47 protein-coding genes and 1 pseudogene are annotated in these 52,078 nt (G+C 36.5%); 24 read left to right on the top strand and 24 right to left on the bottom strand.

All coding sequences use genetic code 11. From position 1 onward, the window contains the following. Window positions 1-50: 50 nt before the first annotated feature. The 4 genes from MW688_RS19865 to MW688_RS19850 all read right to left on the bottom strand — a co-directional run bounded on the left by MW688_RS19865 (window position 51) and on the right by MW688_RS19850 (window position 2,368). Complete coding sequence (locus tag MW688_RS19865) at window positions 51-251, bottom strand: hypothetical protein (RefSeq protein ID WP_486737748.1); 201 nt, start codon at window positions 249-251, stop codon at window positions 51-53. A 69-nt stretch (window positions 252-320) separates the two neighbouring features. Next, window positions 321-518: a photosystem II assembly protein Psb35 gene (psb35, locus tag MW688_RS19860; RefSeq protein ID WP_486737747.1), complete on the bottom strand. Its 198-nt coding sequence runs from the start codon at window positions 516-518 to the stop codon at window positions 321-323. Window positions 519-1,112: 594 nt separating this feature from the next. Further along, window positions 1,113-1,673, bottom strand: a complete 561-nt coding sequence (locus tag MW688_RS19855; RefSeq protein ID WP_486737746.1) for a rhodanese-like domain-containing protein — start codon at window positions 1,671-1,673, stop codon at window positions 1,113-1,115. After that, window positions 1,670-2,368 carry an ABC transporter ATP-binding protein gene (locus tag MW688_RS19850; RefSeq protein ID WP_486737745.1) on the bottom strand — a complete coding sequence of 233 codons (699 nt, stop codon included), beginning with the start codon at window positions 2,366-2,368 and terminating at the stop codon, window positions 1,670-1,672. Before MW688_RS19850 ends, MW688_RS19855 begins: the two co-directional genes overlap by 4 nt. 108 nt (window positions 2,369-2,476) lie before the next feature. On the opposite strand from MW688_RS19850, the gene MW688_RS19845 reads away from it, so the two are divergent. The 8 genes from MW688_RS19845 to MW688_RS19810 all read left to right on the top strand — a co-directional run bounded on the left by MW688_RS19845 (window position 2,477) and on the right by MW688_RS19810 (window position 10,111). Beyond that, on the top strand, window positions 2,477-3,712 hold the full coding sequence (locus tag MW688_RS19845) for a DUF58 domain-containing protein (protein WP_486737744.1): 1,236 nt from the start codon (window positions 2,477-2,479) through the stop codon (window positions 3,710-3,712). A gap of 432 nt (window positions 3,713-4,144) precedes the next feature. After that, window positions 4,145-5,383: a hypothetical protein gene (locus MW688_RS19840; protein ID WP_486737743.1), complete on the top strand. Its 1,239-nt coding sequence runs from the start codon at window positions 4,145-4,147 to the stop codon at window positions 5,381-5,383. Between the two features lie 57 nt (window positions 5,384-5,440). Continuing rightward, a complete protein-coding gene (locus tag MW688_RS19835) occupies window positions 5,441-6,433 on the top strand; it encodes a pentapeptide repeat-containing protein (RefSeq protein WP_486737742.1) in 993 nt (330 codons plus the stop codon). A gap of 277 nt (window positions 6,434-6,710) precedes the next feature. After that, entirely contained in the window at window positions 6,711-7,187 is a 477-nt protein-coding gene (gene folK, locus MW688_RS19830) for a 2-amino-4-hydroxy-6-hydroxymethyldihydropteridine diphosphokinase (protein ID WP_486737741.1), read from the top strand. 12 nt (window positions 7,188-7,199) lie between these two features. Next, complete coding sequence (locus MW688_RS19825; protein WP_486737740.1) at window positions 7,200-7,754, top strand: NUDIX hydrolase; 555 nt, start codon at window positions 7,200-7,202, stop codon at window positions 7,752-7,754. After that, on the top strand, window positions 7,751-9,181 hold the full coding sequence (locus tag MW688_RS19820) for an FAD-binding domain-containing protein (RefSeq protein WP_486737739.1): 1,431 nt from the start codon (window positions 7,751-7,753) through the stop codon (window positions 9,179-9,181). Before MW688_RS19825 ends, MW688_RS19820 begins: the two co-directional genes overlap by 4 nt. Window positions 9,182-9,363: 182 nt before the next feature. Beyond that, window positions 9,364-9,987 (top strand): pentapeptide repeat-containing protein, encoded by a 624-nt coding sequence (locus MW688_RS19815; RefSeq protein ID WP_486737738.1) that lies wholly within the window; start codon window positions 9,364-9,366, stop codon window positions 9,985-9,987. Then, window positions 9,980-10,111, top strand: coding sequence for a hypothetical protein (locus MW688_RS19810; protein ID WP_486737737.1), 132 nt, complete (start codon window positions 9,980-9,982; stop codon window positions 10,109-10,111). Before MW688_RS19815 ends, MW688_RS19810 begins: the two co-directional genes overlap by 8 nt. Here the strand turns inward: MW688_RS19810 and MW688_RS19805 are convergent. After that, window positions 10,097-10,579 (bottom strand): hypothetical protein, encoded by a 483-nt coding sequence (locus MW688_RS19805; RefSeq protein WP_486737736.1) that lies wholly within the window; start codon window positions 10,577-10,579, stop codon window positions 10,097-10,099. The genes MW688_RS19810 and MW688_RS19805 overlap by 15 nt on opposite strands. A gap of 838 nt (window positions 10,580-11,417) precedes the next feature. Between MW688_RS19805 and MW688_RS19800 the strand changes: the two genes are divergently transcribed. Next, window positions 11,418-12,320, top strand: a complete 903-nt coding sequence (locus MW688_RS19800) for an aldo/keto reductase family protein (RefSeq protein WP_486737735.1) — start codon at window positions 11,418-11,420, stop codon at window positions 12,318-12,320. 1,188 nt (window positions 12,321-13,508) lie between these two features. On the opposite strand, the gene MW688_RS19795 is transcribed toward MW688_RS19800, so the two are convergent. From MW688_RS19795 to MW688_RS19785, 3 genes are all read right to left on the bottom strand, one after another. Beyond that, entirely contained in the window at window positions 13,509-13,775 is a 267-nt protein-coding gene (locus MW688_RS19795; protein ID WP_486737734.1) for a hypothetical protein, read from the bottom strand. 60 nt (window positions 13,776-13,835) lie between these two features. Continuing rightward, entirely contained in the window at window positions 13,836-14,141 is a 306-nt protein-coding gene (locus MW688_RS19790) for a GUN4 domain-containing protein (RefSeq protein ID WP_486737751.1), read from the bottom strand. Between the two features lie 229 nt (window positions 14,142-14,370). After that, a complete protein-coding gene (locus tag MW688_RS19785) occupies window positions 14,371-14,754 on the bottom strand; it encodes a Uma2 family endonuclease (protein ID WP_486737733.1) in 384 nt (127 codons plus the stop codon). Between the two features lie 212 nt (window positions 14,755-14,966). Between MW688_RS19785 and MW688_RS19780 the strand changes: the two genes are divergently transcribed. After that, a complete protein-coding gene (locus MW688_RS19780) occupies window positions 14,967-16,112 on the top strand; it encodes an ISH3 family transposase (RefSeq protein WP_486737732.1) in 1,146 nt (381 codons plus the stop codon). 104 nt (window positions 16,113-16,216) lie between these two features. Here MW688_RS19780 and gntT read toward each other — a convergent pair whose 3' ends face one another. From gntT to MW688_RS19760, 4 genes are all read right to left on the bottom strand, one after another. Then, a complete protein-coding gene (gene gntT, locus MW688_RS19775) occupies window positions 16,217-17,563 on the bottom strand; it encodes a guanitoxin biosynthesis MATE family efflux transporter GntT (RefSeq protein ID WP_486737731.1) in 1,347 nt (448 codons plus the stop codon). 232 nt (window positions 17,564-17,795) lie between these two features. Beyond that, window positions 17,796-20,030 (bottom strand): toll/interleukin-1 receptor domain-containing protein, encoded by a 2,235-nt coding sequence (locus MW688_RS19770; protein WP_486737730.1) that lies wholly within the window; start codon window positions 20,028-20,030, stop codon window positions 17,796-17,798. A gap of 384 nt (window positions 20,031-20,414) precedes the next feature. Continuing rightward, window positions 20,415-21,419, bottom strand: coding sequence for a glycosyltransferase family 2 protein (locus MW688_RS19765; protein ID WP_486737729.1), 1,005 nt, complete (start codon window positions 21,417-21,419; stop codon window positions 20,415-20,417). A gap of 33 nt (window positions 21,420-21,452) precedes the next feature. Then, window positions 21,453-22,127 (bottom strand): C40 family peptidase, encoded by a 675-nt coding sequence (locus tag MW688_RS19760; protein WP_486737728.1) that lies wholly within the window; start codon window positions 22,125-22,127, stop codon window positions 21,453-21,455. Window positions 22,128-22,311: 184 nt separating this feature from the next. On the opposite strand from MW688_RS19760, the gene MW688_RS19755 reads away from it, so the two are divergent. The 7 genes from MW688_RS19755 (at window position 22,312) to MW688_RS19725 (ending at window position 30,268) form a co-directional block, all read left to right on the top strand. Then, window positions 22,312-22,629 carry a hypothetical protein gene (locus MW688_RS19755; protein WP_486737727.1) on the top strand — a complete coding sequence of 106 codons (318 nt, stop codon included), beginning with the start codon at window positions 22,312-22,314 and terminating at the stop codon, window positions 22,627-22,629. Between the two features lie 178 nt (window positions 22,630-22,807). Then, complete coding sequence (locus MW688_RS19750; protein ID WP_486737726.1) at window positions 22,808-23,191, top strand: DUF2141 domain-containing protein; 384 nt, start codon at window positions 22,808-22,810, stop codon at window positions 23,189-23,191. A gap of 62 nt (window positions 23,192-23,253) precedes the next feature. Continuing rightward, window positions 23,254-24,318 carry a CobW family GTP-binding protein gene (locus MW688_RS19745; RefSeq protein ID WP_486737725.1) on the top strand — a complete coding sequence of 355 codons (1,065 nt, stop codon included), beginning with the start codon at window positions 23,254-23,256 and terminating at the stop codon, window positions 24,316-24,318. Then, window positions 24,318-24,770 carry a D-aminoacyl-tRNA deacylase gene (gene dtd / locus MW688_RS19740; RefSeq protein ID WP_486737724.1) on the top strand — a complete coding sequence of 151 codons (453 nt, stop codon included), beginning with the start codon at window positions 24,318-24,320 and terminating at the stop codon, window positions 24,768-24,770. Before MW688_RS19745 ends, dtd begins: the two co-directional genes overlap by 1 nt. 320 nt (window positions 24,771-25,090) lie before the next feature. Continuing rightward, window positions 25,091-25,972 (top strand): cyanophycinase, encoded by an 882-nt coding sequence (locus MW688_RS19735; protein ID WP_486737750.1) that lies wholly within the window; start codon window positions 25,091-25,093, stop codon window positions 25,970-25,972. Between the two features lie 196 nt (window positions 25,973-26,168). Further along, the gene (gene cphA, locus MW688_RS19730) at window positions 26,169-28,784 is read left to right on the top strand and encodes a cyanophycin synthetase (RefSeq protein ID WP_486737723.1); all 2,616 of its coding nucleotides are present in this window, start codon (window positions 26,169-26,171) and stop codon (window positions 28,782-28,784) included. A gap of 23 nt (window positions 28,785-28,807) precedes the next feature. Further along, window positions 28,808-30,268, top strand: a complete 1,461-nt coding sequence (locus MW688_RS19725; protein ID WP_486737722.1) for an aldehyde dehydrogenase family protein — start codon at window positions 28,808-28,810, stop codon at window positions 30,266-30,268. 88 nt (window positions 30,269-30,356) lie between these two features. Here the strand turns inward: MW688_RS19725 and MW688_RS19720 are convergent, their stop codons facing one another. Continuing rightward, the gene (locus MW688_RS19720) at window positions 30,357-30,860 is read right to left on the bottom strand and encodes a hypothetical protein (RefSeq protein ID WP_486737721.1); all 504 of its coding nucleotides are present in this window, start codon (window positions 30,858-30,860) and stop codon (window positions 30,357-30,359) included. Window positions 30,861-31,431: 571 nt separating this feature from the next. Here MW688_RS19720 and MW688_RS19715 point away from each other — a divergent pair. Continuing rightward, window positions 31,432-32,010 carry a hypothetical protein gene (locus MW688_RS19715; RefSeq protein WP_486737720.1) on the top strand — a complete coding sequence of 193 codons (579 nt, stop codon included), beginning with the start codon at window positions 31,432-31,434 and terminating at the stop codon, window positions 32,008-32,010. Between the two features lie 232 nt (window positions 32,011-32,242). Here the strand turns inward: MW688_RS19715 and MW688_RS19710 are convergent, their stop codons facing one another. The 4 genes from MW688_RS19710 to MW688_RS19695 form a co-directional block, all read right to left on the bottom strand. Continuing rightward, a complete protein-coding gene (locus tag MW688_RS19710) occupies window positions 32,243-33,415 on the bottom strand; it encodes an MFS transporter (protein WP_486737719.1) in 1,173 nt (390 codons plus the stop codon). 36 nt (window positions 33,416-33,451) lie between these two features. Beyond that, window positions 33,452-34,651 (bottom strand): aspartate aminotransferase, encoded by a 1,200-nt coding sequence (locus MW688_RS19705; RefSeq protein ID WP_486737718.1) that lies wholly within the window; start codon window positions 34,649-34,651, stop codon window positions 33,452-33,454. Window positions 34,652-34,763: 112 nt separating this feature from the next. After that, window positions 34,764-36,185 (bottom strand): NADP-dependent isocitrate dehydrogenase, encoded by a 1,422-nt coding sequence (locus MW688_RS19700; protein WP_486737749.1) that lies wholly within the window; start codon window positions 36,183-36,185, stop codon window positions 34,764-34,766. 69 nt (window positions 36,186-36,254) lie between these two features. Further along, entirely contained in the window at window positions 36,255-36,545 is a 291-nt protein-coding gene (locus MW688_RS19695) for a hypothetical protein (protein WP_486737717.1), read from the bottom strand. Window positions 36,546-36,993: 448 nt separating this feature from the next. On the opposite strand from MW688_RS19695, the gene MW688_RS19690 reads away from it, so the two are divergent. Then, the gene (locus MW688_RS19690; protein ID WP_486737716.1) at window positions 36,994-38,472 is read left to right on the top strand and encodes an alpha-amylase; all 1,479 of its coding nucleotides are present in this window, start codon (window positions 36,994-36,996) and stop codon (window positions 38,470-38,472) included. Between the two features lie 64 nt (window positions 38,473-38,536). Here MW688_RS19690 and MW688_RS19685 read toward each other — a convergent pair whose 3' ends face one another. Then, window positions 38,537-40,051, bottom strand: coding sequence for a hypothetical protein (locus MW688_RS19685; protein WP_486737715.1), 1,515 nt, complete (start codon window positions 40,049-40,051; stop codon window positions 38,537-38,539). A gap of 229 nt (window positions 40,052-40,280) precedes the next feature. Between MW688_RS19685 and MW688_RS19680 the strand changes: the two genes are divergently transcribed. Continuing rightward, the gene (locus MW688_RS19680) at window positions 40,281-41,681 is read left to right on the top strand and encodes an amidase (RefSeq protein WP_486737714.1); all 1,401 of its coding nucleotides are present in this window, start codon (window positions 40,281-40,283) and stop codon (window positions 41,679-41,681) included. Here the strand turns inward: MW688_RS19680 and MW688_RS19675 are convergent, their stop codons facing one another. Further along, window positions 41,682-42,860: a GtrA family protein gene (locus tag MW688_RS19675; RefSeq protein ID WP_486737713.1), complete on the bottom strand. Its 1,179-nt coding sequence runs from the start codon at window positions 42,858-42,860 to the stop codon at window positions 41,682-41,684. Window positions 42,861-42,876: 16 nt separating this feature from the next. Next, on the bottom strand, window positions 42,877-43,839 hold the full coding sequence (locus tag MW688_RS19670; RefSeq protein WP_486737712.1) for an ABC transporter permease: 963 nt from the start codon (window positions 43,837-43,839) through the stop codon (window positions 42,877-42,879). 72 nt (window positions 43,840-43,911) lie between these two features. On the opposite strand from MW688_RS19670, the gene MW688_RS19665 reads away from it, so the two are divergent. Both MW688_RS19665 and MW688_RS19660 read left to right on the top strand, forming a co-directional pair. Continuing rightward, complete coding sequence (locus MW688_RS19665) at window positions 43,912-45,231, top strand: APC family permease (protein ID WP_486737711.1); 1,320 nt, start codon at window positions 43,912-43,914, stop codon at window positions 45,229-45,231. Window positions 45,232-45,234: 3 nt separating this feature from the next. Next, the gene (locus MW688_RS19660) at window positions 45,235-46,416 is read left to right on the top strand and encodes a hypothetical protein (protein ID WP_486737710.1); all 1,182 of its coding nucleotides are present in this window, start codon (window positions 45,235-45,237) and stop codon (window positions 46,414-46,416) included. 216 nt (window positions 46,417-46,632) lie between these two features. Here the strand turns inward: MW688_RS19660 and MW688_RS19655 are convergent, their stop codons facing one another. Continuing rightward, entirely contained in the window at window positions 46,633-46,872 is a 240-nt protein-coding gene (locus MW688_RS19655; RefSeq protein ID WP_486737709.1) for a type II toxin -antitoxin system TacA 1-like antitoxin, read from the bottom strand. A 716-nt stretch (window positions 46,873-47,588) separates the two neighbouring features. Continuing rightward, window positions 47,589-49,085, bottom strand: coding sequence for a bifunctional aminoglycoside phosphotransferase/ATP-binding protein (locus tag MW688_RS19650; protein ID WP_486737708.1), 1,497 nt, complete (start codon window positions 49,083-49,085; stop codon window positions 47,589-47,591). A gap of 151 nt (window positions 49,086-49,236) precedes the next feature. Between MW688_RS19650 and MW688_RS19645 the strand changes: the two genes are divergently transcribed. Both MW688_RS19645 and MW688_RS19640 read left to right on the top strand, forming a co-directional pair. Next, window positions 49,237-49,572, top strand: coding sequence for an element excision factor XisI family protein (locus MW688_RS19645; protein WP_486737707.1), 336 nt, complete (start codon window positions 49,237-49,239; stop codon window positions 49,570-49,572). Window positions 49,573-49,583: 11 nt separating this feature from the next. Then, window positions 49,584-50,432, top strand: coding sequence for a prolyl oligopeptidase family serine peptidase (locus MW688_RS19640; protein WP_486737706.1), 849 nt, complete (start codon window positions 49,584-49,586; stop codon window positions 50,430-50,432). Window positions 50,433-50,698: 266 nt separating this feature from the next. On the opposite strand, the gene MW688_RS19635 is transcribed toward MW688_RS19640, so the two are convergent. Both MW688_RS19635 and MW688_RS19630 read right to left on the bottom strand, forming a co-directional pair. Then, window positions 50,699-51,457 carry a PEP-CTERM sorting domain-containing protein gene (locus MW688_RS19635; protein WP_486737705.1) on the bottom strand — a complete coding sequence of 253 codons (759 nt, stop codon included), beginning with the start codon at window positions 51,455-51,457 and terminating at the stop codon, window positions 50,699-50,701. Between the two features lie 214 nt (window positions 51,458-51,671). After that, a pseudogene (locus tag MW688_RS19630) lies at window positions 51,672-52,078 on the bottom strand (hypothetical protein); the annotation flags it as partial.

Here is a 52,078-nt window from a genome sequence, read left to right as displayed (position 1 = left end):
CAATTTTTAAGCGTTGAGCATTAATTCTTTAACTCATTACTCATTACTCATTACTTATTACTTAACCACCACAAGTAACTTTGGGTAAAGATGCAAGATCTGAGTCTAGTGTACCCTCCAGTCGTATCAGGACCTTCTTGAGAATCGGGAAGATCTTTAAAGCTTTCTTTTTCTCTTTCTATACGTGCGGCAACTTCTGCGGAAGTTAAGTTAGAATCGTAATTAGCATCTTTGGTATTTTGAGAACTCATAATTTTTGATTACCTCTTTGTTTGTATTTTCGTTTTTGTTTTGGTTCTTGTTTTGTGAATCAGTAGATTTTATTTTTCTATATTTGGAATAAAATCTGGACGCTCTTTATCTTTCCAACCCACTGGTCTTTTGGAGTTGTACCAAGCAATAGACCCTATTGTGGCTGCCGCTACAAAACCAATCCCCAATACTATAGTTGCTGTCCAAGGAAAGTGAGATGTACTGACACTGGGGTCAACTGTTAAGATTAAATTCGTTAAGTTCATAAGTTATTTTTCTGTTTCTACACTCTCAATAGTAGGTTATATATCATATAATTACATCTGTCTTTCGATAGAAAAATCTGACTTGAAAATGGTACTCATGTTTTAAAGCAAGTTTGTAAACATCTTTACTTAAGATAATTTATTTTCTAGAATTTCATCTGACTTTTGTTGTATTTTTTTTATAACTTTATTTCTGCCTTAGGTCTCATATTAAATATGTTAATTTGCTGTATTACGCGCTTCTTTGCGGTTCACACCCAACCTCTACTTTGCCAACAAATTATGTTTAAGATAAATTACTACCTATTTTTTTAACTTTATTAACTTATTTACTGTTTTTATATTAAATTTTATTTTCTCTAATTTTATCTAACTTTTGCTGCATTTTTTTAGATCTTTATTTCTGTTTAACTCATATCTTGCACCAAAACAAAAGTACAGAAATTGGCCGACAAGGGAGAATCAATTTTTAAGCGCGATCGCATTAATTCTCTTACTTCAAGACTCATTACTCATTACTCATTAATTGACTTTATATTTATATTTTGCTAAGAAAATTAATATTTTTCATCCCCCAATAGATATAAAATTAATTTATAGTTCAGCTCTGTATTCTGGTTTTAACAATTGAGCCCATTTACGATTATATGGATGTACTTGTTTGACTAATTTTTCTCCTTGATAAATATCTTTATCTTGATTAGCCCAGGCGAAAATAGAGCCAATGAGGTTATGAACATTGGTAAAACCAGCAGATTTCAATTTTCGGGCAAAAATACTTGATCTATAGCCCACAGAACAATAAACTACAATCAAATCATCTTTGGCTTGAGAGGGAAGTTTGGTGGCTATCACCTCATCAAGGGGAGTGTCTGGAGAAATATGGATGGCGTTAGGTAAATGACTAACAGCAAATTCTTCTGGTTGACGAGTATCAATCAGAGTCGGTTGAATCTCCGGGGAGGCTAACCAATTAGCTAGGGTTGCTGGGGTAATCTGATGGACGTCGGAATATTCCTGAGTAATTTTTTCGGTGATTTTAGCTAAATTTTGCTGATAATTCTGATGCTTGGGCAAAAAATAAGCTAAGTTAACTAAAAAAAAGAGATTAATTAAATTCCAGATCTGGGAAAGTTTTTTCAGTAAAAAATTCATATTACTGTAGTTAGTTCTTGAGGTGCTAAGTTAGAGTAAACTACTTCTCCATCGCGAAACCAGACGACGCGATTTGATAAACGCGCGACATCAGCTTCATGAGTTACCATAATTATAGTAATTCCTTGAGCATTGAGTTGGGAAAAAATATTCATTACTTCTTTAGTAGTTTGAGAATCAAGGGCCCCAGTAGGTTCATCGGCGAGTAATAATAAAGGTTGGTTAACAATCGCCCGGGCGATCGCCACTCTTTGCTGTTGCCCTCCTGAAAGTTGATTAGGCTTATTATACATTCTTTCTTGTAAGCCTACTTGAGTTAAAGCTTCTATGGCTCTATTTTTTCGCTCCCCCGGTTTAATTTGACCGTAAATCATCGGTAAAATCACGTTATCTAAAGCTGTTAATTGAGGTAACAGATGGAATTGCTGAAAGACAAAACCGATTTGCTGATTTCTAATTTTCGCTAATTCTAATTCCGGTAACTTGGCTACATCTACATTATTTAAATAGTATTTACCTTGACTAGGGCGATCTAAACAACCAATAATATTCATGATTGTAGACTTCCCTGAACCAGAAGACCCCATTATTGAGCAGTATTCGCCTTTATTGATGGTTAAATGAACTGATTTGAGAGCTTTTACGGCAGTATTACCACTTCCGTAGATTTTAGATACTTTTTCTAGCCTAATCATGATTTTAACTGTTACGTTTACCAATATTTTCTTTATTACTGAATTGTTAATTCAAGTCGAAAATGGGGAACTATTAAAGTAGTCGATGTTTTAATTTTAAGTGGTTTTATGAATCAAGCATCAGTTAGTTCCTCAAAAAACCTGCGCTCTTCATCTTCTAATTTATTTGACTCAGTACAAAAATGGTTAGAAAGTAAATATTGTGCTCCTTCTTTCGCAGGTTACATTCTTTTTGGCATCTCCTTGTCCTTTTTTGGAGTGGGAGTTAACACTATGTCAGGATGGGCTTACATCATCAGTGGCATGATTATAGCTTTAATACTTATATCAGCTTTTTTGTGCGTACGTAATTTAAAAAAACTAGAAATAGAGCGTTTAGCTATTCACCCAGTAAGTGTAGAACAAGAATTGAGTCTAGAATTAATTTTTAATAACAACAGTGATCAATTCAAACAATTTTTTCAAGTAGCTGATTTATTACCCACAGCAATGACTCAAGCAACAAAACAAAAGCGAGAAACATGGGCAACAATTAGGGAAATTAAACCTCAGTCTCAATATCACTATCCTTATTCAGTTACAGTTAAGCAACGTGGTATCTATTATTGGGATGAAATTATCTTACGTAGCGGCAATCCTATTGGTTTGTGTTGGTGCCGTCGCACTCATCATGTACCTGCTAGAGCTATAATTTATCCTATGATTTTAAATCTAACTCAATGTCCCATCATTGATAGCTTAGGAAAAGACGAAAGTTGGCAACGAGAGAGCGATCGCACTTTGCAAGCAGCTCAAGAAGGTATTACCAAAGCCTTGCGCCCCTATCGTTTTGGAGATCCCACCCGCCTAATTCACTGGCGCACTAGCGCTCGATTTAACGAGTTTAAGGTGCGTGAATTAGAAATTATTACTGGAGGTAAAGATATTGTAATTGCTTTGGATACTACAGACACTTGGAAAGCTAGAGATTTTGAAAAGGCAGTAACAGTAGCTGCTTCTCTCTATACCTATGCCACTAAGTTTCAAATGAATGTTAAAATATGGGCTAATAACATTGGTTTAGTTAGCGGTGTACAAAGAGTTTTAGAAGCTTTGGCGGCAGTAGAAGCAGATGAGGAGACTATAACTTTGCCTTCGGTTGGGTCTACACTTATTTGGCTTACTCAAAATCCAACTACTATCAATTCTTTGCCTAATTATAGTCATTGGTTGTTTTTTGCTAATGAGGAAGTAACCTCTCCAAAAACTACCAACTCTTCCTCCGGTTTCATAATAAATGGTCAAAATCCAGCCGAAATCCGTCAACAGTTACAAAGTACTGTAACTCAAAAAGTAACTCTTTAGTGCTATGAAAAACAACAAATGACTTTGCCATAATTTTTATATAACTGTTATTTTATGTTCCCATTGGGGAATGATCTATACTATAGGAAGCAAATAACTTATGAGGAGGATAACGGATAAGCAGATTAAAAACCGTATTTTTGCGAATAAATTAGTGTCATTGAGAAAAAAAGATGATAACCGAGATTTAGAGCATTTTTCCAATCAATCAATTTTAATGCTCTTAAAGTTGTTAAGAAAATTAACATAATACAACTTATTGTCATAGTAAAAAACATGCCCTAATCAACCCAGAGTTAATATGTTGTCTAATTAAAACTCTAACGGCAAATAATAGTAATTTAGATTATTTTTGGCATTAATCTCAGTCTATCTATATTGTTCAAACTGAAACTCCATATTTCATCAAATTTTTAGAGACTAATAGGACTTATGCAATCATCTACAGACGTAGCTAATATAAAATCGATTGCCGACAAATTGCAGGGACATAAACAATTAAAGCGGTTAAAAAAATTGATTAATTTTACCTGTACTAATAATTGGGAAAGCGATGTTAATATTTTGAATAAACTTGACTTGAAAAAATTACTAGAAGAGCTTTATCAAAAAAATTCTAGTTTAGAGGATCTTAGTGAATCTTTGTATCAATCGGTAGATCGTTTAAATCGTCAAACTGTTTACTCAGACTTAGCTAACTTGATCATTGCGAAAATAGGAGTACTTTACGAAGATTCTCAAAACTCTACTGAAGTGATTATGGTCAAGCCTTCAGTGAGAGATAAAATTTCTCAATCTGTGTTTAAGCAAATTGCTGGTAACTTAAATAAAGATTCACAGTTACCAAGAATAAAAAAACTAATCTTTTACCTAGTTAAAGATAAGTGGGAAAATGATGTGACTGTGATTGATTCCTATGATTTTCTAGAATTAACCATAGAATTGCGGGAGATGTACGATAACCTTGGCGATTTAACTAAAGCATTTAACGATATCGTAGCTACTCTCAATAGACAACATGTGTACTTAGCTGTTTCTCAAACCATTATAAATAATTTTCAAATATTATACAAAGAAGAATCAGATACTAACTTATTTTCAAAAAGTACAAATATTATTGATAAGCAAGAAATTGCTGAACTAAATTTAACCCCACAAGAGAAGTCAAAATCAAATCATAACGTGAGCAAAAATGGTTATCAAACTGCAATTCAAGAATTAGAATCAGACACAGTTATTCAAAGAGCTTCAGTAGCAGAAAGTCAAGAAAACCAGAAACAAGAAAACCAGAAACAAGAAAACCAGCAACAAGAAAACCAGCAACAAGAAAACCAGCAAGATAAAAAAAATAGCAAAAATGATAACTACACTCTCTTTGATTGGCGGTTAGATATCATGCAATATACTAATCCATTGCGGGTTAAAATACTGTTCTTTTCTGTTAACTATCATGTTTTTGAGAAAAATGAAAAAGACTGGTCAAAATTGAAATCTTGTACTTTAGAAGGTCTACTTTCAAAAACTTTAAATCGTTACCCGTCATTAAATGAGATAGAATCAAAAATGTATGAAGTCGCTAAAATTCTCCCAGAATCGGAACTTAATCAACAAACAGCAACGGTAATTATTAAATCACTAAGTTCTTTTTACCCTAATCAAGCAGAAGGCTAACCCTTAACCACAAAGCAAGCAATAAATAAGAGCATATTACCAAAAACATTAAACAATATGGATGTTAAAGAATTACTAAAAAAATATAGAGCGGGACAAACAGATTTTAGCGGGGTTATGTTACCTAACTCTAAACTAGAAGGAGCGGATTTAATTGGTGTGGTTTTTCGCGATGCCGATTTACATAATTCTAATTTAGTCTTTGCTTATTTGAATCGTGCTGACTTTACGGGTGCAAATTTAGAAAGTGGTAATCTAAGTGGTGCTAATCTTAACCAAGCTGATTTAAGTGGTATTAATCTACAAGGTGCCAATCTACACGGGGCAATTCTACAAAGAGCTAGTTTAAGAGATGCTAATCTAAGTTTAGCTAATTTACTAGATGCTAACTTGATTATGGCAGATCTTAGAGGAGTAGATCTAAGTGGAGCTAATTTAATCGGCGCTTGTTTAAGAGGAGCTAATTTAAGAAGGGAAAAACGCAAACAATTTGTTAATTTACGCGGCTCTTCTATGTGTAATACTGATTTACAAGGTACAGATCTCAGAGGAGCAGATTTAGTTAGGGTAAATTTGAGTGGTGCTAATCTCAAAGAAAGTAATCTGTTTGATGTTGATTTAAGAGAAGCAGATTTAACGGGAGTTAATCTCGAAGGGGCAATGCTTACCGAAGCTAATCTCATGGGTGCAAAGTTAGTAGGAGCTAATTTAAGCCACACTAAGTTAGCAAGAGCTAAATTAATTGAAGCAGATTTAACTGAAGTTAACCTGGAAGGGGCAAATTTCCCTGATTCTAAATTAATTCGGGCGAATTTGACAGGTGCTAATCTGAGTTTTGTACGGATGAGTAGAGCAGATTTAAGTCGTGCTAATTTAACAGGTGCTAATCTTACAGAAGCTCAGCTAATTGAAGTGTTTTGTGCTAGAACAAATTTCGCTAATGCTAATTTAACTAATGCTAATTTGTTGAGGGCAGAAATAAGTAGTGCCAATATGTTTAACGTAACCTGGAAAGGTGCTACCTTACCCGATGGAAAAGTACACGACTAAATGAGTAATGAGTAAGAAGTAATGAGTAATGAGTTAAAGACTCATTATTCATCCACCAGTAAATGAGTGGAAAAGAGGCAAGATCTGAGGTGTAGGGATGGGTTAAACCTTTACGAGACAAAGATTATAGAGAATTAACCATGAAGAACATTTTGCCCGCATAAGGGCGGTCACTTCCCGGATTTAAAATCCGGGAAGTGACCTAAAATTATTACATAAGTTCTGGTGCGAGTGATCTAACTATAAGCTAAGTAATTAGAGGCGAAAAAGAGTAGAAATGAAAGCAGCAATAGCTCTAGGAAGTAATATAGGACCATCGAGAGATATTCTAGAAACCGCTTTAGCACAATTGGCGAAAACTCCAGGAATAATATTAGTTTCTCATTCGAGTTGGTATAAAACTAAACCAATTGGTCCTCCTCAACCAGATTATGTAAACGGATGTGCAATACTAGATGTACAGCTAACACCATTAGATCTCCTTAACCAGTTGTTAGAGATTGAGGCTAAAGCAGGACGTAGGCGCGAACAAAGATGGGGACCAAGAACTTTAGATTTAGATTTACTATTATATGAAAATCTCATACTAGAAGCAGATGTCTTGACAATACCTCACCCGAGAATGTGCGAGAGGGCATTTGTGTTAGTCCCCCTAGCAGAAATAGCCGGAGATTGGATAGAACCAATTTCCAAAAAAGCGATCGCTACTCTCTTAGAACAGGTAAACTGTAAGGATATCTTAAAAATAACATAAGCTTAATCATTTATGATAACTAATTACGAACCTCCTCACTTAATCAAACAAAGGTTGAATTATCAGGGCCGTCTTTTTAGTTTTGAAGTGAATAAATTACGCCTTCCTAACCAAGTAGAAGCGGAACTAGAATGTATTCGCCATCCAGGAGGAGCTTTAGCCATACCATTAATGGCAGATGGACAACTAATCTTAGTCAAACAATATCGTTTTGCTGTAGCCACTCGTTTACTAGAATTTCCCGCGGGTACCGTAGAAGCCCACGAAGATCCCGCTGTAACTGTTAGGCGAGAAATCGAAGAAGAAACTGGTTATCGGGCCCACACTTGGCAGTATATCTCTAAGTTTCCCGTAGCACCAGGATATTCTGACGAATATATTCATACCTTTTTGGCGAAGGATTTAGAACAATTGACAGATCCACCAGAACAAGATCTAGATGAAGATATAGAAGTAGTGTTTATGACTCCTCAAAATTTAGAACAAGCAATTAGAGATGGAGAAGCGATAGACTCTAAATCAATTTCTAGTTTCTTTTTAGCTCGTCCTTTTTTATTTGACTTATGAGTGATTTAATGCTCTTTTGGCATCGCCGTGATTTACGCATAACTGACAATCTAGGGCTAAATTCGGCTTTAGAAGATAGTTCTAGGGTTGTCGGTTTTTTCTGCTTAGATCCTCAATTACTGCAACAAGATCAGGTAGCTCCTGCTAAAATAGCTTATTTAATCGGCTGTTTAGATGATTTAGCCCAACAATACTCACAACTGGGTGGAACCTGTTTATTTTTACAGGGCAACCCCTCTGAGTTAATTCCTCGTCTGGCTAAAAGTTTAGCAGCTAAGGGGGTATACTGGAATCTCGACGTAGAACCCTATTCCCAAACTAGAGACCAGCAAGTTAAAGAGCTTCTTAATCAAGACAAGATTGAAGTAAAAACCTTTTGGGATCAATTGTTACATCACCCCGGCTCAATTCTTACTCAGTCAGGAGATCCTTACAAAGTATACACTCCTTTTTGGAAAAACTGGTCAGAACAAACTAAGAAATCCCCGGAAATTTTCTCAGAATCTTTACAAAAGTTAACAGAAAGTGAACAAGAAAAGATTCAAGACCTAGTTTTAACTAAATTGCCTACATCTAAAGAATTAGGTCACGAATGGAGTTCTACTCTACTCCTAAAACCAGGCACCGCCGAGGCTGAAGCAAAACTAGCAGAGTTTTGTCAAGATAAAATTAATCAATATGAAGAAAATCGTAACTATCCTGGGGTAGATGGTACTTCTTGTTTAAGTGCCGCTCTCAAATTAGGAGCGATTAGTATTCGTCGCCTTTGGCAAGCAACTACTGAGTTGCTAGAATGTAGCAACAGTGAAGAACTCACTCAAAATATCGAAAGTTGGCAACAGGAATTATGCTGGCGAGAGTTTTATCAACACGCTATGTACTTTTTCCCTGAGTTGGCTGATAAACCCTATCGAGACTACTTCGTTGATTTTCCCTGGGAAAACAACGAGACCTATTTTCAAGCTTGGTGCCAAGGAAAAACAGGTTACCCGATAGTAGATGCCTCCATGCGTCAACTTAATGAAACGGGTTGGATGCACAACCGCTGCCGGATGATTGTAGCTAGTTTTTTGACCAAAGATCTGATTATTGATTGGCAATGGGGAGAAAAATATTTTATGCAAAACCTCTTTGATGGAGATTTGAGCGCTAATAATGGTGGTTGGCAATGGAGCGCTTCTTGTGGGTTAGATCCTAAACCTCTAAGAATTTTTAATCCCGCAAGTCAAGCCCAAAAATATGACCCTGAAGCAGAATATATCCGTCAATGGTTGCCGGAATTAAGTTCTATAGATACAGAATATTTAGTAACCGGGAAAATTAGTGCTGAAGAGCGCGATCGCTGTAACTATCCTCAGCCAATTGTTGATCATAAACAAAGACAAAAAGAATTTAAACGTCTTTATCAACTGCAAAAAGATAAGTAAGATTGCCAATAATAACGGGAGTAATTGTAACAATTTTTTAAGAATTTCTAATATTTTAACTTTTAATAAAAAAATAATCTTCTTGGAAAAAGTTGTATATAATTGAAGTTACTCGCGTCCGCTAAAGTTGAAAATTGAGTATAAAAAGCTCAATCTCCCCTAACCTAAGGAGTTCACTAATAATGAAAGTAAACGAATTACTGAGATTGTACGAAAAAGGAGAAAGAGATTTCTCTGGCGTAGACTTAAGAGGTGCAGATCTCAGTCAAGTTACCCTAATTTCCGTCAATTTGAGTAAAGCAAACTTAGTAGGAGTTAATTTCACTCGTGCCTTTTTAACTAAGTCCAATTTAAATGGTGCGAAACTTAATTGGGCTAATTTTAGCTTTGCCAAATTAAGTGAAGTCAAGTTAAATTATACTAAATTAACAAGAGCGAATTTTTATGGAGCTTTTATGGTAAGAGCTCAATTAGTCAAGGCCGAATTGAGTAACTCTAACCTTGCCCATGCTAATCTTAGGGGTGCCTATTTACAAGGAGCTTTTTTAGCTAACGCTAACTTGGAAGAAGTGAATTTACGAGACGCAAGTCTAGTTAAAGCCAACTTGAATTGGGCTAATCTTTACCAAGCAAAATTAATAGGGGCAAAAATTACTGGTGCTTCATTTCATGGCGCTAAAATACATAAATCCTGGGCCACAGAATTATCTAAAAATACTCGTGAAACTAAAGAACAATTACTACATCAAGATGAGGTGGTTTCTGTGATGTGGGAAAATTTTAACTCTCATGAGATATATGCCTAAGGCTGAGACTCCTGTTTTCCTTCTGCCTGCCTTACTTTTGGATTTGATCTCAAATCCACAGCAAACCAGCAAAAGCGATCGCCTAATTGCCAATTTATCAGGTATATGGTTAACTCCTCACTGAATTAGAGAAAAAAGAACGTATATATAATCTTACGGGAAATTGATAATATTCTAATAAAAGCCACACCAAGCCGAATAAGTGAGTTAAAAAAGTAAGGACAGTCCAGGCGATTGGTAACCAAGCTAAGTTACTACCTGGTAGGGGTGGAAATAAATAAGTAGCGCAACCAACAATCATGGTAGGTAAGATGACGAGTAACAATCCCAGGAATAAATAACTCCAACTGAAAGTTATTCCCTCAGGATTAATTCTCGTCCAACGTTGGCGATACCATTGCCAAGTAATCGGTAATTGACCATCGATTAGAGTCAATCTCTGGGTTTTTAAATCAGCTTTGAACAGATGCTGACACAGATTGCAGGCAAAAGTTTCCATTAAAGCTAAAGTATTGATTCTGCCACGGCGACACACAGGACAGAGATAGTCATGTTGGTAATCGAGAGAGGAATAATCTTGAGGAGACGTCATATTGAAAAAAATCTATACAGGTTAGGAATTAATTACTAGTGAGTAGTTATTTATTGATTTCTGCTTTAATTTTAGTATATATTTTTTAAAAATAAAAACTGTGGCCGATTATAGCCCTTTTTGTATTCATATAAATCTTGTAGGTTGGGTTGAGGCACGAAACCCAACAATTTACCGCTAAATAGGCCAACAGGCGAGAATCAATTTTAAAAATCCCCATCTATGCCGACCTCCTGCCTCCGTGCCTCGGTGCCTCGGTGCCTCCTTTTAAGGGGTTAGGATCAATTCTTTTACTCATTACTCATTACTCATTACTCATTACTTATTACTCAACCACCACCAGTAAATGAGTGATAAAGATGCAAGATCTGAGTTTAAGACGGTAGGGTGCGTTAATGAAGTGTAACGCACCGTTAATTCTCTCGTATTTATAGCAAATCTGTTTAATTTAGGACTAAAGAGCGGTTATCTCTCCAATAGCTTTAAATATATCTTCATCGGTTAATTTTTCTGAATTTCTCTCCATATTTAGATAAAATATTTTATTAATTCTATTGACTGTTTTTAAGGTGAAAACTAAAATGATTTTTGCGCTTTTATTATAAATCGTTGTAAGTCCTTATCTCCAGAACTTTGAGAGACAAATTTCTTCTCTTTCATGCAACCCGCTACCAGTTCTACATTCGGCACTTTAATCTGTCGTATACAATGGCTATTTGTAACAGACTGCTAAAATTAAATTAGGATCATTTACTAATTAAAACTGTACCAAATATGATACAGGTCTTAGTATAACCTAAATTAATCATTAAGAAATAGATATAAAAGAAAGAACGACATGGTAATTGACTTTTTGTATGGCACAGCATGGAAAGAAGATCTGACAGAAGATTGTGTTTTTCGAGCTTTAAAAGTAGGATACCGTGGTATTGATACGGCAAATCAGAGGAAACATTACTTTGAAGAGGCCGTTGGTCACGCACTAGAGTCTGCTTACTCAGAGCTAGGAATTTCCAGGACAGATTTATTTTTACAAACTAAATTCACTTATGCTAGAGGGCAGGATCATCGAAAACCCTACGATGAAAATGCTAGTCACAGAAAGCAGGTGTGGCAGAGTTGTGAAAGCTCGCTTAAGCATTTACATACTGATTATGTTGACTCGTACATATTACATGGACCCCATAACGATAAAGGATTGGATCATATAGATTGGGAAACTTGGGGTGCAATGGAAGAGCTGCATAAAGATAGTAAAGTCAAACACTTGGGCATATCCAATGTGAATTTAGAGCAACTGGTGGAACTTGTTGAGAAAGCGACGGTCAAACCATCATTTGTTCAAAATCGTTGCTTTGCAATAACTTACTGGGATAAGAATCTGAGAGAATTCTGTTCCCAAAATGGAATTAAGTATCAGGGCTTTTCGCTTTTAACGGCAAATAAGCAATATTTAGGGGGTGAAGTCGTTGAGCTAAAAGACAGAAATATCCCTAAACTTGGATTTACAGATGAGGGTTATAATCAAAATATTGGTAGTGTACCTAGTAGCCTTCAAAGTATCATTAGTGCCACAGGTAAAAATATCCAGCAAGTAATATTTAAATTCTCTCAACAAGTGGGAATGATTCCGATTACAGGAACTAGATCTGATTTACATCTGAAATCAAATTTAGAAATTAACGATTTTATCTTAAGCAGCAGTCAGTTAGAGACAATTGAAAATATAGCTTATCTGTAGTCAACTATAATTGCTGACGCTTTTGACTAATATTTGAGAGCAACTTAATCCCTTTATCATATCATGTCCGCTTATATACTTACAATTAAAACAGCACGGTCGCACGGTCGCACGGTCGCAGGGAGAAAGAGAGTTTTTAAGTATTTGCATCAATATCCTAAATGATAACTATAGCAATGACCAAATAGATGTTTACAGTTATCATGAAAAGCCCCCCTTGTTAAGCTATGCTTTATAAACATCTTTCTTAACATAAAACTTGACAAAAACACCAACTTGTAATTAAGTGCTTTTTCAGATTTTGTTTAAGAAAATAATGTATAAACAAATACATTATTTAGGAAATTAAGTAATTTTACTTAAAAATTTCTCCCTGCTCCCTGCTCCCTGCTCCCTGCTATACAAGGGTTTGAGAGTTGCTTATAAAGGATAGCTTGTTAAGGGGGGTTGGGGGGATCTGTAAATATAAATATTGTTAACACTACAACGCTCATTGCTATAATTAAACGGACTTGATATCACAAGGGATTGGTATGTCTAAATTCCTTTCATAGCTGGTTTTTTTGTATATTTTAAGACTATTTTCTTTTGATTAGGAGTTGATATTCATTTTATTTTACTAGACAGTCATGTTATTAATATCATACGAAAAGAGCCCTAACACTCTTAACTTGCATTTTTTACAATCCTTACTCAATAAGCGTTTCGCCGATATCCCCAAAAGTGCTAATTTCTTATGGAGCTAGTGGCGTACCGCTACGCGGATCCCTTCGGGATCGCGCCGCTAGTCAGGAGCTCAGATCTTGCATCTTTATCACTCATTTACTTGTGGTGGATGAATAATGAGTAATGAGTAATGAGTAATGAGTTAAAGAATTGATCCTAACCCCTTAAAAGGAGGCATGAGGCAGGAGGCAGGAGGTCGGCATAAATGGGGATTTTAAAAATTGATTCTCGCCTGTTGGCCTATTTAGTATTTTTGTATTTGCGTGCTTTGGTCTGAGTAACAGGTAATGAAATCCAAAAACCCTGATAAAATCGTATAAATGGAATTTATCTAAATATTTATTGATCGTCTAAGTCCTTTATATGCTAGAGTCTAGAGAACATATTTCCAGAGAACATAATAACCACCTAAATAAGATAATAAAGGTATAATACCACCCCAATACTTAACTTTTATATATGCTAGAGTCTAGAGAACATATTTCCTAAGAGAACATATACCACCACCGTAAATAATATAATAATATACCACCAACCATCATACCCACGCCCAACGCATAAATAAGGAAAGTATGGAAAGTATCCGTTTCCCATATTGGTTTCTGCCTTAGTTTCTCTGTTTTGTCTTTTTTCATTACTCCAGCCCACTCGTACCGCCATCTTTCGGTAGCTCTTATAATCTACTTTATTTAGTTTACCACCTTCTTCTAAATAAATTTGTTTTTGCACAGAAAAGCTATACTTATTGTTACTGTTTTCCTTATTGGTTTCTGCCTTGGTTTCTCTGTTTTATCTGTTTGCATTACTCCAGCCCACTCGTGCAGCCATCTTGTCGTATCGTATATAATCTATTTTATTTAGTTTACCACCTTCTTCTAAATAAATTCGTTTTTGCACAGAAAAGCCATATTTATTGTTACTGTATTGTAACCAGAGTTTATCAATAGTCTGTAACTCTTCCTTGGGGAAGTTTTTACAATCCTCTAGGCTTAAATATCCTTTTTCCCCTTTATCTCCTAGCTGAAGCATTAATCTGGTGGTTTCTTTGTCTGCTTCTTGCCATTGTTGATTAGCCAAAAATCTAACTAATTTCAGAAATTGAGAAGGTAGGGCTAAATACAGTTGAAAAATATCTACTCATTTCTTCTGAAATTTTTTTCATTTGATTAGCTAAATAGCCATAATGGATAATTTTTAGTAAGTTGACAATTAGGGACAAGGGGATAATTGAGACATAATTACTGTGTTTTCCCCCTTGATGATAAGTCGTTTAGTGCGCTACAAGAGAAAGTCTCGACAACTATTGTTTAGTAATGATATATTATTAATACCGAACAGGCTTGAACTCAACTATTTTTTCTTGCAACTTCTTATCCTTATCATTCTTTGATTTAACTTCAAAAACTAAATCTGGAACTACTTCTGCATAATTTTCTGTGGTGCGTTTCAATTTTTCTGCTTTGATAAAAGAAGCATCGGGAGCCCTCAAGTCAGAGTTTGGTAAAATAAAACCACCACTAGACCCAATTACTCTACCTAATTTTTTTGGTCTTACCCAGTTTCCTAAAAGACGGGCGATTTCTGTGGCTACTTCCTCTAATTCTAACCCTGAAGGACTCATAACTATAATATCTCCAGCAACTAATTCCATCCCGTATTCAGGATATTGAGATTGCAATTTTTCTAAGTCTGCGACAGTGAAACTCATAATTGGCTACTTCTGGTTATTTATTGTAAATTCAGTAGATGGAAAAGTTTTTCCCCCAGAGCGATCGCTAAAGCAATTTTAACTAAATAACTATTGAGTTATTTGATTTATCTAGACTCTTTCAGCCAATAATATAAGTAAAAATTATCATTTGCTTAGATTTATACTCAAGGTTAAAATAAGCATTAAAAGTATTAAAGAATAGTTTAATTTTGAATAATAATCATCCAAAAGTTCTGCTAACAGAATCAGAAACTTTACAAGAGACAATTGATTGTTTGAGGAATCATATTCCTTTAAAAACACAAGGTAAATTTACTGATTCAGATCTTTATCACATATTAGTTAAGGCTGCTAGTAACTGTGACAGCATTGAAAATACATCTAAAATTTTAAAAAAATCTCCTACAGTCAGAAATATTCGTCATCATCTTCAGAAAATTAATGATTTTAAAACACTAGAAAAACAAATTAATTCAGCTCTTTTAAGTAAAACTTTACCTCAAATAAAAAAAGGAAAATTAAGATTAGCTATCGACTTAAATCTCATCCCATATTATGGAGAACCTTCCTTTGAAGAAAAACCCTATATTTATAGAAGTCAAGCTAAATTAGGAACATGCTCTTTTTATTCTTATGCTACTGTATATGTAATTAAAAAAGATAAAAGGTTGACTTTAGCAATTTGTGCTATTCGACCAACTGATACAATGGTAGCAGTAATTAGCTACTTATTAGGTTATATTTTTCCACTTAAACTAAATTTTAAAACATTATATTTAGACAGAGATTTTTTCAGTATTGCAGTGATTCGTTGGCTGCAAGCTTTGAAAATACCTTTTATTATGCCAGCAATAAGGCGAGGTAAAACTGGTGGAATTAATCAATTTCTTCTAGGAGGAAAAAGTTATAAAACAAGTTATACAATGTCTAAAAATAAAGAAGATTTTGTCACTTTTGACTTGTGGATAGTTTGTAAGTATTTAAAGGGAAAAAGAAATAAAAAAGGAATCGAATATTTTGCTTATGTTGTCTATAAACCTTATGTAAGTTTAGATTATATTCATCAAAGTTATCGTCAACGCTTTGGGATTGAAAGTAGTTATAGAATTAAAAATATTTGTAGAATAAAGACAACTAACAAAAACCCGATTATTCGATTATTATTTATAGGTATTTCTTTTATTATAGTAAATATATGGATTAATCTGCTCTGGAAAAAAGTTAGCAAACCTCGCCGTGGTGGAAGATTAATTTATCATTCTCTTTTTACTTTTAAACAAATGTTGTCTTTTTTAAGCCATTCTATTGACCAAATTTACCAGATAGTAGATGGTATCTATTTACCTTCTGGTTAATAATTTCAGTAAACTAATAAGTTTTGTTTATCTATTATCGTTAATATTTTGTATTGAATCTTACCAAAGTTGTTGGCGATCGCTCTGGGGAAAAACTTTTCCATCTACTGAAATTTTCTGTCTTGTTTGAAAATAGGCTCAAGTGAGATATTGAGATTAATCAACAGCATAACTAATAAACTGGTCATGTAACTAGTCAAAGCTGCCCATAACCAACTATTACTATGAATATACCCAGCATAAATAGCTAAAGGCATAAACCCAAAGACAAAAGCTCCTAAAACCCCATTACGCAATATGGTAGCCTGTTTCAAACCAATAAAATAGGCTTCCAGCATAAACACAATAGACGTAACCGTAAGTAATGGTAATAACCACCAGGTATCTGCCTCCATCGCTAAACTAATTTCACGATGATTAGTAATAAATCCCAAAATAGTCCTAGGAAACAATATAGTTGTGAGAGCAAAACCGAGAGAAATCACTAGACTAGTGGCTATAGCCATTTTCAAGACGGGCATAATCAACTTTTCTTGACGATTACCTTGCAAATTACCAATCAGACTTTGAGTAGTCATTCCTACTCCTTGTATAGTAAATTGACTCAAAAGAGCAATTTGCAGCAGCACCCCATTAGCAGCTAAAGTTACTCTTCCCTGTGCTGCACTCAAATTAGTAAAGATAGCGTATACAGAAATTAATACTAAAAAACGAATCAAGAGGTTACCTTTGAGGGTGAGTAGGCTTTTGAAGGCTTGTTGCTCAAATACCTGATTAACAACCTTACTGAGAAGAGTAGGTTTGAGCATAGGTATTAAACCAAACAAGGCTACCACCAAGCCTAAATACTGACTTATTGCTGTAGCTAAACCTGCTCCTGTGCTACCCCATCCCCAGCGCCAGATAAATAAATAATCCAATAAAACATTAGAAAGATTAGCCACCAAAGATAAGCCGAGAATATAGCCTTTTTTCTCTCTTCCTAGAAACCAACCAATAAAAACAAAATTCAGTAAAACTGCGGGAGCACCCCAGATACGAGCGCGAAAATAATCAATTCCTGAGCTTTCAATCAATGGTGCCCCAGACAAGATGGTAAAGCCAATCTTCTCAATGGGATATTGCAGTAACAGTATGATTAAACCTAAGCCTAAAGCAATTACACTGCTACGTAAAATGGCGAGGAGAATTTCTTCTTCCTCTTCTGCTCCCACTGCCTGCGCCGTAATCGCTGTGGTGCCAGAGCGTAAAAATTTAAGCACACGATAGAGATAGTCAAATAAAATATTGCCTAAGACTACTCCCCCTAGGTAATCAATTACCTCTAAATGTCCCAAAAAGGCGCTATCAAACAATCCGGCTAATGGTACCATCATATTCGATAGCATACTGACAATGGTGAGTTGATAGAATCGTTTTACTAGTGAACTTTGTTCTGAGAAAAACCCCATAAATGTTAATTTAAAAGAGTAAATAACTGTTTAAGATACAATTTGAGTTGATCGCCTATCTATGCGATCGCTTTTAATCTAGCGCAAATAGTCTTCTAGCAACAAGTTATCTGATACTTAACCCAAAATAATAGTATTTTTGTACTAAATCAACTTAAGAAAAAGTTGATTTTGCGGTGCGACAAGAGCACCGCTACTTGGTGATGATATTATTTATCTGCTTCGGTGCTTTTTAGTAATCTTTTGCATTCCAGACATATTTTTCACAGGTAGCTTTAGCATCTTTTTCAGATTGTGTCTGAGGTTCGAGGAAGAGAGGGAGATCGCGGAGGCGATTACATCCAAATTCTAGAGCATTTTCCCAGCCTGCCAATAATATCCTATTATAATCGTCTTTCTTAACCCCCAACTTATTAATAGTATCACCAACAGTCTCACTAACAATATATTGACTATCGGGACTAAATTCCACAGAAAGAACTTTATTATCATGGCTATATATGTAGAGAAGATTTCCGTAGATATCCCATAACCTTACGGTATTATCTTCACTCCCACTGACAATATAGCGACTATCGGGACTAAATTCTACAGAATTGACCACACCATCATGGTTATAAGTGTGGAGAAGGTTTCCCTGGGTATCCCATAATCTTACTGTGTTATCTGCACTGCCACTGACAATATAGCGACCATCGGGACTAAACTTCACAGAATTGACCACACCATCATGGTTATAAGTGTGGAGAAGGTTTCCTTGGGTATCCCATAACCTTACGGTGTTGTCTTCACTATTACTGATAATATAGCGATTATCGGAACTCAACTCTACATAATCAACCACACTATCATGGTTATAAGTATACATCCGGTTGCTATTAATATCCAATAACTTAATCGTCTTGTCCCGACTATAACTAACAATATATTGACTATCAAGACTAAATTTCACAGAAATAACCCTATCATCATGCTTATAATTATGCAGAAGATTGCCCTGGGTATCCCATAAATTTATCGTATTATTTTTCCAACTTTTACTGAGAATATACTGACCATCGGGGCTAAATTCCACAGACGAAACATTATGATGTTCATAAGTATGGAGAAGATTTCCTTGAATATCCCATAGCCTGAGGGTATTTTCACTACCACTGACAATATACCGACCGTCGGGACTAAATTTCGCAGACCTGACATGACCATCATGTTCATAAATCTGGAGACGATTTCCTTGAGTATCCCATAGAAAGAGGGAACTTAGGAGATCTCCAATAACATACTGACTATCATGGCTGAATGCTACAGACCCAAGAGAATACTCACTATAAGAGGGATTAGAATAGAAAAAGTTGCCTTGGACATCCCAGAAGCTCATAATATTCCTAGAACCTAAATGGAAATTGCTACAGACACCCACTATATATTGATTATCAGGGCTTAACACCGCATAATTAAAAACATCACAACCAGTGTCGCCAATCCTCATATAAACAGGATTACTCGGGTTATCCCATAACTGGATGCTAAATGCAGGTCTGTCATCTAGCGTAACAATATAGTCTCCCTGGGAGCTAAATTGCACCTCAGACCAATGGTTTTCTCGACTATAAAAATAATCAGCATTTTCTTCTTGAGACTTATCCAGGGCGATTAATAACCTACGATGTACTTTAGGTAGCACAACTCCTAACTCATCTTGACTAATACCTACCGCTTCAATCGCTCCAATTAAGCTACTTGTAGGTGAATTAGCACTTGTCGCCTGTTCCTCGGCTCTTTTAGTTTGTATTTCCGTCTTTATCCATAAACTGGTAGAAATCGCTAAAGCCCCCACAATCGAACCAATCAACAATCTCCTATTCCTTATTCTCTGATTCCTACTTTTACTTATATATTCTTTTTGTAACTCTGTAGGAGCAGGTTCTAGCTTTTTCTTCTCTGTCTCCTTTAACCAATGCCGCGCCGTTTCTAAAGAGGCACCCCTTAACAATAAATCTCTACTTTTCCCCTTTTCTAGCCATTCTAAAGCCTTTTGAGACCATTTACTGTGATTTCTGACATGTTCTCTATCTGTGTCCAATCTCCTCACTAATTGATTAAAATGTAACCAATCGTCTCCTTCCCGGAAATCTATCCATTGCACTTTACTTATAACCGGATGTAAATCTTTATTTTCTACTTCCTTAATTAAGATAGTAATAAATCGCTTATTTAGTGTAAAGGCGTGTTCCACTTCATCGGTACAATAGGGAGAATTGATAGAATCAGGTGAGATAATAAACACAAAGTTATCACAAGCTTCGATTGCCTTCTGTTTCTGTTTTTGAAAATCTTCTTCTAATAGAATGCTTTCTTGGTCAAACCAGGTGATTTTTCCTAACTCCTGTAATCTGTCATTTAGTAGACGGGCAAAGTCGGCATCGGCGGGAGAATATGAGATAAAGACATCGTAGTGTGTAATCATGTGTGTATTTCTCCATCAATATTAATTACATTTACAACATAACACATACGTTTATGTAACTTTTGGTTTTGATGGAAGTGATACGCGCATCCGGTTATTAAATATCCTTTATAAAAAAGCAGGAAGCATGGGAGCACTGGAGCAGGGAGAGGGGAGCTTTCAGCGTTTCCCATAAGTAAACAAATAAAGGGGTTTTCTAAACCGGATTTGGTATGAATACGCCTTTAGGATCAACTAATTTTTAAGCGCGATCGCATTAATTCTTTAAGTCATTACCAATTACTTCAAGACTTCAAGACTTCAAGATTCATCCACCAGTAAATGAGTGGAAAAGATGCTTTGATCTGAGTTTAGAAGCTTCTGTAGCTATAGCATATAATACTTTTACTCCCTACCTTTTGCTATAATTTCCCTTACCCTATATATAGGACGGTTTTGAGATTCGTGATAAGTCCGCATTAGTAATTCTGCTAATAAACCAAAACAGAATAATTGTAATCCAGTTAAAGTTAGAACAACTACTAAAATCAATAAAGGGCGATCGCCAATACTTTGACCTAATACCAGTTTCAAAAAGCTTAAATAACCCCCCAAACCAAAACCCACCAACAGCAAAAATAAACCTAAGAAGCCAAATACGTGCATAGGGCGAGTTAAAAAAGTCTTCATAAACCAAATAGTTAACAAATCCATCAATACCCGAAAAGTTCGCCCTAAACCATACTTACTTTTTCCGAAGCGACGGGCATGATGATTTACAGGTAACTCAGTAATTTTAGCCCCTTCAATAAAAGCTAAAGCTGGTAAAAAACGGTGTAACTCTCCATATAATTTCATATCTGCGACTAATTCTGCTCGATAAGCTTTCAGAGAGCATCCATAATCGTGTAGTTTAACTCCCGTTACTCTACTAATCAACCAATTGGCAATTTTAGAAGGAAGTAAACGCTTAATTTGATTATCCTGTCTATTTTTACGCCAACCACTCACCAGATCGTAACCTTCGGCTAACTTATCTAATAGCAAAGGTATATCTCGGGGGTCATTTTGTAAATCAGCATCGAGAGATATAATAACCTTACCCCTAGCGTAGTAAAAACCTGCTGCCATAGCTGGAGTTTGACCATAATTACGTCGCAGTAAGATAGCAATTAAATCATCGCGCTTCTCTGCTTCTTTTTTTAGTAGTTGTGTGCTTCCATCTTTTGAGCCATCATCAATACATATTATTTCATAAGTCCGCTTTATTTGCTCAAAACAAAGGGAGATCGCTTCTATTAAATGAGGAATACTGTCAACTTCGTTATAAATCGGCACAATCACCGAAACTTCTGGCTTTTCCTCTAAATTTAACTGTTTATCTCTAACAACTTTTTCAGATCCAATCATCGTTATTTTCACTCACACCTAATTTTTCTTTCATCACACCACACTCGCCATTACGCGACCAAAACCCCATAATCTCTCAGCATAAGCGCGACTAATAGCATCACCATTTACTTCTACTGATAAAGTATCTATAGCAATACCATTATGTCCCATTGCTTTACCAGAGCTATGAATATAGTAATTATTACCCAAATATAAAGCAACATGGTCAACTTTTGAGTTACCAAAGAAAATTAAATCACCCCTCTGTAATTCTGAAACAGTGATTTTCTTGGTAAATTCTGCTTGTTGATATGAATCTCTCGGTAGCCAAATCCCCACACTAGCGAAAGCTGCTTGAATTAAACCAGAACAATCATAATTAGGACCAATTGTACCACCCCAAAGATAATAGTTTTCTTTTTCCCTCGCCTCTTGTGTATAAGCGATTACTTGAGGAATCAAACTGACAATCTCCTCTCTGGAAAAATTAGTCCCTTGATAAACTGTATTTACTGTCTGTAGATATGACAACTCACTTGCTGGTAACCAGGCTTGATAATTGTCTTCTCGTAATTCTATGGCGATCGCCTCTTTTTTACTTTCCTTTGATTTAATTACCAAGTGTCTTCCCTTAGCTGCTTGAGTCGCTAAATTCTTACATTCGGCAGAATCGTATAAATCTAAATTGCGGCTACAATAATATTCTTTTTCTCTCAATTTAGGCATAAAAACTCATTGGACAATACTTAATAAAACCTTAAGAAATCAAAAGATTAATAAAGATTAGTTAATTTTTTCTGATAATTGTAAATAGATGTTGCAAAAACTTTAAAAACATCTAAATATAGTCTAAAACAAAATTAATAGCAGTTGCGCAAAAATCATATTAATACCATTAGGAGAAAATTAAATGAATCAACAAGAATCTGGATATCGGATGATGTGTACTTTAAAGTTTGGTGATATATACGGACAAATTATTGTTTGGCTAATAGTTATTTTCGTTTCTTTAGCTGCTACATTAGCACTATGGAGTAGTAGCAGACAAATTTATGCTCTAGCAACCTTAGCTTTAATTATAGTACTGTCTTTGCCTTTCTTACTATTTGCTTTTGTAACCACTTTACTTAATCACATTGAGTTTATTCCCGCAGAAGAAATGTCAGTTAATCGTAAAACAACATCTCGACAAATAGCCTCAAGAGGATCTTCTCAAGCTACAGCTTGAAAAGTTAGTAAATAATGGTAAACTAAATAAGCTACTATTTAACAAGTACCTGGCTAAAAGTAAGTACTAATGAGATATTTGGTAGTCTCTTAAGTTAAATTAAACCCAAGTCCGAGTAGTCAATTAGTAGTTTATTTTTACCATTTTCCCTTAAGGGGATTTAATTTTTATAAAAAAAATGTCTAAACTTGGCGATTTAAAAATAGAATTAGTAGGATTAAGAAATACTAAAGGAAATATAGTTTTAGCGTTGTTCTCAGATTCACAAGGCTATCCAGATAATCCTGAAGCTGCTGTAAGATCAGAAATATTGCCAATTAAAGATATTCCTATAACAATAACTATATCAGATCTTGCCTACGGAAACTACGCTGTTACTGTTTTCCATGATGAAAACGCTGATTCAGAATTAAATACTAATTTGTTAGGAATCCCTGAAGAAGGTATTGGCTTTTCCGGTAATCCCAAAATATGGAAAGGAGTACCAAAATACGAAAAGTCTAAATTCAATTTTAGCCCAGAGCAAGACAAAATTACAATCAAAGTGAAATATTTACTTTGATAGGCTTCTAGCTTGATTTTTAGTTAAAATAAAATAAAAACAAGAGAGATAAGTAATTAGTAATGGCAGCAGTCGAAGCAGAAAAACAAAAAATGGATGCCCCAAAACAAGGCTTACCAGTTACCATAATTACAGGTTTCCTAGGCAGTGGCAAAACAACTTTACTAAATCATATCCTAACTAATCAAGAAGGACTGAAAACAGCAGTATTAGTAAACGAGTTTGGGGAAATCGGGATTGATAATGAGTTGATTGTCAAAACAGAAGATGATTTAGTAGAATTAAACAACGGTTGTGTCTGCTGTACAATTAATAACGACTTAGTAGAAGCAGTATACAAGGTATTAGAACAATCAGAAAAAATTGACTATCTAGTAGTAGAAACTACCGGAATAGCAGATCCATTACCAGTAGCCTTGACTTTCCTAGGGACAGAGTTGAGAGATATGACTCGCCTAGATTCAATTATTACTATGGTAGATTGTGCTAACTTTAGCTTAGATTTGTTCAATTCCCAAGCAGCTTATAGTCAACTCACCTACGGAGATATAATTGTACTAAATAAAATAGATTTAGTAGATGAAGCAGATGTAGATAGTTTAGAGGTAAGAGTTAGAGATATTAAATCAAATGCAAGAATTCTACGCACAACTAAATCCCAAGTGCCTCTACCATTAATCTTAAGTGTAGGTTTATTCGACTCTGGGGAATACTATCAAAATAAAACAGAGGAAGATCACGATCATGACCACCACCATCATGATCACAACCACGACCATCATGATCATGAGCATCACGATCACGATCACGATCACCACCATCATTCCGATCACTTAGAAAATGATGGCTTCACTTCCATCTCCTTTAGCAGCGATCGCCCTTTATCTATCCGCAAATTTCAAAACTTCTTAGATAATCAATTGCCTACCCAAGTTTTCCGCGCCAAAGGAATCCTCTGGTTTGACGAAAGTCCTCACAGACATATCTTTCATCTAAGTGGTAAACGTTTCACCATCGAAGATGATCAGTGGAAAACCACACCGAAAAACCAACTAGTGTTAATCGGGCAAAATTTAGACAAAGAAACACTCACTCAACAACTGCAAGCCTGTTTATTAGATAGCTAATGCGTGTAGTAATTCAGCGAGTCAAATCCTCTCAAGTGATAGTTGCTAATCAAGTAATCGCCTCCATCGGCAGAGGTTTAAATATACTAGTGGGTATAGCAGTTAATGACACAGAAGCAGAAATTGAGTGGATGACTCGCAAGTGTCTAGATTTGAGATTATTTCCTGGTGAAGACAATGGGGAAGATAAATGGGAAAAATCAATAACTCAAATCCAGGGAGAATTACTAGTAGTGAGTCAATTTACCCTTTACGGCGATTGTCAAAAAGGACGTCGCCCTTCTTTTACTAATTCAGCTAAAGGAGAGATTGCCCAACAACTCTACGAAAAATTTGTCTACCTCTTAGGCAAAAGTGGCTTGAAAGTACAAACTGGACAGTTTGGAGCAAATATGCAAGTTAAGATCGAAAATGATGGTCCAGTCACTTTGATTTTGTCAAAAGAACATTAAATTTGTACAATATATTGAACATTTTATTGCAAAAAAACGAGATTTATGGCAAGATTATAAAGATTTTGTTAAAATTTTTGCATCTATTAAGAGAAAAGGAGCTAAATGACAAGCTTAGTTAAACACATAATTCAAGTGTAACTAAGTTGAGTCAAAGCATCCAAAAGATAAAAACTGTTTCTTTTCTAGATTGAAATAGTTTTCATGTATACAATCAAAAACTAAATATAGCTATAAAAGCAAAAAAACAAAACAATATTTAGTTATATATTGCCAAAAATTCTGAGAAAATAGTATTGAATATACCCGTAGATAAAATTATGGTAGAGTTGACATCAGCGTCACAAAAAATAAAAAAAGCCCAAGCAACTAAAACAGCAATCTTCGTAATAGGTGGAGCGGAAGATAAGGTTCACGGAAAAGAAATACTCCATAACTTCTGGTCAAATGCAGGAGGGGTAGAATCAGTAATAGGAATAATACCATCAGCATCAAGAGAACCATCAGTAACAGGAGATAGGTATCAGAAAATATTTGAAGAAATGGGCTCGAAACAAGTAAAAGTACTAGATATACGAGATCGCGCCCAGGGGGAAGATAAAGATTATCAAGAATATGTAGAAGAGTGTACAGGGGTATTCATGACGGGGGGAGACCAACTGCGTCTGTGTGGTTTACTAGCAGATACACCCCTAATGGAAAGACTGCGGCAAAGAGTACAACTAGGAGAAGTAACCTTAGCAGGAACAAGTGCAGGGGCAGCAGTAATGGGTCATCACATGATTGCCGGAGGCAGTAGTGGAGAATCGCCCAACCGCGCCTTAGTAGACTTAGCAATAGGATTAGGCATAATTCCAGAAGTAATTATAGATCAACACTTCCATAACCGCAATCGCATGGCCCGTTTATTAAGCGTAATAGCAAGTCATCCCGAACGCCTAGGAATAGGAATAGATGAGGACACCTGTGCAGTATTTGAACAAGATGGAACCATCAGAGTGATCGGCAAAGGAACCATCATGATAGTAGATGCCAGGAATATGTCCTATACAAACAAAGACACAGTGGAACCATCGGAACCATTGAGCTTACATAACCTGAAAGTTCATATACTATCCCATAGCGATCGCTACAATATACACTCTCATCAAACCTTACCTAAAACAGAAAACGTTTATCATGAACATTTAACCGAAAATTGAAACCAACAATTGAAAAAGAAAAGAAAATCGAGGTTAGACAAACAGAAAAGGTAGATATTGTTCCCCATCTATTCCTAGAAACTAAGCTCTGATAAAATAAAAAAATGTTCATGATGAACAGTTAAAAGATAGTTGAAAAAGAGAAACTATTGAGATTGGTAAATATTGCTTCTTAATTTAGACGTGGCAAAAAAAAATGAAGATTCTGAAAACCTTAACCCTTCGCGGCCCGAACTACTGGAGTATAAGACGTCACAAACTAATTGTGATGAGACTTGACTTAGAAGAACTAACAGAAAAATTCTCCAACGAGATACCAGGCTTCTACGAAGCCCTAGCAAAAATTATGCCAAGCTTAGAAGAACATTACTGCTCTCCAGGAGTGCGAGGAGGATTCTTCAAGCGAGTCAGAGAAGGAACTTTGATGGGGCATATAGTTGAGCACGTAGCTTTAGAACTACAAGAACTAGCAGGGATGCCAGTAGGATTCGGAAGAACCAGAGAAACATCGACACCGGGAGTGTATAACGTTGTTTTTGAATACGAATACGAACAAGCAGGAAGATATGCAGGAAGAGCAGCAGTCAGACTGTGTCAAGCTATCGTAGAAACAGGAACCTATCAAGAATCAGAACTAACTCAAGACATAGAAGATTTAAAAGACCTAAAAGCCAGCTCAGCCCAAGGACCTAGTACAGAATCAATCGTCAAAGAAGCAGAAGCGCGAAAAATCCCCTGGATGTCCTTAACCGCTAGATCAATGATTCAATTAGGTTATGGAGTAAATCAAAAAAAAGTACAAGCAACTCTAACCAATCAAACAGGAATACTAGGGGTAGAATTAGCCTGTGACAAAGAAGGAACAAAAGCAGAATTAGAAGAAGCAGGGATACCCGTACCCCGAGGCACAGTAATCCATTATTTAGATGAATTAGACGAGGCCATAGAAAGCGTAGGCGGTTACCCTATAGTGATTAAACCTCTAGATGGCAACCATGGCCGAGGCATTACCATCAATATAGATAATCGAGAAGCAGCAGAAGAAGCCTACGACTTAGCCAGCGCCGAATCAAAAACTAGATCAGTCATAGTAGAACGCTTTTACAAAGGCAGCGATCACCGGGTGCTAGTGATAAACGGCAAAGTAATAGCAGTGTCAGAACGTATTCCTGCCTACGTAGTAGGAGACGGAAATCTAACTATAGAAGAATTAGTAGAAAAAACCAACAAAGACCCCAAAAGAGGCGAGGGTCACGATAATATTTTAACCAAAATTAAAATTGATACCACAGCCATAAGAGTACTTCAGAAACAAAATTATCATCTAGATACTGTTTTGGCAAAAGGAGAAATAGCCTATTTAAGAGCAACAGCCAATCTCAGTACAGGAGGAATAGCTATTGATCGCACCGACCAAATCCATCCAGAAAATGTTTGGATCGCCCAAAGAGTAGCGAAGATAATTAACCTGGACATCGCCGGAATAGATATAGTAACACCAGATATAAGTAAACCCCTAAAAGAAGTAGACGGAGTCATAGTAGAAGTTAACGCCGCTCCCGGTTTCCGAATGCACGTAGCCCCCAGTCAAGGATTACCCCGTAATGTGGCAGGCGCGGTACTCGATATGCTATTTCCCCCAAATACCCCAACTCGCATCCCAATTCTAGCAGTGACGGGAACTAACGGGAAAACCACCACCAGTCGTCTTTTAGCTCATATATATCGCCAAACTCAACAGGTAGTAGGATTTACTACTACAGACGGTATATATATAGGAGAGTATCTAGTACAAAAAGGTGATACCACAGGTCCTCAAAGTGCCCAAGTAATTCTTAAAGACCCCACTGTAGAAGTAGCAGTGCTAGAAACAGCAAGAGGAGGGATTCTGCGCTCTGGATTAGCTTTCGATAGTTGTGATATAGGTGTTGTTTTAAATGTAGCAGCAGATCACCTGGGAATTGGCGATATCGACACCATAGAACAAATGGCTCAAGTGAAATCAGTAATAGCCGAAGCAGTTAACCCCAACGGTTACGCAGTTCTAAACGCCGACGATCCCCTAGTGTCAGCAATGGCCGAAAAGGTAAAAGGCAAAATAGCCTATTTTTCAATGAATCCAGAAAATACCATCATTCAAGATCATACCCGGCGTGGAGAATTAGCCACAGTATATGAAGAGGGTTACCTATCTATCTGGCACGAAGGCTCAACCCTACGCCTAGAAGCAGCAGCTAATATACCAGTAACTATGAGGGGAATGGCACCATTTATGATCGCCAATGCCTTAGCAGCGTCCGCCGCAGCCTACGCCCAAGGTGTAGATATAGAATTGATTCGTCAGGGATTGAGAACTTTTCAACCATCAGAAAATCAAACACCCGGTCGGATGAATTTATTTAGTCTCGGTGACTATCACGCCCTAGTAGACTACGCTCATAACCCGGCAGGATACGAAGCAGTAGGAGGCTTTGTGCAAAATTGGCCGGGGGATAAATTAGGAGTAGTAGGAGGTCCAGGAGATCGCCGCGATGAAGACCTGATTTTACTAGGACGTCTATCAGCAGAAATGTTTGACTATATAATAGTAAAAGAAGATATCGATAGAAGAGGTCGAAAACCAGAAGAAGTAGCTAACTTGATCATCGAAGGCATCAAACAAGTTAATCCCGACGCTCGCTATGAAATTATACTAGATGAAGTAAAAGCAATTAATACTGGTCTAGATATAGTTAAAAAAGATGGACTAGTGGTAGTTTTTCCAGAAAAAGTAAGTGAAGCAATTGATGTCATTAAACAACGCATAAAATAAAACTAAAAATATTCCCTAATCCTATGTTTCCTAGCCAAATAAAAAACTGGATCAACGGTCAAGAATACTCCGCCGCCAATGAAACCTGGTTTGATAAACTAGACCCAACTAATGGGCAAAAATTGTGTCAAGTAGCCAGATCCCAAAGGGCAGATATTGATAAAGCCGTAAACATAGCTAAACAAACTCAGCCCAGTTGGGCCTCCACTCCTCCAGTAAAAAGAGGCGAAATACTCCATAATATAGTAATTCAAATGAAAGCCCAACAGGAGGAAATAGCCTCTATAGTCGCTAAAGAAACAGGTAAATCCTACCAGGGAGCTTTTGGAGAAACCCGAGGAGCGATCTCCCTCGGGTTATTTTATGCTAGTGAAGGCCAAAGACTCTACGGCAAAACCACCACCAGTGGCGTAGTAAATAAATATGCTCTCACCATACGTCAACCCCTGGGGGTAGCCGCCTTGATTATTGCCGCCAATACCCCCATTGCTAATGTGGCTTGGAAAGTTTTTCCAGCCCTTATATGTGGTAATACAGCAGTACTTAAAGCTGCCGAAGATACCCCGGCTACAGCCTGGATTTTCGGTAAAATAGCCGCAGAAGCAGGATTACCCCCAGGAGTTCTCAACATTGTTCAAGGGTATGGAGAAGAAGCAGGTGCTCCCCTAGTTGCCCACCAAGATGTAAATGTAATTAGTTTTACCGGGTCTACAGAAGTAGGTCGTATAATTGAAAAAACCACAGCAGGAACTTTTAAACGACTTTCTCTAGAATTGGGGGGGAAAAATCCTCTAGTAGTTTGTGAAGATGCTGATTTAGAAAATGCTGTAAAATGGACAGTTTTGTCAGCTTTTAGCAACGCAGGTCAACGATGTGCCGCAGGAAGCCGTATTATTATCTTTGAAGCAGTTTATGATCAATTCCGGCAGCTATTACTAGAAAAAACCAAAATCCTCAAGATAGGACCAACTGATAGTGATGACTTAGGACCAGTAATTAATCAAAGTCAGTTAGATAACATGATAGAGGCAGTGAGTGCAGCTAGAGAAAATGGCGCTACTATCTTAAGAGGTGGCGATCGCCTTCAGGATCCTGAACATAGTCAAGGCTACTACATGGCTCCTACTATTTTAGAAAATGTTTCTCCTGAGGCGCCAATCTCTCAAACAGAATTATTTGGACCTATTGCTATTCTCTATCGAGTTGCTAACTTTGCTGAAGCTTTAGCTTTAGCGAATAATTCTCCCTACGGTTTAACAGCCTCCATTCATACTCGTAACCTACACCGCGCCGTTCGTTTTTGTGAACAGGTTCAAACAGGCGTAGCTGTAGTTAATGGGGGGACTTATGGCAGTGAACCTCACATGCCCTTCGGTGGTTTTAAACAGTCCGGTAACGGCACTCGCGAACCTGGTACAGAAGCCCTTGATGTATATTCAGAATTAAAGGATATTTATATTAATATTGATCCTAATCAACTTTGAAGTCTGACTCATTTATTTCTGTCACTATTTCTCAATGTATTGGATGAAATTAGGCGATCGCAAAACTCAAAAATTCTTTCAGGAGAACTTACTTAATAGGAAAACCATTATCTGGAGTGCAAGTATTACAGGCATGTCCATCTAAATCATACCAAAGTCGTTCATTAGGTAAATAAAAAAAGCCATCTTGAATACGAGGAGGAATAGGAAATCCATTTTCAGGGGTACAAGTATGACAAATTCCTCCATCTGGTGCAATCCATTGATTTACGTCATTATTCCAGTAAATCGCCCCTGTAGCCCTATAATGTTCTTCAGGATTATCAACAACAATGCGAACAAATTCGTTTTGTTGATTAAAAAGACATTTACCTGTTCGACCCGTACTCTCGATACGCCAAAAGACTTCGTTTTCAGCCGTTTCCAGAATGCTTACATCAGCCATAAAAGTATTATAGCGAGCAGTAACTTCATTCTTACACCAGCCAGGTCTTTGTTCTGGTAAATACTCTGCATTGGCTGGAAAGCATGGTACAAAAAGACTTAATAGTATAATACTTAACCGATTAGCTTTAAAAAAAGAATATAACATTTTTAATCGACTTGAGGAGGACATAAGCAATTTGGGAGTTTCTTCTCATTATATTCTTTTTTAGTGTAGAAATGAAGGCAAGTAGGCGATCGCTCTTTTGCCAAATCTTGGATAGACTCAGATATTGCATCTTTACCTAATGTTACTGGTGGTGGATGAATTATGAGTAATGAGTAATGAGTAATGAGTAACGAGTAAGAAGTCTTGAAGTCTTGAAGTACTAAGCAAGAAGTTTTGAAGTAAGAAGTCTTGAAGTTTTGAAGTAATGAGTTAAAGAATTAATGCTAAACGCTTAAAATTTGATTCTCGCCTGTTGGCCAATTTCTGTACTTTTGTACTTGCGTGCAAGATATGGATAGAGATGAGCAAAATTTATAAGTATATACTTTAAACGTTGCCACCCACAAATTAATATGATATAGCGTTTATCGGACTCATGAGGTACATAAAACACCAGCATAGCAGCATAGCTGCCTCCTGCCTCGGTGCCTCAAAGCGATAACCTCTGTACCTCACCAGTATAAGAATTGCTATATTTTTCATCTATAATTATTTTAAAAAAGATAAGTTGATGAATACTCCAGCTCATATTATTATTAATACAGTCTGCTTAGCAAGACAAGACAATCCTAGTATTTTGCTTCCAGTAGTAATAGGAGCAATATTACCAGACTTTCCTATTTTTGTGTTTTATTTCTTAGAAAAAGTAATTAACAAAACACCAGAAAAATATATTTGGCAAAAACAATATTATCAAGTAGGTTGGCAGAATTTTATTGATATATTTAATTCTCTACCTCTTATTTTAATAAGTTTAATTATAGCCATTTGGTTTAATTATCAAATAGGTATATTGTTTTTCCTCAGTATGTTATTACACATACTAGGAGATTTACCACTTCATCATGATGATGCCCATCGCCATTTTTTTCCCCTATCTAACTGGCGATTTTTCAGCCCGGTTTCTTATTGGGATCCTAGATATTATGGTCATATTGTTACTAAGATAGAGATTTTAGTCACAATTATTAGCTGTTTATGCTTATTTTTTTCTTATCATTCTCTAATCGGGAAATTTTCCCTAGGATTAGTGGGTTTTTCTTATTTAGCTTATTTTTTGTATGTGTTTACTGTTTGGCAAGATTTGTAAATGTTTTAAGGTATGGCTTGCTGAAAAAGTAAGTTTTGGTGAGGAGAAAGGCAGGAAGCAGCTATGCTGAAGGCAGAAGGTAATAATGATTTATGAATTTTTGAGTAATTAAAGTAAAAAATGCACTCTTTTTAGCATAATACATTCAAAAACTTTGCACTTTTCGCAAGGGAAAACCGGCTCAAACCTATATCCAGTCATAGTTTTATATTTATTCAGCAAGCCCTAAGTATTAATCAGGAGTTGATTTTGCTAACTTGTGCAAACTCAAGCTACTCAAAATCAGATAAATAACCCCAAAAGCCATTAAGGCAATATCAAAAGCGTAAAAATCAATTATCTTGCCAATAACAGGGGAAATAAGCACAAAACACAAGTGAAAAACAAAGCTATTGATAGATATAACTGTAGCTCTAATATCTGAGTTAATATGTTGATTGAGATGATTGAGAATCAAAGGACTTTTTAAACCTCTAGCTATATAAATAGTAGTAATAAAAATAATTCCCCAAATTTCTGTAATCAAAGCTAAACTCAAATAAGATAACCCGATTAAACCAGCTAAGAGCCAAAAAGCCCTTTTACTACCTAAAAAGTTTTCTAAAAAAGCAGAGAAAACAGCAGTAAAACTCATCACTAAATGGAAAAAAGCCCAGGTAATACCAAAAGCACTTAGGGGCATTTCTACTAATTGGAGATACTCCTGTGATAACCAAACAATTAAAAAAGTAGCTGTTGAAGTTAAACCGCTAAAAAAAATCAACCATTTGATAGTTGAATGTTTAAATAAAGCAAAAATAGTAATGTTTTTGAGTTGTTTTAGTTTATTGGTTTCCAAAGAAGGTAGAGTGCGCTTAGGCTCAACTAGAGTAGTAGCTATTAGAGAATAAATAATAATACAGAGAGTTTGGAGATAAAAAGGGTAAACTAAATTAAGAGAAGCGATCGCACCCCCAATCAAACCACAAATAGCTTCAGTGATTCCGGCAATAGCTACTAATTTGCCTTCTAATTGACGATACTGGTTTTCCTGTTTTAACTCAAGAAGAGTATCATAGGCGATCGCACTATCTGCCCCTGAAATTAAACTCCCCGCTAAACCTGTAGCAATTTCTGCGATGGCAAACCAAGTAAAAGAGCTAGTAACACAATAGATTAACCAAGAGCAACTCCAAATAACACCCCCAGCTACCAAAGAAGTTTTTCTACCGAAAACATCAGCAAAATAACCCGAAGGTATTTCTCCTAGAAGAATAGACAAAGATAAAATAGTCTTGAGAGCAATTCCTTGAGATAAACTTAACCCATGATGCTCATAAAACAGAATAATAGTAGGAATAGGAAACCAAGCAAATGCTAATCCACGCAAAAGGTATAGTTTGCCAATATTTGATTTGATTGTCATAGGGAGGTACAACTATTTTTGGTTTCCCTTGTAAGTCTATACAAATTTAGCAGAAGAATAAGTAATATTTGCCGCCTTCATACGATTTAAAGCCTCTGTGAGGCGATCGCCATCAGCAATCAGACTAATTCTAATATAGCCCTCGCCTCCTGTGCCGAAAGCGTTACCTGGAGTTACAACTACCCCAGTTTTTTGCAATAAATTAAGGGCAAAATCAGTAGAATCAATTCCTGGAGGAGTGGGAATCCATAGATACATAGTTGCCTTGGTTTTGGGTATTTGCCAGCCTAATTCCCCTAAACCTGAGATGAGTAGATCCCGGCGATCGCGATAGCGTTTTTGGACTTGTTGAATATAAACTTCTGGTAGTTGTAAAGCCGTTTCCGCTGCTGTTTGAATCACACTAAAAATACCGTAGTCTAAATTAGTTTTCAGGGTGCGTAAACCTTGAATAATATCAGAATTACCTACCACAAAACCTACACGCCAACCTGCCATACTATAGGTTTTCGAGAGAGTATGAAATTCTACACCAATATCTTTAGCACCAGGAATTTCTAGTAAACTTGTAGGTTGATAGCCATCGAAGGCCAACTCAGCGTAACATAAGTCATGAACTAATAATATTTGGTAGTGACGAGCAAAGGCCACAATTTCCTCAAAAAACTCCCGAGGTGCTGTAGCGGTGGTGGGGTTATTAGGATAATTAAAATAGAGAATTTTCGCCTGTTGGGCTACTTTTTCAGGAATACTAGTTACATCTATTAACCAGTTATTTTCTGGTTTAACAATCAGTTGATGAATTTTACCTCCTGCAATCAAAGGTCCCCGAAAATGGGCCGGATAAGCTGGACTAGGAACTAAAACTAGGTCTCCAGGATTAACATAAGCTAAAGCTAAATGGGTTAGTCCTTCTTTTGAACCTAATAGAGGTAAAGCTTCATTATTGGGATTTAGTTCCACTTGATAACAACGCTTATACCAGTTAGTAATCGCCTTACGAAAATTAGCCGTACCTTCAAAAGGTGGATAGCCATGGTTTTTTGGCTCACCGAAGGCGGCGATCGCTGCGTCTATGACTGGTTGTGGGGCACTTCCGTCTGGGTTGCCCATCCCTAAATCTATTAAATCAATACCCTGTTTGCGGGCACTCTCTTTTAATTCATCAAGACGAGCGAATACATAGGGCGGTAAACTACTTAAACGGTCAGCGCGGCTAATCCAACTGAAACTCATGAGTCAATTTATAATCGAGTTAATAAGTCTAGCCTTTTATTGTAGCTTTTTTTTTCTATTTTTACTCATGTTTAACTGCCCACACTTTGATCCAAGTGCAGGCAGTATATCTCTAAAAGTGACTAATAATTGCTTGGGCAAATTCAGAACATTTTAGAGGAGGATCTACGGGAGGTTCCATCATTCTTGCCAAGTCATAGGTAACTTCCCCATTGGCAATAGCTTCTCCAATTCCTTTTTTGATTAGTTCAGCCGCTTCTGTCCATTGCATAAACTCCAACATCATTACTCCCGATAAAATTACAGATCCTGGGTTTATTCTGTCTAAACCTGCGTGTTTAGGTGCAGTACCGTGGGTTGCTTCAAAAATTGCGCAATTATCCCCAATATTCGCTCCAGGTCCCATTCCTAACCCTCCTACTACGGCAGCGGCGGCATCGGAGATATAGTCACCATTGAGATTCATGGTGGCTAGTATAGAATATTCTGCTGGACGAGTTTGGATTTGTTGAAAGATACTATCGGCGATGCGATCGTTTACCATTACTTTGTCTTTCCATTTCCCTTCCCCATGGCTGGACCAAATACTCTCTAAAACAGCTTTTACCTCTTCACAGATTTCTGTTTTTTTCTCTGGGGTTAAAGCATCATAACCTGGCTCAACTTTTCGGGCATTTCCTTCTATAGACAAATCAGGGTTACTCTCTTTGTTACTGAGTATCCAAGACTCTCTTTCTGTGACACAAAATTCGCGAAATTCGGTACAAGCTAACTCGTAACCCCAATCCCGAAAAGCTCCTTCTGTATACTTCATAATGTTACCTTTGTGTACCAACGTTACCATTTGTTTGGCCTTTGGTAGACGTAATGCGTGTTGAATTGCACGACGAACTAAACGTTGTGTACCAGTTTTACTGATAGGTTTAATACCAATCCCGGAATCTAGGCGTATTTGCTTTTTACCATGTTCTGGGGTTGCCGGGATTAGTTCTTCATTGAGAAGTTTAATTAACTTTTGAGCGATTTCGTTATCTTTGGGCCATTCAATGCCTAAATATATATCTTCTGTATTCTCCCTATAGATAATTACATCTAATTTTTCTGGATATTTATGGGGGGAGGGGGTACCAGGATAATAACGGCATGGTCTTACACAGGCGTAGAGGTCGTTGATTTGACGTAAAGCTACGTTAAGAGAACGAATCCCCCCACCTACTGGAGTTGTTAAAGGTCCTTTGATAGCGATGCCGTAGGTTTTAATCGCTTTTAGGGTGTCTTCTGGTAGATATTGATAGGTACCATAGATATCACAGGCTTCATCACCAGCATAAATTTTGAACCAATTAATTTTACGTTTATCTCCGTAGGCTGTTTTCACTGCGGCATTAATTACCGCTTCTGTGGCAGGCCAAATATCTACACCCGTTCCATCACCCCGAATAAAGGGGATAATTGGATCATCTGGGACAATTGGTTGTCCATTAGTAAAAGTTATCGTTGAACCAGTCTCAGGAGGCGTTAATTTTTCGTACATGGGCATTTGCTTATTTTTCTAATCACTATATATTAATTTAGATAAGAGGATTTGTTAAGCTGTATTCTTTTACATATTTTTTTCTATATTTTCCATTTTGGTTATACAATCCTGTAATTTCATTCTTTCTATGTAAGGCCAACCGCCATTCTCTTCTATATTTTTAAGTAAACTGTATAGACTATGGCGTGTGTTTGGTAGAGATGGTTCAAATAATTGGCTCCGAATTTCTCTATGTAAGTTTTCTAAACTTCTCAGCAGAGATAGGAGTAGAACATTTTCTCCCTCACAATCTTTAGCTAGAAGCCATATTTCCTCACTGATTTCTGCTAGTTTTTTTTCTAGTTGTTCATTATCCATATATCTTATGCTTATTTACAATATCAGGAATTATAAGTTTTCAATCTTAGTTTAGCTAACTTTTATCTGTGGGTATTGATCTTTGATTTAATACTAGGATACTTTTGGCTTTTTTGTTTTTGGCGATCGCCCCTTATCTCAGATCTTGCATCTTTATCAAAAGTTACTGGTTGTGGTTGAGTAATGAGTAATGAGTAATGAGTAATGAGTAAGAGAATTGATGTTAAACCTCTAGGATACAAAGATTATAGAGAATTAACCATAAAGAACATTTTTCCTTAAAAATTAGTACATAAGTTCTGGTGGAAGATATGAGTTATGGAAAGGTCTCACAAAGTTAGATTTTTTACTGAACTTTTTCTTTCCTTTGCTATATAATTTTAAAACTAAATTATTTTTTAGGGTTAAACTTAGATTCAAACCTCAATTTTTTTTAAGGAAATAAAATATGTCTCATATCAATGGAACCATGATGCAATACTTTCATTGGTACGTTTCAGACGATGGCAAATTTTGGCAAGAAGTAGCTAATAATGCTACTGATTTAGCTAAAGTAGGTATAACTGCTTTATGGTTGCCTCCTGCTTATAAAGGTCATGGTGGAAAAAGTGATGTAGGCTACGGTGTGTATGATATGTTCGACTTAGGAGAATTTGACCAAAAAGCTTCAATCAGAACTAAATATGGCACTAAAGATGAATATTTAAACGCTATTAAAGCTTTACATAGTAATCAAATCCAGGTTTATGGTGATGCGGTGTTTAACCATAAAATTGGCGGAGATGCCACTGAAGAAACCAAAGCCACTCCCTATCCTCAAGATGATCGCCTACATCCATACGGTGGATTACAAGATGTTAAAGTATATACTCATTACTATTTTCCCGGACGAAAAGGGAAATACTCTAACTTTGAATGGCATTGGTGGCATTTTGACGCCGTAGACTATAACGACTATGAACCAGATAGACGCAATACAATTTATCTTTTAGAAGGAAAGAAATTTGATGACTATGTAGCCTTAGAAAAAGGGAACTTTGCTTACTTAATGGGGGCAGATTTAGACTTTCAAAACGAAGAAGTCAGAAAACAACTGGAAGATTGGACGAAATGGTATCTTGATTTGACAGGAGTTGATGGTTTTCGTCTAGATGCTATCAAACATATTTCTGCTTGGTACTTCCCGGAATGGGTGGATATGATCGAGAAACATACAGGTAAAGAAATGTTTGTAGTAGGTGAGTATTGGGATCCTAGTATTCACACACTACACTGGTACTTAGACTCTATGGGCGATCGCATGTCCCTGTTTGACGTAACCTTACACTATAATTTTCACTACGCCAGTAAATCTTGGGGTAACTACGACATGAGAAAGATTCTCCATGATACCCTGATGCAACAGAGGCCCTATCAAGCGGTAACCATTGTAGAAAATCATGATTCTCAACCTCTACAGGCTTTAGAATCGGTAGTTGAACCTTGGTTTAAACCTCTAGCTTATGCAATTATCCTGTTGAGGGCGGAGGGGTATCCCTGTATTTTCTATGCCGATTACTATGGAGCTGACTACGAAGATTACGGAAAAGATGGTAATCGCTATCATATTTACATGCCATCTCACCGTTGGATTATTGATAAATTACTCTATGCTCGAATAAATTACGCCTATGGTCCTCAATACGATTACTTTGACCATTGGAATCGAATCGGTTGGACTCGTCTAGGAAATGCAGAACACCCCAAAGCCATGGCGGTTCTACTCAGTGACGGTCCAGAAGGTAGTAAATGGATGGAAGTGGGTAAACCGAATACCAAGTTTATCGATCTCACCGAACACATAACTGAACCTATTTACACCAATGACCACGGTTGGGGTGAGTTTTACTGTAAAGGTGGCTCAGTTTCAGTCTGGGTTGAAGAGTAGACTACAATTATCCTAGAACTAATCTAGCAGAAATTAGCTAGATTATGTCTTACAACCAGGATTATTAATTTAATCCAGCTTCAATACTATTCATCGCCCGGATATAGGCGGGGTCATCTGGTTGTACTTGTCTTTCTTCGGTGCCATTCTCCTGATAAATTGCTTTTTTAGCATTGTCAGCGATAATGGCATTGACAATTAATTCCATTGATTCAGGTTTATCTAGATTATTAAGGGCTTCTGCGTATTTACGACTATGACTTGGTCTGACTGATTCTTGACAGTAGTTAGACAATTCACGACTTTGGGTCATCACTTCAAAAGCAAAGGTTTTTTCTTCCTCACCACCATACAAAGACATATAGAGAAGATTAATCATTGAAGAATCATGAGGTTGAATACCATATTTGGCTTTGATTTGGGGCCAATATTTCAAGGCTTTTAAACCTTCTAGACTTCCTGTACTTAAACCATAACCTCGATAAGCTTCTTCAAATTCTTCTATATGAAAAGGACAACGATGAGAATCGCGCATCAAATAGGCTAAAACTTGACCTGCTTGGAAATTCCGCGTTGGTTTTCCTGTGATAGGCTGCATCATACTACCCCGTACATCAGCAACTATTGCTGTTAATTGAGAAAAAGTGTGGTCTCTGACTTTTTCCATATTGCCGCCGCGATTGAGGGTGGCTTCAATTCTGGGAACACCATAGCCTAATTCAGTGAGGGCAATAGATTGATTAAAGTATAGTTGAGCGCGATCGCTCCTCAGTATCGATACAGTAGCTGCTTGGTCTAAACACTGATCTAATAGTAGTGTTAATACTGTGGGTAACACTCCTGGATTTTCTGCGTGATATGTGTAGACAAAACCTGCAAATATAGACGCCATGTTTTTCGCCGCTTTGATATATTGTGCCTCTACATTGTGAATTCCTGGGGCCACTTGTATATTCAATGATATTTTGTCTATCATATAAGCTCCCAACAGCGCTGTTAAAGCATTTGGATGACAAAAATTAGCTGTAAAGCTATCTACTGGGTCTCTCAAGGCTCCATGTCTGTGAAATCCTGAGAAAAATGCTAAATTCGGGTATTTTTCACACAATATATAAGATTCGTTTGCTTCCTCATCGTGGTTAAAAGATCCTGCTAAACAGGCTAAAACTACTGTATCCCTTCTAAGTTCTTTTCGTATTTCACAAGCATCAGCTAAATCTTTTTCGATATGATTACTATTAGCACTTAAAATTACTAATTCGCAATTTTCTATCAAATATTCTAAAGTATTAGGAACTAATTTATTACCTTCTTGATGAACTGACACCCCCTGCATAATTTCTATATGTTCTTTGTCCATACCATTGAGAGCTTTTTGCTCAAAAGCCCCCAGTAACTCTCTACCTGGACGATTAGCTAACAGGAGGCGATCTCCCCCTCCTTGCATAGCCGCGTTGTATGCTAGGGAAGCCGGATACAACCCAATGCTATAAAAACCCACTTGAGAATTCATTAATTCATTAATCCGATTCTTGATTTCTTCTGGGTCTAAACTTTCTTTAAAAAAACTATTTTGCATTTTTTCTTATCCAGTTACAAAAAAGAACATATTTTTTCTCAGCAATGCTGCTTATCATTTAAGTTTTTGTTGTTAAACTACTATCTTTATCAACAAAAACCTTACTGTTGCTTGATTATTCTTAATTAGAGTAACTTTTTATTGTACATAATTAATAAATTAATCATAATTTACAGTAAATTATACCATAAATGATAAAAATAAGATTATTACACTTAGAATGGGTCAGATGATTAATCAGGAATTAGCCTTGATTTCAGCTTTACAACAATCAAAGTTGATACGAACCGGAGAAATTACATGTTTAGAATTAGTAGAACTATATCTAGATCGTATTAACAAAATAGACAATCAACTAAATTGTTACTATACAGTGGCGGCAGAAATGTCTATAGCTGAAGCCAAAAAGAAAGATGAACAACTAATCAAAACCAAAAACAAAGAAGAATTACCTGCTTTATTTGGTGTACCAATATCAATCAAAGATCTTAATTCTGTAGCAGGATTACCCTGTTCTTATGGTAATGCAGCGTTAAAAGATAACCTATCTACCTACGATGACGGGATAGTAACTTTAATTAAAGAAAGTGGTATGATTATCCTCGGGAAAACTGCAACCTCTGAGTTAGGATCTTTACCCTATACAGAACCCCATGGATTTACCCCAACTCGTAATCCGTGGAACTTAGATTATACTCCAGGAGGCTCTAGTGGAGGGGCAGCAGCGTCGGTAGCAGCGAGATTATGTTCTCTAGCCCAGGGTTCAGATGGAGGGGGATCAATTCGCGGTCCTGCCTATTGTTGCGGTTTAGTGGGAATCAAGCCTTCTCGGGGACGTGTATCTAATGCCCCTGTAGGTGATTACCAAAGCGGGATCTCTACCAATGGTCCTTTAGGGCGTACCGTGGCCGATGCAGCCGCATTACTAGATGTAATGTCGGGTTATCTTACGGGAGATCCCTACTGGTTAGAACCCCCAGAGACATCTTTTTTAGAAGCTACTCGTCGTCAACCGCAAAAATTGCGTATCGCCTATAACTTTGGTGCCACAGCGATCGCGGAAGCTGTACCTATTTGTCAAGAACAGGTAACCAAAGTTGTAGATATATTAACAGATTTAGGGCAGTCTCCAACACAAGCTAGTCCTGATTTTAGTGGTATTGTAGAGCCTTTTACTAAAATTTGGCAGGCAGGACCAACGGCCGTCGGTATTCCTCAAGAAGCTTTAGGTCCATTTTGTAATTGGATGGCTAATCAAGCAGGTCCTGTGGGAGAATATTTACAGGCAGTCCATCAGCTACAAATAAAAGCCCGTGAAATTGTTGCTTTTTTTGATAACTTTGATGTGTTGATTTTACCTACTTATTTACATCCTCCTATCAAAGTAGGAGAGTGGGCAGATTTAACTCCAGAAGCAACTTTAGAGAAAATTACTCAGTGGATCGCTCCTTGTCCTCCGATAAATATAGCAGGTCTCCCGGCGATCGCCCTTCCTACTGGCTTAAGTGATCAAGGTTTACCCTTGGGTATCCAATTGATTGGAGGTCCTGGGGATGAGTTAACTCTGATTTCTCTGGCTTCTCAACTAGAAGAAGCTTTGAGATGGGATCATTTACCTCCAATTTTTTAACTATTTTCGGCGCCAACTTAATTTGGAGTGTAGCCAATAATTCCAAAAAGTAATGGCGCCAATGGCTAAAAAGTTTGCTAGGTACTTTCCTGCTGGTAGAGATTTAAAATTAAGGGGTGTATAAAGTATTTCTAGGATAACTGCCCCAAAAATTAACCCTGTTAAACAGACAAAATTAAATTTTAGTAGTCTCTTTAGTTTCGCCAATAACCCTGGTTGAGCTTTAGCGATATCGCGAAAAGTCCAAGCATCATTCCACCAGAAGTTGTTAATCACAGCTATTTCTGCCGAGAGAAACTTAATTATACTTAGGGGTAGATTTAGATTATAGACATCACTGAGAAAATAAAGAGCGGTCATATCTAAAAATACTCCACTAATTCCTACGATACAAAAACGCACAAAGCGAATTGATAGGGAAATACGCAGACGCAATAAATATTGGTAATATCTGAGATATTGCCCTATTTTTATATCTGTTTGTTCGGCTTCGGTAGTTAGGACATTGTAATCTACCTCGGCTATGTTAATTATTTCACCTCTGGCAATAACTTCGATGAGAATCGTCTGGCAGAAGGGAGACATAAGAAGGTTAGCGATCGCTTTTCTTTTGACTATAAAATAATTACTAAAGGGATCTCTTAGACGACTAATGATCTCTGGTAAGATAATCAAGCCTAATGTGCGAGTAAAATTTTGTTTAGATAAGTTTTTCTCTGGTGAGTAACTAGCTACGGCTAAATCTGCTTGGTTGTCGATCTTTTCCAGGAGTTTAACTAACATCGAGGGGGGATATTGTAAATCAGCAGGAATTACCCCTAAAATTTGACCTTTAGCGATTTGCCAACCTCTAATCGTGGCGATAGCTAAACTAGTCTTTTTGGGTAACCCCATTACTCGTAGTTGTGGATAAATGCTTACTAACTCTAAGGCTATTTCTCCAGTTCCATCAATACTCTGATTATCTACTACGATCACCTCATAATCATTATTATCAATAGAAGAATCTAGAACAGTGGTAACCATCTCAATCACACTGGCAATAGTTTTTTGATGATTATCAGTGAGAAGTATCAAGGAAAATTTTAATATACTGTAACTCTCAGTTTTAGATAAATCAGGAACTTGTAAACAAGTTTTCAGGGGAGAAATAAAAATAGGCGATAATGATTCTTCCATTAGCTATAATATTTTTTTACTTAAGGTAATTAACGCGAGGATCCAGAAGACTATAAATTAAATCTGCAACAAAATTAAAAATAACAATTAGGATAGCATAAATAAACGTAATTCCCATAACCACAGGTGTATCTCCTCGATTTAAAGAATCAATCAATAATGCCCCAATTCCTGGTATTCTAAATACTTGTTCCGTGATTAAAGCGCCAGTAAAAATGCTAGGAATATCTAAAGCAATTAGCGTGACTAGGGGAATAAGGGCATTGCGGATAATATGTTTTTGAATTACTACCTTTGGTTTTAATCCCTTAGCGTAAGCTGTACGCACATAATCTTGATTAATTTGTTCTAATACTGATAAACGAATAAAACGAATAAATATAGACACTTGATATAAGCTTAAAACAGTAATTGGCATAATTGACTGTTTAATTTGAGCGAAAAATCCCCTTATACTATTAATTTCTATAGTGCTTTGGTATATAGATGGTAACCAGTTTAATTTCACACTAAAAATAATAATTAATAATAACCCCGTAAAAAAACTAGGGAGAGAAATGCCAAAAAAAGCCAAGAGATTAATTGCATTATCTAACCAAGAAGAACGTTTTACTGCCGCAATTATTCCTAAAGGAAGACCGATAACTAAAGCTAGAATATAAGCAGAACCTACAAGACTAATTGTGGTGGGTAAGCGCTGTAAAATTAATTGACTAACGGGTGTTAAACTAATAAAAGAATAACCAAGATTCCCCTGTAAAAAGGCTAAAAGCCATTTGTAATAACGAATATAAAGAGGTTGATCTAAACCCAGAGATTTACGGATATTTTCTCTAATTTCCGCAGTAATAGCCGGATTAGTGGCAAATTCTCCTAAAGGATCTCCTGGTGCTAAAGCTAAAATAAGATATATAATCATGCTAATAGCTATGAGAGTTAGTATAGCTACTAAGCCACGGCTCAATAAATATTTAATCATAGTTAAAATACAAATTGAAGAGAGCAACAATTGATACAATCAAAAGAGTAAGTTATGTGGCTGTGAGAGTTAATGAGTGAAAACAAAAATCTACGTTCTGTTGGTTTACTTACTGCCGTTTGTTTAGTCATCGCCAATATGGTGGGAACTGGTGTTTTTACTAGTTTAGGCTATCAAGCTATGGGTATCAAATCTACTTTCGTTTTACTATTTCTTTGGTTTGTTGGCGGAATATATGCTTTATGTGGTGCCCTGTCCTACGGAGAATTAGCGGCGGTAATGCCAAGATCTGGGGGAGAATATCAATACCTTTCGGAAACCTATCACCCAGCAGTAGGGTTTGTTTCTGGATGGATATCAGTAACAGTGGGTTTTGCAGCGCCAATCGCTTTAGCGGCGATCGCCTTTGGAACTTATGCTAATGAAGTTTTTCCGGCTATTGTACCTAGGTATGCGGCTATCTTGACTGTGATAGTCATTTCTCTAATTCATACCCGTAATCTTCAATTAGGGAGTAAATTTCAAGACATTTTTACAATTCTTAAAGTTTTGCTGATTGTTATTCTAATAGTATGTGGACTATTATTCGCAGATCCTCAACCCTTGGATTTAATCCCCACACCAACCCAGGTAATGCCAGAAATATTTAGTTCTGCCTTCGCTATTTCTCTTGCCTACGTGACTTATTCTTACTCGGGTTGGAATGCAACAATATATTTAGCGGGGGAAGTAAAACAGCCAGAGAAAAACTTACCCCGATCTTTGCTAATAGGAACGATTATAGTTATGATACTATATCTGTTGGTGAATTTTGTTTTTCTCTATGCCACACCCATGAGTGCGATCGCAGCTTTAGAAGACAAGGAAAAAATTTCCGCCTTAGCCGCTAGTTATATCTTTGGCGAAACTGGAGGCAAAATTATGAGTCTGTTGATCGCCTTTGGATTAGTTTCTACCATTAGTTCTATGGTTTGGGCTGGACCTCGTGTGACACAAGTAATTGGTGAGGATATACCTTTTTTTAAACTCCTAGCCAGAAAAAATAGCCAAGGTATTCCTGATTATGCTATTCTCCTCCAGCTAATGATTGTATTAGTTTTGTTGATTACTTCTAGTTTTGCGCAGGTGGTAACCTATTTAGGATTTACGCTAATTTTGTCATCTTTTTTCACCGTCTTGGGTGTATTTGTCCATCGCTGGCGCTACCCCAAAGTTAAGCGTAGTTATCGGACTTGGGGTTATCCAGTTACTCCCATTATTTTTATGGGAATTAGTCTTTGGGTTTTGGTGTTTATTTTCACCGGACAACCCAATCAATCTTTAGCAGGTTTAGCTACTATTTTTATAGGTTTACCTGTTTACTTTATAGCTTCTAAAAAACAATTAGCATAGATTATGTATAGATATAAAATTTGGGCGATTTTTCTAGCTACTATCACTTCTGTGGGTTTAGGACAACTCATACAACCCAAGATAAGCAAAGCCAATGTAAATCAAGAGAATTTAATTGCCGCTACTATTAGTGATTTTAACGAACAAGAAGCAGAATCATGGACAGCCAGCGCTAAATATCTAGCAGGTATTCCTCTATCAGAAGATACTCAGATAACTAAGTTAAAATCTCTACAATCTCAAAGTAATTGGCAAACTCATCAAAATGTTCTCAATGATTCCTGGTCACAATTGGAAAACCAACAACTAGCCAAAGTCAGAAAATGGTCAAGTAGCGAATTAGCTAGTATCAATGGTGAAAATCCTACACTTTTTTATCCCTTTAGTGGTCCAGATTTTTTATACGCTTATTCTTTTTTCCCTGAGGCAGAAGAATATGTTTTAATCGGATTAGAACCTATCGGCTGGATTCCTAACTTTACAGAAATGTCCGATGCTGAGATTAACCAGAAATTAACAGAAATTCGTAGTTCTCTACACGCTATCTTGAAATGGAGTTTTTTTCGTACCAATGATATGAAGGTAGATATGGCCCAACAGGGGGTATTGCCCTATATTATGTTATTTATGGCCCGAACTAATAACCAAATTCTTGATGTTGAATACGTTACTGTAAACGACCAGGGAGAAATAGTTAAGTTAGAATCAAATCAGAATACCACTCCTGGGGTCAAAATTTCTTTTTTACCTGAAGGAGAATCCCAGGTTAAAACTCTCTACTATTTTTCGGCGGATCTTTCTGATGGGGGTTTAGCGGGTAATCCTGCCTTTGTTGAATATATCAAAAGTCTCGATAATCCAGTAACTTATCTCAAGGCGGCATCTTATTTGATGTACTATGACTACTTTAGCCAGATTCGCAATTTAATCCTAGAAGAGAGTCAAACTATTCTTCAGGATGATTCAGGAATGCCTGTGAGATACGTTAATAATGGCGATTGGGAATTAAGCTTTTACGGCACTTATACAGGTCCAATTCCCCTGTTTAGCAATATGTATCAAGCAGATTTGAGAGAAATATATCAAACTAATCAAAATATTCAACCTTTGGATTTTGGTGTAGGTTATAAGTTTGGTGTCAATGAATCTAATTTAATGTTAGCTAATAGAAAAGACGCTCAATAAAATGCCTCTTACTCAGACCTCGCATCTTTACCTAATGTTACTAGTGGATGAATCTTGAAGTCTTGAAGTCTTGAAGTAATGAGAATGAGTTTTGAAGTTTTGAAGTTTTGAAGTGAGGAAGTAATGAGTAATGAGTTTTGAAGTCTTTACGTCTTTAAGTAATAAGTAATGAGTTAAAGAATTAAGTATTAGTCATTTCACAAAACAACCAAGTCATTAAGTTGTTACCTCTTGGTTATATCTATCAATAGCTGAGAGTAAAGCAGGAGTTGGAGATGGAGGATTAGAAATTAAATGTGTGACTCTTTCCCAATCTTGTGAAGATAAGAAAACTGACTCATTGGGGATTAAATCTTCAGATTCAGACTCTAATTCCTGTACTAAAAACTTAATCACCGTTAACTTTTCACTTCTTGATAAATGATGTAATTGGGGTAATAATTCTTTTAGTGTCATAATTTGATTCTTTTAAGTATTTACGACTACTAATTGATTTTAACTCTATTTGAGGTTCTGTTGCCAAAACTCTATTACTCATTTTCTGGTGAGAAAGGTTATCCTTTTGAGGCAGGAGGCAAGAGAGGCAAGAGAGGCTCCGAGAGTTAGGTACAACCTCATGAGTCCGAAAAATGCTATAAGCTTATATAGCTATTGTTTTATATTTTCTGGATTTATCCATAATTATTTTTATACTCGCATTCGATTTATATACCCCAGTTAAAAACTAGGTTCGTAGTTGGACTAAAGGTCCAAAATATCCTATATATAGGGTTTGCTGAAAAAGTAAGTTAAGTGTGAGGAGATAGGGAATAGGCAAGAGGCAAAAGGCAATAGGGGGGGACTACTTATTAGTACTTAAGTAATCTAAGAGGAAAAATGCACTATTTTTAGCATAATATATTCAAAAACGAGGCACTTTTCGCCATGAAAAACAGCCTCAAACCTATATCCAGTAATAGTTTTAGATTTATTCAGCAAGCCCTATATAGGGCTAAAGCCCTACTACAAACTTATCTTTAATAATCACTGGATTTTGTCAATCAGATTGGTATTATATAGCAATTCTTATACTGGTGAGAAAGGTTATCCTTTTGAGGCAGGAGGCTCCGAGAGGCTCCGAGAGTTAGGTACAACCTCATGAGTCCGAAAAATGCTATAATTCTATATGAAAACTAATGATCAGTGTTAATAGTAGTTACATAGGGCAATTCATCTTCAGTAAAAGCTTCTGCCTTGTTTACTTGTTTTTCTAATACCTCTAAATTAGCATCTGAAATATCTCCCCTACGGTCTTGAATTCTTTGTCTGAGAATCTCTAGGGGAGCAGTACAGTATAATATTTTTAGAGGTAAATCTCTACTAGTTGCTTGGGCGATCGCCTTTTGCCGTTGAATTCTCTGCTCATAAGTAGCATCTAATATCACTGTATATCCCATCTGGGCTAAATTTATACCTAAATCTAAGAGATGTTGATAGGTTTTTTCTGTCATTTCAGCAGTATAAAGACTCTCATCTCCCCTAGCTTCTAGAGAAATATCCCCTAAATGTTTACGCACAGCATCAGAGCGAATATGAATCCCTTGAATTTCTTTTGCTTTTTGTCTTGCTACAGTAGTTTTACCTGAGCCTGATAAGCCACACATCAGGATAATTTCCCCAGATTTATTTTGACTATATTGCCAAGCTAAATCATAATACATAGCAGCAGTATTTTTAGCCTCTGTTTTAGCTGGGGGTGATATTTCTGAATCATCCAAAACCAAGGAGTGAACTTTAGCTCTTACATAAGCTTGACGGCATAAATATAGGGGTAAGACTTCCAATCCTTGCCAATCTCCAGTAATTTCTAGATAACGATTTAAAAAGACATTAGCTAAATCAAGTCTTTCTTTAGCTTCTAAATCCATAACTACAAAAGCTAAATCGTACATCACATCTACATAGCGAAAAGATTCATTAAATTCAATGCGATCAAATAATTGTATTTTGCCTTGGTAGATGCAAATATTTTGTAGATGAAGATCTCCATGACATTCTTTTATTTTCTCTTGTTTTTGGCGTTGATTAAATATTTCTGCTTTATCTCTCAAAAAATCGTCGGTAAAAGCCTTGATTTCTTCGTACTTTTGCCTACTTACTATATTTCCCACATATTTATAAGTTTGTTGATAATTATTATCTATAGAAACACGAATAGTAGCAAGCTCCCCAAAACTAAGTATATAATCATTAGTTAAACTAGCTGAATGAAAATCTGCCACCACTTCAGCCAGTTGTTGTAAATGTGCTTCTGTTAATTTTCCTGCTTTATATAGGTTACTCAAAAGATTTTCTTGAGAAAATTGACGCATCTTCAGGGCATACTCTACTGCTTCCCCTGAGTCAGCAAATTGATATTTATCCCCAACTTTGACAATTTTTAATACCTCTAGATAAATATCTGGGGCTACTGGTTGATTAAGTCTTAACTCTTCTTGAATAAAATAATGACGTTTGGCTAAGGTAGAAAAGTCTAAAAAATTAAAACTAACTGGTTTTTTGACTTTATAGGCATACTCTCCCGCTAGGAATATATAAGAAATATGCGTTTGGATTAGTTGAATAGAATCAGTAACAGGATGAGGATAGAATTCACCTCGTTGCATTTCTTTGATTAAATTTTTATCCATAATTATATTGACATTAACTATTTTTTGCTTATCAGTATATTTTAATGATGTGAGTGATGTGAGGTAATGGTTAAATAGAACGAGTGTACTATTTTTGCTGGGTTAAAGTTATTTTTGTAAAATAAAAAACTAATAGTGAGGAGATTATCCAATGGCTACCATAGATGATTATAGACAATATATAAAAAACATTATTACTGAATATAGTCAATATAAACCTTCTTATGGTGATGTTGAAGTACAAATAGTTTTTGATGAAGAACGAGATCACTACCATTTGATGACTGTAGGTTGGAATAAAGAGCGTAGAATTAGAGGATCAATTTTGCATATTGATATAAAAGATCATAAAATTTGGATACAACATGATGGCACAGAAGAGGGGATCGCTACTGAATTATTGAATTTAGGTGTACCGAAAACGGATATTGTTTTAGCTTTTCACTCTCCTTCTAGAAGAAAGTTTATGGACTTTGCCGTTAATTAAGTGTAAAAAATATGAAAATCATTCTAGTTTTACTGTTATTGTTACTTCCCACTATTTTTACTAATCGCAATTTTTCCACAGTTTTGGCTAATGACTTCATGGAAACTAATCAAATAGGTTGGCAAAAAAATCTGAAGGTAGATGATGTTTTCTATGACATTTATATACCCAGAAATTCCCTAGTAGGAACAATTTTAGTATTGCCTGGGTGGGATTTTCCTCGCACTAGTTGGATAGAAAATTCTGATTTAGTAGAATATGCGGATAAGTATGGCTATGCTTTGATTCTGCCAGAAATGGGCAAAAGTATCTATGGTAGTAGCTACTACCCAGAGACAGAAATGAAGTGGAATGCTATACCTGGTGGTGAGTTTATTAAAACTCGTTTTCTTGGGGAAATACAAACTAGACATAATTTATTGCAACCAGGTCAGTATAATACTATGCTAGGTTTGTCTACAGGAGGTAGAGGTGTAGCTTTAATTGCTTTGGAAAATCCCAACTTATTTAAAGCAGGCGCTAGTCTTTCTGGGGATTTTAGTCAAGAAAATATGCCTAATGATAACCTGATGACGGCAGTTTATGGTCCCTTTAGGGAAAATCGCGATCGCTGGTTAGGCAGAGATAACCCTCAAAGCCGAGTAGAAGAATGGACTATGCCTTTGTTTCTCGCCCATGGAACAGAAGATGATATAGTACCTGAAAGCCAAAGTCGTCTCTTTTATGAGTCTTTGCAGCAAGCACACCAAAATCAGGTAATAATTGAATATTTTCCCGTAGAAGGTGCAAAACACGACTATGACTTCTGGAATTCACAACTCGAAAATGTCTTCAGTTTTTTTGAGAAAATTCGCTCTTAATTGTATAGCGCTACTTGATAAGCAATTTAAATAATCAGGTAGTAAATTTTCCTACACCCTACACCCTGTCTTCAGTTTAAGCTTGTTTTCACTCCGTCAGCTAGTTTACTCAGACCAAAGCAGGAGTAGTAAGAATGAGCTAGAAAGATAATGATAGATATTTAGACGAAATGGTCTAAATATCTAGTAACGTAATTTTGGAGTTTTTCGGAGTTATTAGTCTACCTCAAAAAAGTAGTCATTTTTAACCTGGGCAAAGATCTGAACTAACGCCGTTTAACCCGCTTACTTAACAATAAACCAGAACTGACAATTACTGAGGCTACAATAGTAGTTGGTTCAGGCACCACTGCAAGGCTGACAGCATTCACGTACCAATTCTGCGAGCTTCCAAAAGGCTGATCTACTCTAACTGAAAAAGTCCCGTCTAAACCAGGATTGACGTCGCTGAAACGGGCCACATAGCCTACAGAGAAGTTTGGCGCAGTATTGTAAGATACTGACGGATCCGATGAGCCACTAAAGTTTGACCCACTAGTACTGTTGTTGATAAAGTCATCACTTCCGAGGATCGTAAACTGTGTAGGGCGACCATCAGTTGCCGGAGATCTCTCTCCATATACCACGACCTCGTAAAGCTCAGTTGGCCTTAAATTAGCGAACACAAGGTCAACGAAGCCTGCACCGGAATTACCTTGGATATAGCGCACCATGTTGACGTTGTTTCTGAACACTGAATAGGCATCGGTGCCTATGTTCGGATTGGCTCCATTAGTATCTGTGTCGCTAACATTCGCATCGGTCCCATCTCCGGTTACAGAAAGTGTGTAACCTGGTTGTACACCAGTCTCGAAGTCAATCAAAGGCTGGGAATTGGCGCCGAGGCTGTAGTCTGTGATATTTGTGCCCGCGTACTCACCGGGAACATTTGAGGCAAGGTCATTGTAAGCGCGGAAGGTTGCCGCGTTAGCGTTCAGAGAAGAAGCTGCTAGAAATAATACCGAAACAATAGATAATCGAAACATTTTGCTCTCCTAACTATAATTATCTATTTACCTTATCAACATTTTTTCATATTATCAACTATCAATTTGTTAACCAAGCTTTATCCAAGCACAAGAGATTCGGGCTATGAACCGCTTCTAAAAATCTACTCAAATTTACTCAAACAGCAAAATAAGACAGAAAAAAGTCAGCGGTATATCTTTTGCCATGTAAAGTGTTTTTACTCCTTGCCAATTACTCGGTACTCTGTATCACTGACACAGACTCAATAATTGGCTTAACCTTACATGCCCAGTTAGGGTACACTTCCATACGATAAAAGGTATTCCTCTTTATGTATCCAAGTTCAGCTTTCAATAGTTTATTTAGTTTGTAATACGCTCGCCATAGATGTGCCCTATCCTTCACAGATAAAGCAGTCTTGATGGTCTGCGGTAATCTTTCACTTAATCTCATCCCTCTTCTACCAATCACCATAGCGGCAGCTACACCACTATTCAATCCATACATTCTCATGTATTTAACCATGCCAATCAAAGAAGTGTATTGAGACGCTACTTTTTTTATTTCTACACCTCTATTAGCGGCAATAGCCGCTAAAATCTTAAAAAACGAGTTATATCCCCAACTACTCAACATCC

It is taken from the genome of Johannesbaptistia floridana (assembly GCF_057440575.1).
This window is presented reverse-complemented; position numbering and strand designations above follow the sequence as displayed.

Bases quoted from the DNA above. Each gene is read 5' to 3' on its own strand.
- MW688_RS19765 (WP_486737729.1), bottom strand. From the start codon at position 21,419: ATGATTGGATCTGAAAAAGTTGTTAGAGATAAACAGTTAAATTTAGAG.
- dtd (WP_486737724.1), top strand. From the start codon at position 24,318: ATGCGTGTAGTAATTCAGCGAGTCAAATCCTCTCAAGTGATAGTTGCT.
- MW688_RS19760 (WP_486737728.1), bottom strand. From the start codon at position 22,127: ATGCCTAAATTGAGAGAAAAAGAATATTATTGTAGCCGCAATTTAGAT.
- MW688_RS19835 (WP_486737742.1), top strand. From the start codon at position 5,441: ATGGATGTTAAAGAATTACTAAAAAAATATAGAGCGGGACAAACAGAT.
- MW688_RS19700 (WP_486737749.1), bottom strand. From the start codon at position 36,185: ATGTACGAAAAATTAACGCCTCCTGAGACTGGTTCAACGATAACTTTT.
- MW688_RS19720 (WP_486737721.1), bottom strand. From the start codon at position 30,860: ATGTTATATTCTTTTTTTAAAGCTAATCGGTTAAGTATTATACTATTA.
- MW688_RS19670 (WP_486737712.1), bottom strand. From the start codon at position 43,839: ATGATTAAATATTTATTGAGCCGTGGCTTAGTAGCTATACTAACTCTC.
- MW688_RS19815 (WP_486737738.1), top strand. From the start codon at position 9,364: ATGAAAGTAAACGAATTACTGAGATTGTACGAAAAAGGAGAAAGAGAT.
- MW688_RS19695 (WP_486737717.1), bottom strand. From the start codon at position 36,545: ATGGATAATGAACAACTAGAAAAAAAACTAGCAGAAATCAGTGAGGAA.
- MW688_RS19805 (WP_486737736.1), bottom strand. From the start codon at position 10,579: ATGACGTCTCCTCAAGATTATTCCTCTCTCGATTACCAACATGACTAT.
- MW688_RS19800 (WP_486737735.1), top strand. From the start codon at position 11,418: ATGGTAATTGACTTTTTGTATGGCACAGCATGGAAAGAAGATCTGACA.
- MW688_RS19820 (WP_486737739.1), top strand. From the start codon at position 7,751: ATGAGTGATTTAATGCTCTTTTGGCATCGCCGTGATTTACGCATAACT.
- MW688_RS19855 (WP_486737746.1), bottom strand. From the start codon at position 1,673: ATGAATTTTTTACTGAAAAAACTTTCCCAGATCTGGAATTTAATTAAT.
- MW688_RS19735 (WP_486737750.1), top strand. From the start codon at position 25,091: ATGGTAGAGTTGACATCAGCGTCACAAAAAATAAAAAAAGCCCAAGCA.
- cphA (WP_486737723.1), top strand. From the start codon at position 26,169: ATGAAGATTCTGAAAACCTTAACCCTTCGCGGCCCGAACTACTGGAGT.
- MW688_RS19750 (WP_486737726.1), top strand. From the start codon at position 22,808: ATGTCTAAACTTGGCGATTTAAAAATAGAATTAGTAGGATTAAGAAAT.
- MW688_RS19710 (WP_486737719.1), bottom strand. From the start codon at position 33,415: ATGACAATCAAATCAAATATTGGCAAACTATACCTTTTGCGTGGATTA.
- MW688_RS19635 (WP_486737705.1), bottom strand. From the start codon at position 51,457: ATGTTTCGATTATCTATTGTTTCGGTATTATTTCTAGCAGCTTCTTCT.
- MW688_RS19690 (WP_486737716.1), top strand. From the start codon at position 36,994: ATGTCTCATATCAATGGAACCATGATGCAATACTTTCATTGGTACGTT.
- MW688_RS19675 (WP_486737713.1), bottom strand. From the start codon at position 42,860: ATGGAAGAATCATTATCGCCTATTTTTATTTCTCCCCTGAAAACTTGT.
- MW688_RS19685 (WP_486737715.1), bottom strand. From the start codon at position 40,051: ATGCAAAATAGTTTTTTTAAAGAAAGTTTAGACCCAGAAGAAATCAAG.
- MW688_RS19770 (WP_486737730.1), bottom strand. From the start codon at position 20,030: ATGATTACACACTACGATGTCTTTATCTCATATTCTCCCGCCGATGCC.
- MW688_RS19825 (WP_486737740.1), top strand. From the start codon at position 7,200: ATGATAACTAATTACGAACCTCCTCACTTAATCAAACAAAGGTTGAAT.
- MW688_RS19745 (WP_486737725.1), top strand. From the start codon at position 23,254: ATGGCAGCAGTCGAAGCAGAAAAACAAAAAATGGATGCCCCAAAACAA.
- MW688_RS19810 (WP_486737737.1), top strand. From the start codon at position 9,980: ATGCCTAAGGCTGAGACTCCTGTTTTCCTTCTGCCTGCCTTACTTTTG.
- gntT (WP_486737731.1), bottom strand. From the start codon at position 17,563: ATGGGGTTTTTCTCAGAACAAAGTTCACTAGTAAAACGATTCTATCAA.
- folK (WP_486737741.1), top strand. From the start codon at position 6,711: ATGAAAGCAGCAATAGCTCTAGGAAGTAATATAGGACCATCGAGAGAT.
- MW688_RS19660 (WP_486737710.1), top strand. From the start codon at position 45,235: ATGTATAGATATAAAATTTGGGCGATTTTTCTAGCTACTATCACTTCT.
- MW688_RS19715 (WP_486737720.1), top strand. From the start codon at position 31,432: ATGAATACTCCAGCTCATATTATTATTAATACAGTCTGCTTAGCAAGA.
- MW688_RS19680 (WP_486737714.1), top strand. From the start codon at position 40,281: ATGATTAATCAGGAATTAGCCTTGATTTCAGCTTTACAACAATCAAAG.
- MW688_RS19705 (WP_486737718.1), bottom strand. From the start codon at position 34,651: ATGAGTTTCAGTTGGATTAGCCGCGCTGACCGTTTAAGTAGTTTACCG.
- MW688_RS19840 (WP_486737743.1), top strand. From the start codon at position 4,145: ATGCAATCATCTACAGACGTAGCTAATATAAAATCGATTGCCGACAAA.
- MW688_RS19655 (WP_486737709.1), bottom strand. From the start codon at position 46,872: ATGACACTAAAAGAATTATTACCCCAATTACATCATTTATCAAGAAGT.
- MW688_RS19640 (WP_486737706.1), top strand. From the start codon at position 49,584: ATGAAAATCATTCTAGTTTTACTGTTATTGTTACTTCCCACTATTTTT.
- MW688_RS19755 (WP_486737727.1), top strand. From the start codon at position 22,312: ATGAATCAACAAGAATCTGGATATCGGATGATGTGTACTTTAAAGTTT.
- MW688_RS19845 (WP_486737744.1), top strand. From the start codon at position 2,477: ATGAATCAAGCATCAGTTAGTTCCTCAAAAAACCTGCGCTCTTCATCT.
- MW688_RS19785 (WP_486737733.1), bottom strand. From the start codon at position 14,754: ATGAGTTTCACTGTCGCAGACTTAGAAAAATTGCAATCTCAATATCCT.
- MW688_RS19645 (WP_486737707.1), top strand. From the start codon at position 49,237: ATGGCTACCATAGATGATTATAGACAATATATAAAAAACATTATTACT.
- MW688_RS19865 (WP_486737748.1), bottom strand. From the start codon at position 251: ATGAGTTCTCAAAATACCAAAGATGCTAATTACGATTCTAACTTAACT.
- MW688_RS19650 (WP_486737708.1), bottom strand. From the start codon at position 49,085: ATGGATAAAAATTTAATCAAAGAAATGCAACGAGGTGAATTCTATCCT.
- MW688_RS19665 (WP_486737711.1), top strand. From the start codon at position 43,912: ATGAGTGAAAACAAAAATCTACGTTCTGTTGGTTTACTTACTGCCGTT.
- psb35 (WP_486737747.1), bottom strand. From the start codon at position 518: ATGAACTTAACGAATTTAATCTTAACAGTTGACCCCAGTGTCAGTACA.
- MW688_RS19850 (WP_486737745.1), bottom strand. From the start codon at position 2,368: ATGATTAGGCTAGAAAAAGTATCTAAAATCTACGGAAGTGGTAATACT.
- MW688_RS19725 (WP_486737722.1), top strand. From the start codon at position 28,808: ATGTTTCCTAGCCAAATAAAAAACTGGATCAACGGTCAAGAATACTCC.